The organism is Amycolatopsis sp. NPDC052450, assembly GCF_044547565.1.
Taxonomy (GTDB): domain Bacteria; phylum Actinomycetota; class Actinomycetes; order Mycobacteriales; family Pseudonocardiaceae; genus Amycolatopsis.
Window position 1 is genome coordinate 212,944 of record NZ_JBIUAQ010000003.1, and the last position, 57,671, is coordinate 270,614.

The 57,671-nt window shown below is 69.2% G+C and carries 45 protein-coding genes and 1 riboswitch (1 of these 46 running past the window's edge); of the genes, 16 read left to right on the forward strand and 29 right to left on the reverse strand.

Annotation, left to right across the window (positions count from 1 at the left end; genetic code table 11):
• Positions 1–99: 99 nt before the first annotated feature.
• The gene (locus ACIHAO_RS08305) at positions 100–1,278 is read right to left on the reverse strand and encodes a DUF222 domain-containing protein (RefSeq protein WP_396556054.1); all 1,179 of its coding nucleotides are present in this window, start codon (positions 1,276–1,278) and stop codon (positions 100–102) included.
• A 509-nt stretch (positions 1,279–1,787) separates the two neighbouring features.
• Between ACIHAO_RS08305 and ACIHAO_RS08310 the strand changes: the two genes are divergently transcribed.
• Positions 1,788–2,876 carry a dihydrofolate reductase family protein gene (locus tag ACIHAO_RS08310; protein ID WP_396555746.1) on the forward strand — a complete coding sequence of 363 codons (1,089 nt, stop codon included), beginning with the start codon at positions 1,788–1,790 and terminating at the stop codon, positions 2,874–2,876.
• A gap of 201 nt (positions 2,877–3,077) precedes the next feature.
• Here the strand turns inward: ACIHAO_RS08310 and cobN are convergent, their stop codons facing one another.
• The 5 genes from cobN to ACIHAO_RS08335 all read right to left on the reverse strand — a co-directional run bounded on the left by cobN (position 3,078) and on the right by ACIHAO_RS08335 (position 9,599).
• Positions 3,078–6,659 carry a cobaltochelatase subunit CobN gene (gene cobN / locus ACIHAO_RS08315; RefSeq protein WP_396555748.1) on the reverse strand — a complete coding sequence of 1,194 codons (3,582 nt, stop codon included), beginning with the start codon at positions 6,657–6,659 and terminating at the stop codon, positions 3,078–3,080.
• A gap of 53 nt (positions 6,660–6,712) precedes the next feature.
• Positions 6,713–6,787: riboswitch (cobalamin riboswitch) on the reverse strand.
• A 144-nt stretch (positions 6,788–6,931) separates the two neighbouring features.
• Positions 6,932–7,591, reverse strand: coding sequence for a Clp protease N-terminal domain-containing protein (locus tag ACIHAO_RS08320; RefSeq protein ID WP_396556056.1), 660 nt, complete (start codon positions 7,589–7,591; stop codon positions 6,932–6,934).
• Positions 7,592–7,593: 2 nt separating this feature from the next.
• The gene (locus tag ACIHAO_RS08325; protein ID WP_005162705.1) at positions 7,594–7,839 is read right to left on the reverse strand and encodes a helix-turn-helix transcriptional regulator; all 246 of its coding nucleotides are present in this window, start codon (positions 7,837–7,839) and stop codon (positions 7,594–7,596) included.
• A gap of 3 nt (positions 7,840–7,842) precedes the next feature.
• Positions 7,843–8,694, reverse strand: coding sequence for an ABC transporter permease (locus ACIHAO_RS08330; RefSeq protein ID WP_396555751.1), 852 nt, complete (start codon positions 8,692–8,694; stop codon positions 7,843–7,845).
• Positions 8,691–9,599, reverse strand: coding sequence for an ABC transporter ATP-binding protein (locus ACIHAO_RS08335; RefSeq protein WP_396555753.1), 909 nt, complete (start codon positions 9,597–9,599; stop codon positions 8,691–8,693). Before ACIHAO_RS08335 ends, ACIHAO_RS08330 begins: the two co-directional genes overlap by 4 nt.
• A 98-nt stretch (positions 9,600–9,697) precedes the next feature.
• On the opposite strand from ACIHAO_RS08335, the gene ACIHAO_RS08340 reads away from it, so the two are divergent.
• From ACIHAO_RS08340 to ACIHAO_RS08350, 3 genes are read left to right on the forward strand one after another with little or no spacing between them, the layout of a single operon-like run.
• Complete coding sequence (locus tag ACIHAO_RS08340) at positions 9,698–10,795, forward strand: precorrin-3B synthase (RefSeq protein WP_396555755.1); 1,098 nt, start codon at positions 9,698–9,700, stop codon at positions 10,793–10,795.
• Positions 10,792–11,415: a precorrin-8X methylmutase gene (locus ACIHAO_RS08345; RefSeq protein ID WP_396555757.1), complete on the forward strand. Its 624-nt coding sequence runs from the start codon at positions 10,792–10,794 to the stop codon at positions 11,413–11,415. The genes ACIHAO_RS08340 and ACIHAO_RS08345 overlap by 4 nt, the downstream gene beginning before the upstream one ends.
• Positions 11,412–12,917 carry a precorrin-2 C(20)-methyltransferase gene (locus ACIHAO_RS08350; protein WP_396555759.1) on the forward strand — a complete coding sequence of 502 codons (1,506 nt, stop codon included), beginning with the start codon at positions 11,412–11,414 and terminating at the stop codon, positions 12,915–12,917. The genes ACIHAO_RS08345 and ACIHAO_RS08350 overlap by 4 nt, the downstream gene beginning before the upstream one ends.
• Here ACIHAO_RS08350 and ACIHAO_RS08355 read toward each other — a convergent pair.
• Positions 12,908–13,537 carry a response regulator gene (locus ACIHAO_RS08355; protein WP_396555761.1) on the reverse strand — a complete coding sequence of 210 codons (630 nt, stop codon included), beginning with the start codon at positions 13,535–13,537 and terminating at the stop codon, positions 12,908–12,910. The two genes, ACIHAO_RS08350 and ACIHAO_RS08355, sit on opposite strands and share 10 nt — an antisense overlap.
• A 93-nt stretch (positions 13,538–13,630) precedes the next feature.
• Between ACIHAO_RS08355 and ACIHAO_RS08360 the strand changes: the two genes are divergently transcribed.
• Both ACIHAO_RS08360 and helR read left to right on the forward strand, forming a co-directional pair.
• Positions 13,631–17,290 carry a hypothetical protein gene (locus ACIHAO_RS08360; RefSeq protein WP_396555763.1) on the forward strand — a complete coding sequence of 1,220 codons (3,660 nt, stop codon included), beginning with the start codon at positions 13,631–13,633 and terminating at the stop codon, positions 17,288–17,290.
• Positions 17,291–17,555: 265 nt separating this feature from the next.
• Positions 17,556–19,730: an RNA polymerase recycling motor ATPase HelR gene (helR, locus tag ACIHAO_RS08365; protein WP_396555765.1), complete on the forward strand. Its 2,175-nt coding sequence runs from the start codon at positions 17,556–17,558 to the stop codon at positions 19,728–19,730.
• A gap of 506 nt (positions 19,731–20,236) precedes the next feature.
• Here the strand turns inward: helR and ACIHAO_RS08370 are convergent.
• The 5 genes from ACIHAO_RS08370 to cbiE are packed head-to-tail and all read right to left on the reverse strand — an operon-like array spanning position 20,237 to position 27,004.
• Positions 20,237–23,341, reverse strand: a complete 3,105-nt coding sequence (locus ACIHAO_RS08370; RefSeq protein WP_396555767.1) for an arabinosyltransferase domain-containing protein — start codon at positions 23,339–23,341, stop codon at positions 20,237–20,239.
• A 33-nt stretch (positions 23,342–23,374) separates the two neighbouring features.
• Complete coding sequence (locus ACIHAO_RS08375) at positions 23,375–24,118, reverse strand: cobalt-precorrin-6A reductase (protein WP_396556058.1); 744 nt, start codon at positions 24,116–24,118, stop codon at positions 23,375–23,377.
• Positions 24,115–25,110 carry a Gfo/Idh/MocA family protein gene (locus ACIHAO_RS08380; RefSeq protein ID WP_396555769.1) on the reverse strand — a complete coding sequence of 332 codons (996 nt, stop codon included), beginning with the start codon at positions 25,108–25,110 and terminating at the stop codon, positions 24,115–24,117. Before ACIHAO_RS08380 ends, ACIHAO_RS08375 begins: the two co-directional genes overlap by 4 nt.
• The gene (gene cobM, locus ACIHAO_RS08385; protein WP_396555771.1) at positions 25,107–25,868 is read right to left on the reverse strand and encodes a precorrin-4 C(11)-methyltransferase; all 762 of its coding nucleotides are present in this window, start codon (positions 25,866–25,868) and stop codon (positions 25,107–25,109) included. Before cobM ends, ACIHAO_RS08380 begins: the two co-directional genes overlap by 4 nt.
• Positions 25,865–27,004 (reverse strand): precorrin-6y C5,15-methyltransferase (decarboxylating) subunit CbiE, encoded by a 1,140-nt coding sequence (cbiE, locus tag ACIHAO_RS08390; protein ID WP_396555773.1) that lies wholly within the window; start codon positions 27,002–27,004, stop codon positions 25,865–25,867. Before cbiE ends, cobM begins: the two co-directional genes overlap by 4 nt.
• A gap of 60 nt (positions 27,005–27,064) precedes the next feature.
• Here cbiE and ACIHAO_RS08395 point away from each other — a divergent pair, with 60 nt between their 5' ends.
• The 5 genes from ACIHAO_RS08395 (at position 27,065) to ACIHAO_RS08415 (ending at position 32,808) form a co-directional block, all read left to right on the forward strand.
• Entirely contained in the window at positions 27,065–29,029 is a 1,965-nt protein-coding gene (locus tag ACIHAO_RS08395) for a putative cobaltochelatase (RefSeq protein WP_396555775.1), read from the forward strand.
• Positions 29,029–29,643, forward strand: a complete 615-nt coding sequence (gene cobO / locus ACIHAO_RS08400; protein WP_396555777.1) for a cob(I)yrinic acid a,c-diamide adenosyltransferase — start codon at positions 29,029–29,031, stop codon at positions 29,641–29,643. The genes ACIHAO_RS08395 and cobO overlap by 1 nt, the downstream gene beginning before the upstream one ends.
• Entirely contained in the window at positions 29,637–30,971 is a 1,335-nt protein-coding gene (locus tag ACIHAO_RS08405) for a cobyrinate a,c-diamide synthase (protein ID WP_396555779.1), read from the forward strand. The genes cobO and ACIHAO_RS08405 overlap by 7 nt, the downstream gene beginning before the upstream one ends.
• Positions 30,964–31,971 carry an Rv2231c family pyridoxal phosphate-dependent protein CobC gene (gene cobC / locus ACIHAO_RS08410; protein ID WP_396555781.1) on the forward strand — a complete coding sequence of 336 codons (1,008 nt, stop codon included), beginning with the start codon at positions 30,964–30,966 and terminating at the stop codon, positions 31,969–31,971. The genes ACIHAO_RS08405 and cobC overlap by 8 nt, the downstream gene beginning before the upstream one ends.
• Before the next feature lie 141 nt (positions 31,972–32,112).
• Positions 32,113–32,808: a hypothetical protein gene (locus ACIHAO_RS08415; protein ID WP_396555783.1), complete on the forward strand. Its 696-nt coding sequence runs from the start codon at positions 32,113–32,115 to the stop codon at positions 32,806–32,808.
• On the opposite strand, the gene ACIHAO_RS08420 is transcribed toward ACIHAO_RS08415, so the two are convergent.
• The 3 genes from ACIHAO_RS08420 to ACIHAO_RS08430 form a co-directional block, all read right to left on the reverse strand.
• Positions 32,721–33,467, reverse strand: a complete 747-nt coding sequence (locus ACIHAO_RS08420) for an adenosylcobinamide-GDP ribazoletransferase (protein WP_396555785.1) — start codon at positions 33,465–33,467, stop codon at positions 32,721–32,723. The two genes, ACIHAO_RS08415 and ACIHAO_RS08420, sit on opposite strands and share 88 nt — an antisense overlap.
• On the reverse strand, positions 33,464–34,477 hold the full coding sequence (gene cobT / locus ACIHAO_RS08425) for a nicotinate-nucleotide--dimethylbenzimidazole phosphoribosyltransferase (RefSeq protein ID WP_396555787.1): 1,014 nt from the start codon (positions 34,475–34,477) through the stop codon (positions 33,464–33,466). The genes ACIHAO_RS08420 and cobT overlap by 4 nt, the downstream gene beginning before the upstream one ends.
• A gap of 180 nt (positions 34,478–34,657) precedes the next feature.
• Positions 34,658–35,266, reverse strand: a complete 609-nt coding sequence (locus tag ACIHAO_RS08430) for a bifunctional adenosylcobinamide kinase/adenosylcobinamide-phosphate guanylyltransferase (RefSeq protein ID WP_396555789.1) — start codon at positions 35,264–35,266, stop codon at positions 34,658–34,660.
• 36 nt (positions 35,267–35,302) lie between these two features.
• On the opposite strand from ACIHAO_RS08430, the gene ACIHAO_RS08435 reads away from it, so the two are divergent.
• Positions 35,303–36,235, forward strand: coding sequence for a cobalamin biosynthesis protein (locus tag ACIHAO_RS08435; RefSeq protein ID WP_396555791.1), 933 nt, complete (start codon positions 35,303–35,305; stop codon positions 36,233–36,235).
• The gene (locus tag ACIHAO_RS08440; protein ID WP_396555793.1) at positions 36,232–37,692 is read left to right on the forward strand and encodes a cobyric acid synthase; all 1,461 of its coding nucleotides are present in this window, start codon (positions 36,232–36,234) and stop codon (positions 37,690–37,692) included. Before ACIHAO_RS08435 ends, ACIHAO_RS08440 begins: the two co-directional genes overlap by 4 nt.
• A gap of 118 nt (positions 37,693–37,810) precedes the next feature.
• Here ACIHAO_RS08440 and ACIHAO_RS08445 read toward each other — a convergent pair whose 3' ends face one another.
• Entirely contained in the window at positions 37,811–38,569 is a 759-nt protein-coding gene (locus ACIHAO_RS08445; RefSeq protein ID WP_396555795.1) for a CbtA family protein, read from the reverse strand.
• A 15-nt stretch (positions 38,570–38,584) separates the two neighbouring features.
• Positions 38,585–38,791, reverse strand: a complete 207-nt coding sequence (locus tag ACIHAO_RS08450) for a CbtB-domain containing protein (RefSeq protein ID WP_005162643.1) — start codon at positions 38,789–38,791, stop codon at positions 38,585–38,587.
• 266 nt (positions 38,792–39,057) lie between these two features.
• Here ACIHAO_RS08450 and ACIHAO_RS08455 point away from each other — a divergent pair, with 266 nt between their 5' ends.
• Entirely contained in the window at positions 39,058–39,951 is an 894-nt protein-coding gene (locus ACIHAO_RS08455) for an ROK family protein (RefSeq protein WP_396556060.1), read from the forward strand.
• Positions 39,952–40,030: 79 nt separating this feature from the next.
• Here ACIHAO_RS08455 and ACIHAO_RS08460 read toward each other — a convergent pair whose 3' ends face one another.
• The 4 genes from ACIHAO_RS08460 to gltB all read right to left on the reverse strand — a co-directional run bounded on the left by ACIHAO_RS08460 (position 40,031) and on the right by gltB (position 48,858).
• Positions 40,031–40,816, reverse strand: coding sequence for a DeoR/GlpR family DNA-binding transcription regulator (locus tag ACIHAO_RS08460; RefSeq protein ID WP_396555797.1), 786 nt, complete (start codon positions 40,814–40,816; stop codon positions 40,031–40,033).
• 217 nt (positions 40,817–41,033) lie between these two features.
• The gene (locus tag ACIHAO_RS08465) at positions 41,034–42,446 is read right to left on the reverse strand and encodes a Dyp-type peroxidase (RefSeq protein ID WP_396555799.1); all 1,413 of its coding nucleotides are present in this window, start codon (positions 42,444–42,446) and stop codon (positions 41,034–41,036) included.
• A 429-nt stretch (positions 42,447–42,875) separates the two neighbouring features.
• Positions 42,876–44,327, reverse strand: a complete 1,452-nt coding sequence (locus tag ACIHAO_RS08470; protein ID WP_396555801.1) for a glutamate synthase subunit beta — start codon at positions 44,325–44,327, stop codon at positions 42,876–42,878.
• Positions 44,320–48,858: a glutamate synthase large subunit gene (gene gltB, locus ACIHAO_RS08475; protein WP_396555803.1), complete on the reverse strand. Its 4,539-nt coding sequence runs from the start codon at positions 48,856–48,858 to the stop codon at positions 44,320–44,322. The genes ACIHAO_RS08470 and gltB overlap by 8 nt, the downstream gene beginning before the upstream one ends.
• A 551-nt stretch (positions 48,859–49,409) precedes the next feature.
• On the opposite strand from gltB, the gene ACIHAO_RS08480 reads away from it, so the two are divergent.
• Positions 49,410–50,039 (forward strand): YigZ family protein, encoded by a 630-nt coding sequence (locus ACIHAO_RS08480; protein WP_396555805.1) that lies wholly within the window; start codon positions 49,410–49,412, stop codon positions 50,037–50,039.
• A gap of 165 nt (positions 50,040–50,204) precedes the next feature.
• Here the strand turns inward: ACIHAO_RS08480 and ACIHAO_RS08485 are convergent, their stop codons facing one another.
• The 7 genes from ACIHAO_RS08485 to ACIHAO_RS08515 form a co-directional block, all read right to left on the reverse strand.
• A complete protein-coding gene (locus tag ACIHAO_RS08485; RefSeq protein WP_396555807.1) occupies positions 50,205–50,996 on the reverse strand; it encodes an ESX secretion-associated protein EspG in 792 nt (263 codons plus the stop codon).
• A gap of 51 nt (positions 50,997–51,047) precedes the next feature.
• Complete coding sequence (locus tag ACIHAO_RS08490) at positions 51,048–52,355, reverse strand: hypothetical protein (protein WP_396555809.1); 1,308 nt, start codon at positions 52,353–52,355, stop codon at positions 51,048–51,050.
• A 3-nt stretch (positions 52,356–52,358) separates the two neighbouring features.
• Entirely contained in the window at positions 52,359–52,994 is a 636-nt protein-coding gene (locus tag ACIHAO_RS08495) for a DUF3558 domain-containing protein (protein WP_396555811.1), read from the reverse strand.
• Entirely contained in the window at positions 52,995–53,459 is a 465-nt protein-coding gene (locus tag ACIHAO_RS08500) for a hypothetical protein (protein ID WP_396555813.1), read from the reverse strand. It abuts the gene before it with no gap.
• Between the two features lie 913 nt (positions 53,460–54,372).
• Complete coding sequence (locus ACIHAO_RS08505) at positions 54,373–54,939, reverse strand: GNAT family N-acetyltransferase (RefSeq protein WP_396555815.1); 567 nt, start codon at positions 54,937–54,939, stop codon at positions 54,373–54,375.
• Between the two features lie 40 nt (positions 54,940–54,979).
• The gene (locus tag ACIHAO_RS08510; protein WP_125785740.1) at positions 54,980–55,249 is read right to left on the reverse strand and encodes a hypothetical protein; all 270 of its coding nucleotides are present in this window, start codon (positions 55,247–55,249) and stop codon (positions 54,980–54,982) included.
• A gap of 131 nt (positions 55,250–55,380) precedes the next feature.
• The gene (locus ACIHAO_RS08515; protein WP_396555818.1) at positions 55,381–55,860 is read right to left on the reverse strand and encodes an Lrp/AsnC family transcriptional regulator; all 480 of its coding nucleotides are present in this window, start codon (positions 55,858–55,860) and stop codon (positions 55,381–55,383) included.
• Positions 55,861–55,971: 111 nt separating this feature from the next.
• On the opposite strand from ACIHAO_RS08515, the gene ACIHAO_RS08520 reads away from it, so the two are divergent.
• Positions 55,972–57,030, forward strand: coding sequence for a Glu/Leu/Phe/Val dehydrogenase dimerization domain-containing protein (locus ACIHAO_RS08520; RefSeq protein ID WP_396555820.1), 1,059 nt, complete (start codon positions 55,972–55,974; stop codon positions 57,028–57,030).
• On the opposite strand, the gene ACIHAO_RS08525 is transcribed toward ACIHAO_RS08520, so the two are convergent.
• Positions 56,972–57,671, reverse strand: partial view of an ABC transporter substrate-binding protein gene (locus ACIHAO_RS08525; protein ID WP_396555822.1) — the 3' portion only. Its footprint extends 551 nt past the window's final position; 700 of the gene's 1,251 nt are visible here — the last part of the coding sequence; its start codon lies beyond the right edge, outside the window; its stop codon occupies positions 56,972–56,974. The genes ACIHAO_RS08520 and ACIHAO_RS08525 overlap by 59 nt on opposite strands.

Genomic DNA, 57,671 nt, shown 5'->3' on the forward strand with positions numbered 1-57,671 from the left:
CCGTTTTGTGGCGACGGAGTGGTCGGAGATGGTGTGCTGGCCCGGCGAGGCGTCACCGCGGCCGGGTAGGAGGCCGGTTGCCGTTTCGCGGCAACCGGGTCAGAACGGTGGTTTCTCGGTACGGGGTGTGTGCAGAGGCGGAGGCGTGCTGTCGTAGGTCTGGCCGGTCGGTGTGGTGATCGTCAGGGTTCCGTCCGGTGCCAGCCGGTAGATCCACCCGGGTTCGTCCTTGAGCCGATGGTCGCGGCGGCAGAAGTCGATGAGGTCGCCGACGTCGGTGTTTCCCTGGAACTGCCACGGGATGGAGTGGTCGAGATCGCAAGCCTGAGCGGGCCGGTGGCACCCTGGTCTTCGGCATTCGCGGTCGCGGACCCGGACGAACTCGTCAAGGCCGGCCGTCGGGCGATACCGGTCCCGGCCGAGATCTGTGACCTGACCGGACAGCGGGTCCGTGATGATCCGCCGCAGCACCGTATTGGGTCCGCTCGCGATGTGGCGCGCCAGTGACGCCGGGATGTGGCCGTGCCCGGCCATTTCCGCCGGGTCGTCGTTGAGACCGAGGTAGGTGAAGAGGTCCATATAAAGGAAGACTTCGGCGCGTTCACTTTTCCCGCCGCTGCCGCTCAACAGGAGGTCGAGGGCGACGTCGGCGCGAAGCTGGTCCAGAGTGCGGGTCTCGTCGCCGGTCTTGAGCGCGCGGGCCTCCCGGTTGATCCGGTTGTAGGCGGCGGTGACCTTCTCCACCGGGCCGTCCTCGATCTCCAGCGAGGCCACCCCAGCCTCACCCTGACTCACCACGAGCCGGCGGCCTTCGCGGGCCTGCTCGCAGCGCTTGTCCGCGCCCTCACGATCCACAGTCGTGGCCGCGTGGTTCGCCGCTTTGCGGATCTGGTCGGCATTCTTGCCGGGCAATCGGTCTTCCAGCAAGGCGTCGGCGGCGCGCGCGTGCTCGTCGGACAGCCACGCTGTGGCCGTCACGACTTTCATCGCGCCGAACCCGTCCACTTGGCCCTTGTCCATCAAACCCAGGGTTCGGGGCAGCCTGGTGGTCAACGCCTCGGCAGCGGCGACCAGCCCGGCCGCGTACTTGTCGCCCACCGACAGGGCGAACGCGACTTCCTGAGTGACGCTATTCGCGCCTTCGCGATGCCGGTTCAGCTGGGACAGGGCACGGTAACGGATCGCTTCCAGCCGGGCGATGCCCGCCGACGCCGCTTTCGCGAGGGTGACGGATTCGTTGTCGTCCAACGAATCCGCGGCCGTATTGATGCCGTTCAGGTTCTTGGGGTCGGTGATTTCCTCGAGTAGCGCCACAGCGGTGGCTCGGTATGTGTCCACCCGATGAACCTACAACTCCCCACCGACAGTTCTGGATCATGCGGCTGCCGCCACTGTCGCCGATAATCGGTAATGTCATTCGTGGCAAGGGAAATCTGGGATATGCGCGTTCGCTCGTTAGTGGTAAGCAGTGCGCAGACGGGATTTCTTGAGCGCTGTTCTCGGGATCGGGGCTTCTTGTATTGCCGGGTGATGGTCGCCGGTGTGTCGACCGTTGTCGCGCTGTGTGAGTGCTCCCTGGCTTGTGCGAGAGGTCGTTGCCGTTTTGCGGTAACGGCACCGATGTGTTGTCTTCGGTCACGCGACTTTGGAGCGTTTCAAGGATCCCGCAGGCAGTCGTTGCCGAATTCCGGCAACGGAGGCCCTGGCACCAGCCCACAAGCCCCACCGCTCCGAGCCACGGTCTGTCACCTCGGCGACCCGCGACCGGCCGGGGCATACTGGCGGACGTGACCGAACGCCCTCATGTCCTCCTGTCCGCCGCGGTCTCCCTGGACGGCTACCTCGACGACGCGACCGACACCCGGCTGGTGCTGTCCAACGACGAGGACTGGGCCAGGGTGGACGGTCTGCGCGCGGCGTCGGACGCGATCCTCGTCGGCGCGAACACGGTCCGCGCGGACAATCCTCGGCTGCTGGTCCGCTCTTCGGAGCTCGTCGCGAAAAGGGTCGCGGAAGGACGACCGGAGCAGCCGGTCAAGGTCACCCTCACGCGGAGTGGGTCACTCGATCCGGCGGCACAGTTCTTCACCGTCGGTGATGCGGAGAAACTCGTCTACGCCCCGCCCGGCGTCGTCACGGGAGTGAAGGCGACCGTCGTCGAACTGTCCAGCCTACGCGAAATGCTGGCGGATCTCTTCGCGCGCGGGGTGCGGCGGCTGATGGTCGAAGGCGGGGGCGCGATCCACACCCAGTTCCTCACCGAGGGCCTGGTCGACGAACTGCACCTGGCCATCGCGCCGTTCTTCGTCGGTGACCCGCGGGCGCCGCGCTTCGCCGGTGAAGGCGCTTTTCCGCGTGGGCTGACGCTGACCAGCACGACGAGGCTGGGTGACATCGCCGTACTGGAGTACCACGCGACGCCGGAACCGTCCGAAGTGGACATATTACGGCTGCGCGAGGCCATCGCTCTGGCCGAGAACTGCCCGCCGCGCACGTTCCGCGTCGGCGCCGTCATCACCGCCGCCGACGGCGAAGTGATTTCCACCGGTTACTCGGGCGACGGCGATTCCGCCAACCACGCGGAAGAAGCCGCCCTCGCCAAGCTCGAACCGGGAGATCCGAGACTGGCGGAGGCGACGATGTACACGTCGCTGGAGCCGTGCAGCTCGCGGACGTCACATCCGCGAAGCTGCACCCAGCTCATCCTCGACGCCGGCATTCCTCGCGTCGTTTTCGCCTGGCGCGAGCCGTCGGTGTTCGTCGACTGCGTCGGCGCCGAAACGCTGGAGGCGGCCGGACGCCGGGTGATCGAGGTATCCGCCCTCGCCGCCGACGTCCGCCGCGCGAACACCCACATTCCGGGTGTCCACCTCTGATCTACTTGCAGGCGTCGCAGCAGCCGCAGCCCAGACCCGTGCACGCCGAGCAGCAACCGTGGCGAAGCACGACCTTCAACAGACGCTTGATCATCGCTGTCCTCCCGATCATTGACGTCCCACCGCCCTTGTCACGCTAAGTTCTGCGCATAGGACAGTGGTACCGCCGGGAGTGCCATGGCGCTGCTCCAGCGGGTGACGTCAGGACTCGAGGTCGCCCTCCAGTGAGAGGTAGACCTCGCGCAGCTGAGCCAAAAGATCGGCGTCCGGCTCCGCCCAGAGCCCACGGTCGGCCGCCTCGTTCAGCCGTTCGATGATGCCGCGCAACGCCCACGGGTTGGCCTGGCGCAGGAACTCCTGGTTGACCTCGTCGAGCACGTAGGACTCGGTGAGCTTCTCGTACATCCAGTCGCCGACCACTCCGGCCGTGGCGTCGAAACCGAAGAGGTAGTCGACGGTCGCGGCCAGTTCGAAAGCTCCCTTGTAGCCGTGCTTGCGCATCGCCGCCAGCCAGCGCGGGTTGACCACGCGGGCACGGAAGACGCGGGCGGTCTCCTCGCCGAGGGTGCGCGTGCGGACCGCGTCCGGGGTGGTGCTGTCGCCGACGTAGGACGCGGGCGCGGTGCCGGTGAGCGCGCGGACCGTCGCGATCATCCCGCCGTGGTACTGGAAGTAGTCGTCGGAGTCGGCGATGTCGTGTTCGCGGGTGTCGGTGTTCTTGGCCGCGACCACGATCCGCTTGTACGAGTTCTCCATGTCCTCGCGCGCGGGCCTGCCGTCGAGGTCGCGGCCGTAGGCGAAACCACCCCAGACCGCGTAGACCTCGGCGAGATCCTTGTCGTCGCGCCAGTTCCCGGAATCCATCAGCGGCAGCAGGCCCGCGCCGTACGCGCCGGGCTTGGAACCGAAGATCCTCGTGGTGGCACGGCGTTCGTCACCGTGCGCGGCCAGATCCGCGCGGGTGTGGGCGCGGACGAAGTTCTGCTCGTCCGGTTCGTCGAGGTTCGCCACCAGGCGGACGGCGTCGTCCATCAGGGTGATCACATGCGGGAAGGCGTCGCGGAAGAAACCACTGATCCGCACGGTGACGTCGATCCGCGGGCGGCCGAGTTCGGCGAGCGGGATGGCCTCGATCCCGGTGACCCGCCGGGAGGCCTCGTCCCAGACCGGCTGGACACCCAGCAGGGCAAGGACTTCCGCCGCGTCGTCGCCCGACGTGCGCATGGCCGACGTGCCCCACACCGAGAGACCGACCGAACGCGGCCAGTCGCCCGTGTCCTCCTTGTAGCGGCGGAGAAGCGAGTCGGCGAGCGCCTGCCCGGTCTCCCAGGCGAGACGGCTCGGAATGGCCTTCGGGTCGACCGTGTAGAAGTTGCGGCCGGTCGGCAGCACGTTGATCAGGCCGCGCAGGGGGGAACCGCTGGGCCCGGCCGGGATGTAGCCACCGTCGAGCGCGTGCAGCACGGCGTCGATCTCGGCGCCGGTGCCCGCGAGCCGCGGCACGATCTCGGTGGCGGCGAAGGTCAGTACGCGGGCGACCTCCTGGTGTTCCGGTACGTCGGCGACGACCTCCGCGACCGCGCTGGGGGACCAGTCCCTGGCTTCCATCGCCACGACGAGCGACCGGGCTTTCTGCTCGATGGCGTCCACTTCGGACAGTGGAGCGTCGCTGTTCTCCTTGAGCCCCAACGCGGAACGCAGACCGGGAACGGCGCCCTGTTTGCCGCCCCACATCTGCTGGGCACGCAGCATCGCGAGCACGAGGTTGATCCGCGCCTCGCCTTCCGGTGCGGCGCCGAGGATGTGCAGGCCGTCGCGGATCTGCGCGTCCTTGACCTCGCACAGCCAGCCGTCGATGTGCAGCAGGAAGTCGTCGAACTCGGCGTCGTGCGGACGTTCCTCGACACCGAGGTCGTGATCCAGTTTCGCGGCCTGGATCAGCGTCCAGATCTGCGCGCGGACCGCGGGCAGCTTCGCCGGGTCCATCGCGGCGATGTTGGCGTGCTCGTCGAGAAGCTGCTCCAGGCGGGCCATGTCGCCGTAGCTTTCGGCGCGAGCCATCGGCGGGATCAGGTGGTCGACGATCGTGGCGTGCGCACGCCGTTTCGCCTGCGCGCCCTCGCCCGGGTCGTTGATCAGGAACGGGTAGATCAGCGGCAGGTTGCCCAGGACGGCGTCCGGCGCGCAGGAGTCCGACAGCCCCGCGGTCTTGCCGGGAAGCCATTCCAGCGAACCGTGTTTGCCGAGGTGGACGACGGCGTGCGCGCCGAACTCCTCTTCCAGCCAGCGGTACGCGGCCAGGTAGTGGTGGCTCGGCGGGAGGTCCGGGTTGTGATAGATCGCCACCGGGTTCTCGCCGAAACCGCGCGGCGGCTGGATCATCAGGATGACGTTGCCGGACTGCAGGGACGCCAGCACGATGTCGCCGTTGTCGACGTAGAGCTCACCGGGCGCGGGGCCCCAATGCTCTTCCATGCCCTCGCGCAGTTCCGCGGGCAGCTCGGCGAACCACGCGCGGTACTTGTCGGCCGGGACGCGGATCGGGTTGCCGGACAGCTGTTCCTCGGTGAGCCACTCCGGATCCTGGCCGCCCGCGGCGATGAGCGCGTGGATCAGCGCGTCACCGTCGGGCTGGTCGGTGCCGGTGGGCTCGACGCCGGGGAACGGGTCCTCGCCGAGGTCGTAGCCGCGCTCGCGCATACGGCGCAGCAGCTCGATCGCCGACGCGGGCGTGTCGAGGCCGACGGCGTTGCCGACGCGCGAGTGCTTCGTCGGGTACGCGGACAGCATCAGCGCGATCTTGCGCTCCGGAGGCGGCGTATGCCGCAAACGGGCGTGCGCCAGCGCGATCTTCGCGACGCGGGACGCGCGCTCGGCGTCCGGCACGTACTTCGGGAGGCCGTCGTCGTCGATCTCCTTGAACGAGAACGGGACGGTGATGAGGCGGCCGTCGAACTCGGGGACGGCCATCTGGTTGCCCGCGTCGAGCGGGGAGAGGCCGTCGTCGTTCGCGGACCACGTCTCGCGATCGCTGGTGAGGCAGAGGGCCTGGAGGATCGGGATGTCCAGCGCGGCCATCTCGGCGACGTCCCACGCCTCGTCGTCCCCGCCGGCACCGACCTCGGACGGCTTGGTGCCGCCGGCGGCCAGCACGGTGACCAGGAGCGCGTCGGCCTTGGCCAGCTCGGCCATCATCTCCGGCTCGCGGGTGCGCAGGGACGCGCAGTGGATCGGGAGCGCGCGGCCCCCGGCGTCCTCGACGGCGTCGGACAGGGCGTGGACGAACTCGGTGTTGCCGGACAGGTGATGCGCCCGGTAGTAGAGGATCGCGATGACCGGACCCTCGGTGGTCTTGGGCGTGCGCTCGAGGACACCCCAGAGCGGCTGCACCGCGGGCGGCTCGAAGCCGTCACCCGTCAGAAGGAGTGTGTCGCTCAGGAAGCGGTGCAGCTGGGTGAGGTTCTCCGGCCCGCCCTGCGCGAGGTACGCGTGCGCCTCCGCCGCCGTGCCCGCCGGGACCGTGGACAGCTTCATGAGCTGCGCGTCCGGTGTCTGCTCGCCACCGAGGACCACCACGTGCGCGCCGCTCGCGCGGACCGTGTCGAGCCCCTCCTGCCAGCTGCGTTCGGAACCGAGGATCCGGACGACGACGATCGGGGCGCCTTCGAGCAGGGCAGGCAGCTCCGCCAGGTCGAGCCGGGCGGGGTTCGCCAGCCGGTACTCGGCCTCGCTGGAACGGGCGCTGAGCAGGTCGGTGTCCGAAGTGGACAGAAGCAGGATCACAGCAGTCCTCACTCGGGGTGTCCGCGCCCCGGGTCGTGCGGTCGCGCCGGCCGGAGTTCCTGGCTTCCCCGCCTTGCTCAGGCGGGGTGACAGTGGCGGGACCGCCCCGGACTCTCACCGGGTTCCTCCACCTGCCGACGCGTGGGTTCGGACTTCACTCTCCGGTGCGGTCCGGCGGGAGTCAAGGTGATGTGCAGCCGGAGTCGGAGTCGTCACCCCAGCGAGGAGATGATCTGCTCACGGTGATCGGCTTGTGGTCAGCGGCAGCGCAGTCACGCGCTTCCGTCGAAGTCCCTGAGGGCCTGCTCTCGCAGCGAAACGACTGCTTCGGCGAGGTCCACCGGATCCACGGTCGCGGCCCAGTCCCGGATGAGCTCGGACCGTCGGCGAACGACCTGTTTCTCCTCGTCGCGGATGATGGCCGCCTGAGCGAACTCCTGGGCGTCGACGGCCGCTGCCTTGCGTCGCCGATATTCGACGATCTGCGAAGTCAGCAGGTCGATCTCGGCGGGCGGTTCGGTGGGGCCGCGTACCGGGAGGCTGCCCCAGACGGCGTTCTCGTCGAGGACGGGAGCCCAGATCCGGGCGTAAGCCTCCCGTATCCGTTCCTCCGTCACACCGTGTTCGCCCAGCACGCGGGCCGGCCCGCCGTCGGCCGACAGCAGTCCGGTGACCAGCTCCACCCAACCGGAAGACCGCAGCACTTCGCGGACTTCGGCGGTGACGGGATGGCCATCCACGGTCTCGACGGCAGGCGACGCATCCGCGTGAGCCGCTTTCTCCAGTTGCCACACGAGGACGTCACGGGAAATCCCCAACGCGCCGGGCAGGGCGTACCCGACGCCGTCGTCGAGGAGGGCGAGCAGCAGTTCCTCGCCGCCGATTCGGTCGTGTCCCAGCCGGACGGCGTGGGCGTGCGCCCGCTCCAGCATGCTCACGCGGAGCGCTCCGACGAAGAGTCACCGATCCGCGGGAAGGGCGCGGTGGAGAAGATGATCTCCACCGCGACCTCGAAGAACTCCGCGATCCGCAACGCGAGGTAGAGGCTCGGGCTGTACTCGCCGCGTTCGAGGTAGCCGATGGTCTGGTAGTGCACGCCCAGCGCATCGGCGAGCTCGCGGCGGGAGATGCCCCGTTCCGCCCGTAACATCGCGATCCGGTTGTAAACGACCTCGCTCATGAACTAGCCAATTCGCTGCATCGCCTTTTCCCGTCGTGCCGCCACCGAGGACCCGGACTCGCGCCGCGCCATGCGCCGCAGGACGACCGGGGCCAGCACCAATCCGATCACGGCCCACGCGGTCAGCACGCCGAGGGTCTCCCATGGGCGCCACGACTGTCCGATCTCGATGATCACCGTCGAGTCCGGCAGCAGTGCCGACCGCATGCCGAGGCCGAGCCAGTACATCGGGAACACCTGCGCGATGTACTGCAACCATTCCGGCAGCGCGGTGATGGGGTAGAAGATCCCGGAGATCGCCCCGAGTCCCAGCACCGGCAGCATGATCAAGCCGATGCTGCGGGCATTGCTGGTCAGTGAGCCGAAGACGGCGCCGATCGGCATGGTCGCGACCAGGCCGATCACCAGGACCCACAGCAGGCTCAGCCACGACGACCAGCCGCCCGGCGCGATGCCGTCGAACAGGAACAGGCTGGGGATCAGCACCAGGAGTATCCCGATGACGGTGCCGAAGGAGACCGACACGACCTTGCCGACCAGGTAGCCGATCATGCCGTTCGGCGTGGCCTTGGCCCGCAGGAGGGTTCCGTCCTCGCGTTCGACCGCCAGGACGCCCGCCATCCCGAGCATGCCGCTGAACACGATCGACGCGCCCAGCACGCTCGGCACGGTGGCGGCGCCCAGTGAGAAGTCCGTCCCGGGGAGTTTCGAGTCCCGCATGAAGAACATGACGATCACGAAGATGACCGGGAACATGAAGATGTTGAACAGGTCTTCGCGGTTGGTCAGGGTCTGGCGGGTTTCGAGCCAGCCCCGGGTCATACCGAGCCGGACGCTGTGCTGGATCGCGTTCATGGCGCGCTCACCTCCACGAGCGGGGATTCCGCCTGGCGGACCAGGGTCATGTACGTGTCTTCGAGCGACGCCCGCCGGACCTCCAGGTCGGCGATGGCGTCCCCGTGCTGTTTGAACAGTTCGTGCACGTACTTCGTCGATTCGGTGGTCGAGTGCACGAACCGCTGGCCGTCCAGTGTCCAGCGCACCTCGGCCTCGCCGGCGATCTGCCTGCTCAGCGCGTCGGCCGAACCGTCGGCGACGATGCGGCCGTGGTTCAGGATCAGGATCCGGTCGGCCAGCTTCTCGGCCTCGTCGAGGTCGTGGGTGGTCAGCAGGATCGTCGTGTCGTCGTCATCGGTCAGCCGGTGCACGAGTTCGTGGAACTCGCGTCGTGCCTCCGGGTCCAGTCCGGCGGTCGGCTCGTCGAGGAACAGCAGTTCCGGACGGCCGACGATGCCGATCGCGACGTCGAGACGGCGCCGTTGTCCCCCCGAGAGCATCCGGACCCTCTTGTCCGCGTGCTCGGTCAGGCCGACCGCGGCGATCAGTTCGTCCGGATCCCACGGCCGCTTGATGCGGTCCGTGGAGTACGGCGCGTAGTAGCCGCCGAGGTGCTCCAGTAGTTCGCGCACCCGCCATTTCGCGTGGTCGCGCCAGGCCTGGAGGACGACCCCCAGCCGCGCCCTCCAGTTCTCGTCCGCATGTGCCGGGTCGGTGCCCAGCACACTGACCTCGCCTTCCGAGCGCATCCGGAAGCCTTCGAGGATCTCGATCGTCGTGGTCTTGCCCGCCCCGTTCGGGCCGAGCAGGCAGATCACCTCGCCACGGTGCGCGGTGAAGTCCACGCCGTGGAGGACGTCGTTCGTCCCGTAGCGCATCCGAAGATCTTTGACGGAGATCATCACGTCGTGTGGATCTCTCATTGGTCACCCCCATCTCAGTGCTGCGATCGAATGTAGCATACCTACTACATATGATCTGAGACATACTCCCACCCGAAACGGCCATCTACAGTGAGCGCATGTCCGCGAGCGCACGTGTCCGAGCCGACGCGTGCCCTGGTGTTTTCGCCACGCACGACGCCGCCGACGGTCCGCTCGCCCGTATCCGGCTGCCCGGCGGCGCGATAACGCGGGCCCAGTTCGGGGCGCTCGCGGACGCCGCGGACGACCTCGGCGACGGCGCCCTGCACCTGACCTCTCGCGGCAACGTGCAGCTGCGCGGCGTCACCCGTCCCGGTCTCGCGAGCAGACTCGTCGCGGCCGGGCTCCTGCCCTCGCCATCGCACGAACGCGTCCGCAACATCCTCGCCTCGCCGGTGAGCGACGTCGCCCAGGAACTCGCCGCCGCTCTCGACAAGGCCCTGTGCGCCGTCCCCGAGCTGGCCGGACTCCCGGGACGTTTCCTTTTCGCCTTCGACGGCGGCCAAGGTGACGTCGCCGGAGAAGGCGCCGACGTCTGCTGGCGCGACGGCGCGGTGCTGCTCGCCGGCGAAGACACCGGTCTGCGCGTCCCCGCCGAGCACGCCGTCGAAGCGTTGCTCTCGGTTGCCGGCGCGTTTCTTCGAACGAGGGGAACCGCTTGGCGGGTCGGCGAACTGCCCGACACGGGGCCGCTGCTCGAAGGCGTACCAGGCAAAACCGGGGAGCCGCGGAGGTTCGCGGTGAATCCCGGCCTCCCCATCGGACCGATCGGCGAAGCGATCGTGGTCGCCCCTGTCTTCGGAAGGCTGACCTCGGCTCAGGCTCGGGCGATCGCGAAGGCCGGGGACGCCGTGGTCACCCCATGGCGGTCGATCCTGGTCCGCGGCGCGCTCGAAGCGGGCACCGGGCTGGTCGCCGATCCGGGCGCGCCGTCGCTCGGGGTCAGTGCCTGCATCGGACGACCGGGTTGCGCGAAGTCGCTCGCCGACGTCCGGGCCGACGCGGCGAAGGTCGGCAGGACGCCGAGGGTTCATTTCGCCGGCTGTGAACGGCGATGCGGGAAGCCCGCTCGCGAGCACGTCGACGTGCTCGCGACGGGGGACGGTTATCTGGTCGACGGGGCGTTCGTCCCGGTCGGCGAGCTGGCGGAGACGTTGGCGACGAAGGACAGTGCCGAATTGAAGGGGCAGCAGTGATCGACTACATCCGGGACGGGGCCGAGATCTACCGGCATTCGTTCGCCACCATCCGTGAGGAGGCGGATCTCGCGATCCTGCCCGGCGACGTCGCGGTGCTGGCCGTGCGGATGATCCACGCCTGCGGAATGGTCGACCTGGTCGACGACCTCCGTTACAGCCTGGACGTGGTGGAGTCCGGCCGCGCCGCGCTCGAAGCGGGCGCGCCGATCCTGTGCGACGCGAACATGATCGCCTCCGGGGTGACCCGCAAACGTTTGCCTGCGGCCAACGAGGTGCTGTGCACGCTGTCCGACCCGAAGGTGCCGGGGCTGGCGGAGCGGATGGGCACCACCCGGTCCGCGGCCGCGCTGGAGCTGTGGCGAGACAAGCTGCCCGGTTCCGTGGTGGCGATCGGCAACGCGCCCACCGCGTTGTTCCGGCTGCTGGAACTGCTCGACGAGGGGGTCGGTGCCCCGGCGGCGATCATCGGGGTCCCGGTGGGCTTCATCGGGGCCGCCGAGTCCAAAGTGGAGCTCGTGAAGCGGGCACCCGCGCCGTATCTGGTGGTGCACGGACGTCGCGGCGGCAGCGCGATGGCCGTGGCCGCGATCAACGCGATGGCGAGTGAGGTCGAATGAGCGGGCTCGGGAAACTCTGGGGTGTCGGGCTCGGGCCCGGTGACCCGGAACTGATGACGGTCAAGGCCGCGCGGCTGATCGGCGAGGCCGACGTCATCGCCTATCACAGCGCGCGGCACGGCCGGAGCATCGCGCGTTCGGTCGCCGAACCGTATCTGCGGGACGGTCAGGTCGAGGAGAAGCTGGTCTACCCGGTCACCACCGAGACCACCGACCACCCCGGCGGCTACGAAGGCGCCATCGCCGACTTCTACGAGCTGAGCGCGAAACGGCTCGCCGAACACCTCGACGCCGGCCGCGACGTCGTCGTGCTCTGCGAAGGCGACCCGTTCTTCTACGGCTCCTACATGTACATGCACGAGCGGCTCGCCGACCGCTACGAGGCGACCGTGGTGCCCGGCGTGACGTCGGTCAGCGCGGCGTCGTCGGTGCTCGGCCGCCCATTGGTGCAGCGCGACGAGGTCCTCACCATCCTGCCCGGCACGTTGCCCGCGCCGGAACTCGCGCGGCGACTGGCCGACACGCAGGCCGCGGCGGTGCTGAAACTCGGCCGCACGTTCGGCAACGTCCGCGAGGCGCTGGCCGAAGCCGGGAAACTGGACGATGCCTTCTACATCGAACGGGCGACCTGGCAGGCGCAGCGCGTCGAGCCGTTCGCCGACGTCGACCCGGAGTCGGTGCCGTACTTCTCGCTGGCGTTGCTGCCCAGCCCCGCCTACGCCTCCCGGCTCGCCGACGAACCGGAAGTCCCCCGGGAGCGGGAAACGCACACCGGCGGTGAAGTCGTGGTCGTCGGCCTCGGCCCGGCGGGCCCCGGCTGGCTGACCCCCGAGGCGACCGAGGCACTGGCCGCGGCGGAGCACATCGTCGGCTACGGCCCGTACGTCGCGCGGGTGCCGCAGCGCGCGGGCCAGCAGCGGCACGCGTCGGGCAACCGCGTCGAGGCCGAACGTGCCGTCGAAGCGCTGGAGCTGGCCGCGAACGGCGCCAAGGTCGCCGTCGTCTCGTCGGGTGATCCCGGTGTGTTCGCGATGGCGTCGGCGGTGCTGGAGCAGGTCGCCGCCGGGCACGGCAAGGGTTCGCGGGTGCGGATCGTGCCGGGGGTGACCGCCGCGCAGGCGGCGGCGTCCCGGGTCGGCGCGCCGCTGGGCCACGACTACTGCGTGCTTTCGCTGTCCGACCGGCTCAAGCCGTGGGAGATCATCGAACGACGGCTCGACGCGGCGGGCGCGGCGGATCTGGTGCTCGCGTTGTACAACCCGGCGTCGCGCACGCGGACCACGCAGCTCGCGCAGGCCCGCGAAGTCCTGCTCCGGCACCGCGCGCCGGAGACCCCGGTCGTCGTCGCCCGTGACGTCGGCGGGCCCGAGGAGGACATCCGCGTGGTCACCCTCGGCACCCTGGAGCCGTCGGAAGTGGACATGCGCTGCCTGCTGATCGTGGGTTCGTCGAAGACCCGCGCCGAGAACGGCGTCGTCTGGACGCCGCGCACCTACGAATAACGGCCCAACCCGGCGTTGCGCGCCTGGGTGAGCAGGACTTCGCGGTCGTCCGTGCCGACCTTGGCGTGGACGGCCGAGAGGACGTTGCGGACGGTTTTGGGCGCGAGCCCCAGCCGCCGCGCGACGGCCGGGATCCCCAGCCCGCCTGCCAGCAGGTCGAGCACCTCGTGTTCGCGTGCGGTCAGCTGCGGGAAGACCTGGATCGGCCGCGACGCGTTCAGCAGACCGTAAAGCCGGTTCGCGGCGTGCTCGCCGAAGACGACGGCACCCGCCGCGACCCCGTGGATGGCGCGGACCAGGTCTTCGGGTCCCGCCGTCCTGGCCAGGACGCCGCGGGCACCCGCGCGGATCGCGGCGACCCACGTCTCGTTGTCGCCGGGCGGGGTCAGCACGAGCACGGCGGTGCCCGGGAAGCGCGACGACACTTCGCGTGTCACGGTGAGCCCGTCGAGTGAAGGGGGCCGGACGAGCAGGACGAGGACGTCCGGACGCAGGGCGGTCGCGTGCGAAATCGCTTCGCGTTCGTCGGGGGAGTGGGCGACGACGTCCAGCTCTGGGGACATCGGCGGCTCGGGGACACCCGCGAAGACGACGGTCACCACTGGGGTTCGAATCGGCACGTCTCGGTTGTAACGCAGAACTTTTGTACAGTGTCCGGCCGTTTTCGGTGAACAATGTCCATTCGATAACGCTTCGACGATCCGGGGGGCCTGGTGCCGAGACGCGAGCGCCCGCTGGGGCCGGGCGACGACGTCGTCGTGAGCTTCGCGGCGGATCTTCGCCTGCTTCGCGAGAAGGCCGGCGGGCCGACGTATCGCGAACTTTCCTCGCGCGCGGGCTACTCGGCGGCCGCGCTCTCGGAAGCCGCGGGCGGGCGGAAACTACCGGGGCTCGCGGTGACGACCGCGTACGTCACCGCGTGCGGCGGTGACGTCCCGGCCTGGGAGGAACGCTGGCGCGCGGTCGCCGCCGGGCTCGCGGCGACCTCCGGGGACCGTGACGACAGCGAACTCCCGTATCTCGGGCTGGCCGCGTTCCAGACGGCCGACGCCGCCCGCTTCTTCGGCCGTGAGCGCCTGGTCGGCGAGCTGACCGGCAAGCTCGCGGAACGGCGGCTCGTCGGCGTCTTCGGCGCTTCGGGTTCGGGGAAGTCGTCCGTCCTGCGAGCCGGATTGGCGGCGGCGAGTGAACGCCCGGTCGTCATCCGGACGCCGGGAGCGCATCCACTCGCGGAGGAGCTCGACGCCGGGGGACGGCTGCTGATCGTCGACCAGTTCGAAGAGGTCTACACCCTCTGCCGGGACCAGGACGAACGCGAGAAGTTCGTCGACGCGCTGCTCGCGCTCGCCCGCGACGAGCACGGGACGCGGGTCGTCCTCGGTGTCCGCGCGGACTTCTACGGTCACCTCTGCCGTCACGCCGGTCTGGTCGAGGCGCTCACCGACGCGCAGGTGATGGTCGGCCCGATGACCGCCGACGAACTCCGCACCGCGATCGTCGAACCCGCCGTCCGCGCGGGCTGCCGGGTCGAAGCGGCGCTGGTCACCACGCTCGTCGCCGACGCCACCGGCCAGCCCGCGATGCTCCCGCTGGTCTCGCACGCGCTCCTGGAGACCTGGCGGCGGCGCCAGGGGATCACGCTGACCAGCTCGGCGTACGAGTCGGCCGGCGGGATCCTCGACGCGATCGCGCGGACCGCGGAGTCGGTCTACACGGATCTGAGGCCGGATCGGCGAAGCGTCGTACGGCAGATCTTCCTGCGGCTGACCGCGCTCGGCGAAGGCACCGAAGACACGAAGCGGCGTCTCAACCGGCGCGAACTCGACGACGATCCGGCGACCACGGAGGCTCTCGAACGGCTCGCCGACGCGCGCCTTCTCGTTCTCGATCGCGACAGCGTCGAGATCGCCCACGAGGCGCTGATCCGCAGCTGGCCGCGGCTGCGCGACTGGCTCGCCGAGGACCGCGAAGGGCATCGCCTGCACCGGCAGCTGGCCGAGGCGACCGAACTGTGGGAGTCGTTGGATCGCGACAAGGGCAGCCTCTACCGCGGCACGCGGCTGGGGCTCGCGGCCGAATGGGCGGCCAGGGAGCCGGACGCGCTGAGCGCGCGCGAGCAGGAGTTCCTCCAGGCCGGGCTCGACGCCGAAGCCGAAGAGACCGCCGTCGGCCGCAAACGGACGCGAAGACTGCGAAGACTTGTCGCGCTCCTCGGCGTCTTGCTGGTCCTCGCGGGGGTCGCCGTCGGATACGCCGTCGACGCCGGGCGGACCGCCACCGACCAGCGGAACGTGGCACTCGCGCGCAAGGCCGTCGTCGACGCGAAGGCGTTGCGGGAATCGAATCCGGCACTGTCGACCCAGCTCAGCCTCGCCGCGTACCGGCTCGCGCCGATCCAGGAGACCCACGACGGCCTGCTCGCGTCCATGGCCGCGCCGTTCGCCACGCGGATGACCTTCGACCCCGGCGACCTGACCGTCGTGCTGAGCGGCCGGCTCATGATCACCTCCGACTCCTACCGGGCGACGCAGGTGTGGTCCATCGCCGATTCGCGGCGACCGGAGCTCCTCGCGACGCTGCCCGGTTCGGAGGAGGTCCGCGGCCCGCTGGCGTTCAGCCGCGACGGGCGGGCCTTGGCGACCGCGACCCGGGACCACCGGGCCCGGCTCTGGGATCTGACCGATCCGCGGCGTCCGGTGCGGAAGGCGGACGTCACCGGGCACCGCGCCGTCCTGCTCTCCCTCGATTTCAGCCCGGACGGTCGCCGTCTCGTCACGGGTTCCGTCGACCGCACCATCCAGCTCACCGACGTCGGCGATCTCGGCGCGCCGAAACCGCTCGGCCGGATCCCGGCCCCCGAACTCGAACGCGCCGTGTTCGATCCCGGCGGCACGATGCTCGCGGTCACGAACACGAACTGGACGGCGGAACTCTGGGACGTCACCGCACCGTCCGCGCCGCGACGGCGGTCCGTCCTTTCCGGACACAAGGATCTGCAGCTCACGCCGTCGTGGAGCCCGGACGGAAAGCGGCTGATCACCACGAGCTGGGATCGCACGGCGAAACTCTGGGACGTCGCCGATCCGGCGGCACCGCGGCCGCTGTCGACGCTGACCACCCCGGCCGTCGTCTGGGCGGCCGGGTTCAGCCCGAGCGGCAGGCTGGTGGTGACCGCGGGGGACGACCAGTCCGTGCGCCTGTGGGACGTCACGGGGCAGGCGAGGGAACTGCCGCCGCTGACCGGCCACACGAACGCCATCTGGTGGGCGGGCTTCTCCCCGGACGGCAAGACCATCGTGTCCACCAGCGACGACCGGACCGTCCGGCTGCAGGACGTCGGCGAACTCGCGCTGGCTTCGAGCGCGGGCTGGAACGCCGGCGCGTTCATCGAGCAGGGACGGATCCTCGTCACCGCCGGGGACGAAGTGCGGCTCTGGGCGATGGACGACGTCCGCGCGCCGAGACAGCTCTCGAAACTCCCCGGCCCGGCCACCGTCACCGCTATCGCGCTGAGCCCGGACGGGCGCGGTCTCGCGCTGGCCGCGCACGACGGCGCCGGGGTCGGCGGGGCGTTCGTGCTCCAGCGCTGGGACATCAGCGATCCGATGGCACCGAAACTCCGGGCGTCGACAGGCGTCATGCCCACCTACTCGCTCGCGTTCAGCCCGGACGGGAAGACCTTCGCCTCCGGCCACGACGACGGGCCGATCCAGCTGTGGGACATCGGCGATCCGGCTCGGTTCGCCGCACCGCGGGTCCTCCCGGTCGGCGACGGGACCGTGTGGTCGCTCGCGTTCACCCCCGACGGGCGAACGCTGGTGGCGAGCCAGGGGCTCGACACGTCCGCGGTGACGCTGTGGGACGTCGCCGACCCGAAACGGCCGAGTCTGGTGTCGACCCTGCGGCCCGACGCCGGCGCCCTGTTCAAGATGGCGCTCAGCCCCGACGGCCGCCTCGTCGTCGCGGGCGGCGACGACCGGTACCTCTACTTCTGGGACATCACCGACCGCGCGCACGCCGTGCGGCTGGCGAAACTGGGCGGGAGTCCCGAAGGCATCGGACATGTCGTGTTCGGGCCGACCGGCCGGGAGCTGGCGGCGTCGGCGTTCCGCACGGTGCGCGTGCTGGATCTGACCGATCCGCGGAATCCGGTCGAAAAGGCACAGATCAGCGGCTTCGCCGCGACGGTCAACTCGCTGGCGTACCGGCAGGACGGGCGCACGCTCGCGATCGGCGGCAACGGCGTCCAGCTGTGGCAGACGGACGCGGGCCGGGTCGGCGAGGAGATCTGCCGGCTGGCGACGCCGAGGATCACGAGGGAAGAGTGGGAGAGGTACTTTCCGGGACTCGACTACGCGCCACCGTGCGGATGAGGCCGGCCCGCTCGCCGTGGAGATCTGGCGTGCCGCTGACTGTCCACAAGGGGCGTCAGGCTTGGGTTGGAGCTTAGGTGCCTCCGTGATCCCGGCTGCGGTTGATGCCCGCTCGAGGTCCGTGAAGTCTGAGCGGGAGGCGCGCCGCGATGCGGGAGTAACTCCCTCCGTAATAAACATATAGCGCATGGGGGGACTTGCCACAAGACCCCGGTCATGCTTCACACTCACTCGCCGTAGCCGAAACCTGGCGAAATGGGAGTCTGTGTCAACTCAGGGTCATGAAGAAGAGCTGCGGTCCGAACGCGAATACGTGGCCGGGCTCTACGCGCGCCTGGACGCCGAACGCGCGCGTGTGAAGGGGGAGTACCAGGCGGCGCTCGGGGGAACCGGCGGGACGGCCATGGAACGCGACGTCGAGGTGCGCGCGCTGGCCAGGGAGTCGCGCCGGCTGGACGTCGTGGACAACGGCCTGTGCTTCGGCAGGCTGGACAGCGTCGCGGGGGAGACCTCCCACATCGGCCGCATCGGTCTCTTCGACGAGGAAAACGACTACGAACCGGTGCTGCTCGACTGGCGGGCACCGGCGGCGCGCCCGTTCTACACCGCGACCGCCGCGACACCGGAGAAGATGCGCCGTCGCCGTCAGTTCCACACGCGCGGGCGTGAGGTGCTCGGGTTCACCGACGAGGTGTTCGGCCGTCCCGGCGGTGACGCGGAAGGGGACGCGGCGCTGCTCGCGGCGGTCAACGCGCCGCGGGGCGAGGGGATGCGCGACATCGTCGCGACGATCCAGGCCGAACAGGACGAGATCATCCGGCACGAGCACCCCGGGGTGCTGGTGATCGAAGGCGGGCCGGGTACCGGGAAGACCGTGGTGGCGCTGCACCGCGTCGCGTACCTGCTCTACACGCAGCGCGAGCGGATGGAGCGCCACGGCGTGCTCGTGGTCGGGCCGAATCCGGCGTTCCTGCACCACATCGGCCGGGTGCTGCCGTCGCTGGGCGAGACCGACGTGGTGTTCATGACCACCGGCGATTTCGTGCCTGGCAAGCACGTCACCGCCGAGGACGGGCCGGAGGCGACGCGGCTCAAGGGCTCGCTGAAGATGCTGGACGTCCTCAAGGCCGCGGTCGCCGACCGGCAGCGGCTGCCGGAGGAGCCGGTGCTGATCGACCTCGCCGACGTCACCGTCCGGATCGACGCCGAGACCGCGGAATGGGCCAGGGACGAGGCGCGCAAGAGCGGCCTGCCGCACAACGAGGCGCGCGGGACGTTCACCGACATCGTCACCTACGTCCTGACCGAGCGGGCGATCGCGCGGATCGGCCGCGGCTGGCTCAGCCGCGACGACCGTGACGAATGGGAGCGGCTGCGGAAGGACCTGCTCAAGGAGCTGGCCGAGAGCGAGACGTTCACCACCGCGCTCGAGGAACTCTGGCCGATCCTGACGCCCGAAAGCCTGCTGGGCTCGCTTCTCTCGTCGTCGGAACGGCTTCGCGCGGCCGGTGCCGACCAGGCGCTGCTGCGTGCCGACGGGGACGCCTGGACGGTGTCGGACATGCCGCTGCTCGACGAACTCGTCGACCTCCTCGGCCGCGACAAGCGGGCGGACCAGGCGGCCGAAAAGGCGATCGCGCGGGAGAAGAAGGCCGAGGCCGAGTACGCCGAAGGGGTGCTCGACACGATGAAGCTGGACCGCGAGGAGATGGACGAGGACGTCATGCTGTCCGCGGAAAACCTCCTGTTCGCCGACGAACTCGCCGACCGGTTCGTCGAGCACGACACACGCAGCCTCGTCGAACGCGCCGCCGCGGACCGGGACTGGACGTACCGGCACGTCGTCGTCGACGAGGCGCAGGAACTGTCCGAAATGGACTGGCGGGTGCTGATGCGGCGCTGCCCCAACCGGTCGTTCACCGTCGTCGGCGATCTGGCGCAGCGCCGGTCCGAGGCGGGGGCGCGATCGTGGGGCGCGATGCTGGAGCCGTACGTGCCGGGCCGCTGGGTCTACCGATCGCTGACGGTGAACTACCGCACCCCGGCGGAGATCATGGCCGTCGCCGCCTCGGTGCTCGCCGAGTTCGCGCCGGACGTCCGGGCGCCGGAGTCGGTCCGGTCCAACGGGGTCCGGCCGTGGGCACGGCAGGTCACCGAGGACTCGCTGGCGGGCGCGATCGAGGAGTTCGTGAAGGACGAAGCGGGTCGTGAAGGCACCAGCGTCGTGATCGGGCCGCCGGGGGTGCCGGGCACAGTGCCCGCTTCGGAGACGAAGGGACTCGAGTTCGACGCCGTCCTCGTCGTGGACCCGGCGCGGATCCTCGCCGACGGCCCGCGCGGCGCGGCTGAGCTGTACGTCGCCCTGACGCGCGCTACTCAGCGCCTCGGAGTGCTCCACGAGGGCCCGCTGCCGTCGGCTTTGGTGGGCCTGACCACGTAACTCGCGTGCCTGAACCCGTGACTCACGTGATCGGACGCCGATCTCACGTGTTCAGGGTCAGTGGCGCGAAAGACAAGGCAAACGTGGCGTGTCGCGTGCCATGCCGGCTTGCGCCACGGTCTGATGCCCCCAATGTGGCATTGGGGACGCTGACCGTCCCCAATGCCACATTGGGGGCAGGCCCGGCTTCCGGTTCCCCGCGCGCCGCCAGGGGCGACCAGCCTCCCCAAGTGCTCAGCGAGGTGTTGCGAAAGCCACTTTCGCAACACTGAAGGTTGCCAAAGTGGCTTTCGCAACCCAGTCAACCCCGGAGCGCGCCATGTTTGCCTTACCCCTCAACAGGACCCGTCAAGAACCGTACATTTGGGCATCAAGTGCGCATTTCGTCGCCGGAAGTGTCCTTTGTGGATAGTCGGAGCGGCCGGGCTCCGTCAGCCAGTCCGGACCTGCGCCGCATCAGACGTGCCCAAGCACGTGAGTGACGGGTTCAAGCACGCGAGTGACGCCTAGCGCGTCGGGTCCTTGCCGTTCGGCTGCCGGGGTCCGGGACCCGGCGACCACCAGCCGGGGACGACCTTCTCGCCGTGGACGATCGTCGGCGCGATCCCCTCGGTGAACGGTTCGACCTGCAGGAGCTGGCCCCAGGACTGGCTCGGCTGGCCGATCAGGTAGCTGGGCACCTCGGGTTCGGCGGCGACCTCTTCGAGCCAGCCGATCGGGCCGCCGTTGGTGCTGGACGCCCAGTTCGCCTCGTCGGCGACGGCGCCGGCGGTGATCCGGTATTCGGGCATCTTCGAGATGCCGTCGTGCGAGGTCACCGGCTGGACGCACGGGTACACGAACGACGCGGGCCAGTCGACGTACACCGGTTTGCCCGCGATCTTCTCGGTCAGCGTGGTGAACGTCGGCACGCGCGGTGCCGACGCGGCGATCCAGCCGTCCTCGGTGAGGTCGTTGTCGACGATGTTGATCCGCACGGACGTCGTCTCGGCGGGGAGGTCGCGCAGGTTGATCCGGGTGTCGTTCCAGCCGTTGGTCCCGGCGCCCGGCGGGAGCACGAACTGGCTGCGGACGACCTTCACGCCTTCGCTGGTGTTCACGCCGTAGTCGAGGCTGACCGACGTCGGACGCCTGGCCGCACCCGCGGTGGCGACCACGATCTGGCCGTCGGCGGGCTTTTCCGAGAGGGCGTACCAGTCGCTGCGTAGCCGCCCTGCCCGTGTTTCGGGGTCGAGGAAGCTGCTCCACATCGGCACTTCGTCGGGTTTGAAGCCGTGCGGCGGTTCGGCGAGCGGGTCCTTGTCGTCGATCGCGCGGGTGTGGAACCCGGTCTGCACGCGGCCGTTGTCCTGCTCCGGATCGGGCAGCGGCGGCGGGGTCTGCCCGGCGGGCGGCTCCTCCTTCTTCACCGGCACCGTCCGCTGTTCGGGCTGGGCCCGCAGGATGCTGGTGGCGGCGTCCCGTTCCACCATCACGTGGTCGGAGAGGTTGCAGCTCTTGCCGGACAGATGCCCGAAGTTCGCGGCGCCGAGGCTGTAGGAACCGGCCTGGTTGTGGATCGCCCACGCCATGCTGACGAATTCGCCCGTGGCCATCAGACCGCAGACGACCACCAGCGAAAGCGACCCGAGCCGCAGCGAGCGGCTCCGCCCTTCCTGTGGCACGGCCTGCAGGCCCGGCCGATGCGCGCGGACGTTCTCCACGAACGCGTACACGCCGGAGATCCCGGCCGCGATGAGCAGGATCGTCGACAGCGGGATCCCGCCGATCGAGGGCGCCACCGCGGTCCACTGCACGCCGAGTTTCGAGACGAACCAGAACGAGTTCGGCCCGGTCGCGGCCAGCGCGCCGACCACCAGCAGCCCGGCGAGGAACGCCGCCCGGTTGCGCCTGGACCGCAGCACCGTCGAGCTGGTCGCCAGCGCGGTGAGTGCCGCCATGGCCGCGCCGACCGCGGCGAACGCGCCGAAGTGGTGTGTCCACTTGGTCGGGGTCAGGGCCAGGAGCAGGAAGAACAGCGCGACCGTACCGATCAGGCGGCGGCTGGGGCCGAGCGCGGCGCCGGGGATCCGGCCGCGGCGCAGCAGCACCACCAGACAGGTTCCGACGCAGAGCAGCACCAGCAATACGGGGAACCGGCGCGACACGGAACCGTCCGGCAGGCTTTCGAAGAGCAGTTGGTAGCGCGCGAGTTCCTGGAACCACGACAGGTTCGGGCCGACCTGGGTGCGGATCCGGGTCGCCTCCTGCACGGTGGCGAAGGTCTGGTCGGCGAACACCACGACCAGCACCAGCAGCCCCGCGGCCAGCACCGGCGCGAGCACCGGCAGCCAGCCGTTCTCGGCGCGCTGGCGGACCAGTTTGAACAGCGGGCGGGCGGCGACGAGGAACGGTGCCACCGCGATCAGCCCGGTCGGGGTCGCGGCCAGGGTGAACCCGGCCGCGGTGAGTCCGAGGGCGAGCGGCAGCAGACGGCGCGTCACCAGCGCGCGCTCCACGGCGCAGATCGCCAGCAGCGAGCCGAGCGCGGCGACCGGTTCCGGCCGGACGCCGTTGTTGTACGGCATCCACCAGACCAGGAAGACGGCGGCGGCGGCCCAGCCCGCGGCGCGGCTCGTCCGGACCTGGGTGCCCAGGCGCGGCATGACCTCGCGGCTGATCAGCAGCCAGCTCAGCACGCCGAGCAGGAACGACGGGAGCCGGATCCACGGCGGCACCGTGCTGACGTGCGCCATCAGCTGATACACGTGGTAGAACCAGCCGAACGGCGCCTCGGCGACGCCGAACCAGCGGTGGTAGTTGGTGAGGTAGCCGGTCTCTTCGGCCACTCTCGACATCGTGAGGATGTAGCCGTCGTCGGAGGTCACCGGGCCGATGAAGACCCACGCGCCGAGCGCGACGATCACCGTCGCGTCGCGGGCGGTCAGCCGCCACCAGCCGACCGGCGCCCAGCGTGGCGCGCGGCGGGCGAAACCGGAGTCCATCCGCCACACCGCGATCAGGCAGCCGATGAACGACAGCGCCGCGATCAGGCCGATGATCCACTTCAGCAGGGTCGGCGAGGTCTGGTAGCGGGTGTCCGGGACGACCGAGACGTGCAGGCCGGCGATCGGGTCCTTGCCCGCGTTGATCGACGAGTAGATCCCGACCAGCCGCGGCCGGACGTCGCCCTCGGCGTGGAACACCACGGTCTTGGCGACGCTCAGCGTCATCTGGTTCGCGTCCGCCGACAGTTTGACGTCGCAGTTGGCGTCCGGCAGCGGCTGCTGCGCGATCTGCTGCCCCTGGCTGGAGGCGAGCAGCACGCCGTTGTCGATGCGCAGCTGGAGGCCGACGCCCTTACCCGCGCGCGGGTCGGTGCGGCCGTCGGGCACGGTGGAGAACAGCAGTGCCTGTCCCTGCGAACGCGCGTCCAGCGACCGGACGGTCGTGCACGGCAGATCGACGCGCAGGTCCTGCGCCCAGTACCCGGTCAAGGGCGCGTTGACGGAGCGGGTGTCGCCGCCCGTTGGCCAGACGACCTCCGCTGTGTCCTGCACCACCGGCAGGAAGGGGAAAGCCAATGCGCACAAGGCGGACAGCAACCCCAGCGTGACAGCGATCAAACGCATCGGCGCAACGCTAACGGGTCTGGTCCGAACGGCTTACGCAGGGCTGCCCTTCTCCTGGGCACCGATCCAGCCGACAGCGTCTTGAACTGTCGTTACGCTGGCCGTTTCGGGTCGCTGAGGCCGCCGGACGACGACCACCGGGAGGCCGAGCCCGCGGGCCGCGGTGAGCTTCGCGGCGGTCATCGCGCCGCCGCTGTCCTTGGTGACGAGGACCTCGACGCCGTGCCGTTCCATGAGCGCGCGTTCCCCGGCCACCGTGTACGGTCCCCGGTCCAGCAGGACTTCGCGCCGCCGGGGGAGCGGTGCCTCGGGCGGGTCGACGCAGCGGATCAGGAACCAGAGATCGAGACCGGCGAAGGCGGCGAGCCCTTGACGGCCGCTGGTGAGGAACACGCGTTCGCCGAGCGCCGGGAGCAGCCGCGCGGCGTGGCCGAGGTCGTCGGCCCAGTGCCAGCTGTAGCCGGGCTGTTCGGTCCAGCCGGGCCTGGCGAGCCTGAGCAGCGGTGTTCCCGTTTCCCGCGCCGCGATGGCCGCGTTGGCGCCGATGCGTTCGGCGAAGGGATGCGTGGCGTCGATCACCGCGTCGACGTCGTTCTCGGTCAGCCAGCGCGCGAGACCTTCCGGGCCACCGAAGCCGCCGACGCGGACTTCGCCGTCGGGCAGCTTCGGTCGTGCGACGCGGCCTGCCAGCGACGAGACGACGTGCTCGCCACGCGCCACCAGCTCCTTCGCGAGGTCGCGTGCTTCGCCGGTTCCGCCCAGGATCAGCAGCTTCATCGCGCCACGGCCGCGCGCCACCGTTCGAGCGTGCGCAGGTTGGCGAGCGTTTCCGCCCAGGTGAGTTCGGGCGCCTGGCGGTCTTCGAGGTGTGCGGCGACGTGGTCGGCCTCGCGAGCAAAGAGGCCCTGAGTCGCTTCGACCTCGATCAGCTCGGGCTCGCCGCCTTCCGGCGTGAGGATGATCCGCGAGGTCTTCGGCTTGCGCATTTCGTGGATCCACGCCGGTTTCGGCACGTACAGCTGCCCTTGCGAGCCGTACACACGGATGTGGTCGTCCTGCGTGAGCTGGAAGCCGCACGCCAGCTGCGCGAGAATCCCGCCGGGCAGCCGCAGCAGTCCGAACGCGACCTCGTCGATGCCGTTGTCGTCGAGCCTGGCCATCCCGAGTACCTCGTCGGGTTCGACGACGTCCTGTCCGGTCGCGGCCTGCGAGACCAGCCGCGCGAGTGACGTGCAGTAACAGCCGACGTCGAAGATCCCGCCGCCGCCCAACGCGGGATCGGTCAGCCGGGGTACGGCGAAGTTGTAACCGAAGGCGACGTCCACGGCGCGGACCTCGCCGATGGCGCCGCACGAGATCAGCTCGGCCAGCCGCCGGATCTGCGGATGCAGCCGGTACATGAACGCCTCCATGAGGAAGACGTCGTTGGCGCGGGCCGCGTCGATGACCTTCTCGGCTTCGGCGACGGACACGGTCAGCGGTTTCTCGCACAGGATGTGCTTGCCCGCTTCGGCCGCGCGGATCGCCCACTCGCCGTGCAGGGGATGCGGCGTCGAAATGTAGATCGCGTCGACGTCCGGATCGGCGAGCAGGTCTTCGTAGGCGCCGTAGCACTTCGGGATCTCGAAGCGGCTCGCGAACTCGGCCGCCCGGTCGCCGGACCGAGCGGCGACGGCCTCCAGCACGCCGTGCTTGCTCTCTTCGACGCCCGCCGCGAACTCGGCGGCGATGGTCCCGGCGGCCAGCAGGCCCCAGCGAACGTTCTTCACAGCGACTCCGGTTGGTTGGCGCGATCGCGGGTGGCCGAGTACAGGAAACTGTCCGGGAACCCTTCGGCGGCAAGGACTTCCCCGACGAAGATCATCGCGGCGCGGCTGATCCCGGCCTCGCGGGACTGCGCGGCGATGGTGCCGAGCGTCCCGCGCAGCACCTGCTCACCGGGCTGACTCGCCAGCGCGACCACCGCCGCCGGGCTGTCTTTTTCATAGAAAGGCAGCAATTCGTCGACTACTTGCTCGATGCGGTTGATCGCCAGATGTAACGCGAGCGTGGTGCCGGTGCGCGCGAAGTTCGCCAGCGTTTCACCCGGTGGCATGGCGGTGGAGCGGGCCTGCGCGCGCGTGATGACCAGGCTCTGACCGACCTCGGGCACGGTGAGTTCGCGTTTGAGCAGCGCGGCCGCGGCGGCGAACGCGGGCACACCCGGCGTGACGTCGTAGGGAACGCCGGCCGCGTCGAGACGGCGCATCTGCTCGGCGACCGCGCTGTAGATCGACGGATCGCCGGAACACAGCCGCGCGATGTCGTGGCCGTTCTCGTGGGCCTCGACCATGCGCTCGACGATCGCGGGCAGATCGAGGTTCGCGGTGTCGATGAGCACTGCCTCCGGAGGGCAGTACTCCAAGAGCGCTGTGGGCGTCATGCTGCCGGGGTACAGGCAGGTGTCGCAGCGTCCGAGCAGGTCTCGGCCCCGGACGGTGATGAGGTCGGCCGCGCCGGGACCGGCGCCGATGAAGTGCACTGTCACGGTTTGCTCCACTGTGTGACGACCCGCGCCGGGGTCCAGCCGGTGAATCCGCCCAGCGGCGCCGCCTGTTCGACGGCGACGCGGATCAGCTCACCGCCGTGTTCGCCGTACGCGCGGGCCAGTGCCTGTTCGGATTCGAGGGTCACGCCGTGCGCGACGATCCGCGCGCCGGTCGCCAGGCAGGCGTCCAGCACACCCGGAACGGTCAATCCGCCGCCGAGGAAGATCGCGTGCGGCCTGGTCAGTCCTTCGAGTGCTTCCGGCGCGGGGCCGATCACCACGTCGAGTTCCGGGACCCCGAGCGCGTCCGCGTTCCGGGTGATCCGGGCGGCCCGCTCCGGCGACCGCTCGATCGCGATCGCCCGGTTCAGCGGATGCACCCGGGACCACTCGATCCCGACGCTGCCCGCGCCCGCGCCGACGTCCCACAGCAGTTCGCCGGGCGACGGCGCGAGCCTGGCCAGCGCGGACGCGCGAAGGTCGCGTTTGGTGAGCTGCCCGTCGTGCTCGAAGGCGTCGTCCGGGAGGCCGGTCAGCGGCAGCGCGGGCCCGTCCGCTTCGATGGCGAACACGGTCAGCGTGCCGGGCCCGATCCGCTCGTCGGGGCCGCCGAGGTCGGACAGCGCGGTGACGCGGCTCTTGCCGTAACCGCGGGCTTTGAGCAGGTCGAGCAGGTCTTCGGCGTTCGCGCCGAGGACGAGGATCTTCCGGCCGGGCGCCAAGGCCCGGCTCACCCGGCCGATCGCGCGGCCGACGACGGTGACCACCTCGGTCTCCTCCGCCGACCAGCCGAGCCTCGCGCGAGCGAGCGTCACCGAGGACAACGCGGGCAGGATCTCGACGTCGTAGCCGCGCTGGACAAGCGTCGTGCCGATGCCGGACAGCAGGGGATCGCCGCTGGCCAGCACACAGACGCGGCCTTCTCGTCCGGCGAGGAACTCGTCCAGTCCCGGCAGGAGTGGGCTGGGCCAGGGTTCGCTTTTCATCCCGGCGGGCAGGTACGCGAGCTGACGAGGAGCGCCGACGACCAGGTCCGCGTTCACCACCGCTTCCCTGGCCTGCGAGGACAGACCGGGCCAGCCGTCGGCCCCGATCCCGACGACCGTCAGGGGTGATTTTTCGCGCACCTCGGTCACGTTAGATGACGGAATTCCTATGCGATGATCGGCCGGAGGTCGTCGACGACAGGGAGTGCTGTGAAGCCGTACCCGTTCACCGCCGTTGTGGGGATGCCGGATCTGCGCCTGGCGCTGGTGCTTTCCTCCATCTCGCCCGCCGTCGGCGGGGTGCTGGTGCGCGGGGAGAAGGGCACGGCGAAGTCGACGATGGTCCGCGCGCTGGCCGGTCTGCTGCCCGGCGTCGATGTCGTGGACGCGTGCCGGTTCTCCTGCGATCCCGTCGAGCCCGATCCGGCCTGCCCCGACGGCCCGCACGCCGAGGGCTCGCCCGCGCACCGCCGTCCCGCGCGGCTGGTGGAACTGCCGGTCGGCGCGGCCGAAGACCGCGTGATCGGCTCGCTGAACCTGGAACGCGCGCTGGCCGACGGCGTCACCGATTTCCAGCCCGGTCTGCTCGCGGCCGCGCATCGCGGCCTGCTGTACGTGGACGAGGTCAACCTCCTGCACGACCACCTGGTCGACACGCTGCTCGACGCCGCCGCCATGGGCCGTGCGACCGTCGAGCGCGAGGGCGTTTCGGTCTCGCACGCGGCCCGGTTCGTCCTCATCGGCACGATGAACCCCGAGGAAGGCGAACTGCGGCCGCAGCTGCTGGACCGTTTCGGGCTCACCGTCGAGGTCGCGTCGAGCCGGGATCCCGAACTGCGGGTCGAGGTCGTCCGGCGGCGGCTCGCCTACGAAGCGGATCCCGACGGTTTCGCCGGCCAGTACGCCGCCGCCGACGCCGAACTCGCCGCGGACATCGAGGCGGCGCAACGACTTCTGCCGTCGGTCAAGCTGCCGGACGACGCGCTGCGGCAGATCGCCGAGGTCTGCGCGTCCTTTGAGGTTGACGGCATGCGCGCCGACATCGTGACCGCGCGGACGGCCGTCGCGCACGCCGCCTGGGCCGGCCGCACCGAGGTGACCACCGAGGACGTCCGGGTCGCGGCCCGGCTCGCGTTGCCGCACCGCCGTCGCCGGAATCCCTTCGACGCGCCCGGCATCTCCGAGGAGCAGCTGGAACAGGCACTGCAGGACGCCGAGCCGGAAGGCCCCGGCCCCGACGATGACGGTCCCGGTTCGGGCACCCCGCCGGAGGGCGGTGAGACCTCGGGCCCGCCGCCGTCGGAAGGCGGCGAGGAGCCCTCGGGTGGTGGCCGGAGCGGCGACGAGCAGAAGCCGGTCGGCGCCGGGGAAGCCTTTCGTGCCAGGCGGTTCGAGGTGAAGGGCACCGGTGAGGGCGCCGCCGGTCGGCGGTCTCGCGCCATCACCACCAACGGGCGGACGATCGGCGTCCAGCCCGCCGGAACGAAGGACGGGCATCCGCATCTGCTCGCGACCGTACGCGCGGCCGCGCCGCACCAGCGGTCTCGCGGCCGCAGCGGCGCCGGACTCGTCGTACGGCCCCAGGATCTGCGGTTCGCGCGGCGGGAAGGGCGCGAGGGCAACCTGGTGCTGTTCTGCGTCGACGCGTCCGGCTCGATGGGCGCGCGGCAGCGGATGCGCGAGGTCAAGACCGCCGTGCTGTCCCTGCTGCTCGACGCCTACCAGCGACGCGACAAGGTGGGCCTGGTGACCTTCCGGGCCTCCGGTGCCGAACTCGCGCTTCCGCCGACGATCAGCGTCGACGCCGCGGCGTCCCGTTTGGACGGTCTCGCGACCGGCGGCCGGACCCCGCTGGCGGAGGGACTCCTTGAAGCGGCGCGGGTTCTGCGGATCGAAGCGGTCCGTGATCCGCTGCGGCGTCCGCTGCTCGTCGTCGTCACCGACGGCCGCGCGACCAGCGGCGCCGACGCCGTCCAGCGCGCGAAGCAGGCGGCCGGGCTGCTGGCCGGGAACGTGACCTCGGTCGTGATGGACTGCGAGAGCGGCAAGATGCGCCTCGGGCTCGCCGCGGAACTGGCGGAACACCTTGGCGCGGAACACGTCCCGGTCGCCGAAGTCGCCGCTGACACTCTGGCCGGCGCCGTCCGCACACGTATTTCCGGGAGGGCCGCGTAATGCCGCAGGGTAAACCGGAAACGGTGCCGGACGACGGGCTCACCACCCGGCAGCGCCGCAACCGCCCGCTGCTCGCCGTGCACACCGGCGAGATGAAGGGGAAGTCCACGGCCGCGTTCGGGATGGCGTTGCGCGCGTGGAACCAGGGCTGGTCGATCGGCGTGTTCCAGTTCGTCAAGTCGGCGAAATGGCGCGTCGGCGAGGAAGCCGCGTTCCGCGCGCTCGGCAAGCTGCACGACGACACCGGCCAGGGCGGCCCGGTCGAGTGGCACAAGATGGGCGAAGGCTGGAGCTGGGCGCGTAAGTCCGGCTCCGAAGAGGACCACGCCGAGAACGCCCGTGAGGGCTGGGCCGAGATCAAACGCCGTCTCGCCGCCGAAACCCACGACTTCTACGTCCTCGACGAATTCAGCTACCTGCTCAAATGGGGCTGGCTCGAAGTGGACGACGTCGTCTCGACGCTGACCGCGCGCCCCGGCCACCAGCACGTGGTGATCACCGGCCGGTACGCGCCGCCGGAGCTGATCGAAGCGGCGGACCTGGTCGCCGAACTGACCAAGGTGAAGCATCCGATGGACGCCGGGCAAAAAGGCCAGCGAGGCATCGAATGGTGAACCGCGTGGTCATCGCCGCGCCCGGTTCCGGGCACGGCAAGACCACGATCGCCGCGGGGCTGATGGCGGCGTTGCGGGGGCGAGGGCTGAAGGTGTCCGGGCACAAGGTCGGCCCCGACTTCATCGACCCGAGCTACCACGCCCTCGCCACCGGACGGCCCCCGCGCAACCTCGACCCGTTCCTCCAGGGTGAGGACCGGCTGATTCCGTTGCTGCGGCACGGTTCCGCCGGTGCCGACATCGCGATCATCGAAGGCGTGATGGGCCTGTTCGACGGGGCGCTCGGCACCGAGGGCTACGCGTCGACGGCGCATGTCGCGCGGCTGCTGGACGCTCCGGTGGTGCTCGTCGTCGACGCCTCGGCCGCGTCGCGCAGTGTCGCCGCGACCGTACTCGGGTTCGCGCAGTACGACACCCGCGTCCGGCTCGCCGGCGTCATCCTGAACAAGCTGGGCTCGCAGCGGCACGCGGACGAGATCGTCACCGCGCTGGAAGCGACCGGCGTCCCACTGCTGGGAACGTTGTACCGCAACGAAGAGATCCACGCGCCCAGCCGTCACCTCGGCCTGGTGCCGGCGGCGGAACGGGCGAGCGAGTCGGCGCGGCTGCTGCCGGAACTGGCCGCCTGGATCAGCGAGGGAGTGGACCTCGGCGCGGTCGTGCAGGTCGCGCGCTCGGCCTCCCGGCTTTCCGGGGAGCCTTGGCGCCCGCCGCTTTCCCATGACGGAAGGCGTTCGGTCGTCGCCGCGGCGGCCGGTCCCGCGTTCACCTTCCGCTACACCGAGGCCGTCGAACTGCTCGCCGCCGCCGGCGTCGACGTCGTCGAGGTGGATCCGTTGCAGGACAAGGAACTCCCCGAAGGCTGCGCGGGGCTGTACTTCGGCGGCGGCTTTCCCGAGGTGCACGCCGAAGAGCTGTCGGCGAACCTCCCGTTGCGGACGGCGATCGCGCGGGCCGTCGGCGACGGAATGCCCGTCGTGGCGGAATGCGCGGGACTGCTGTATCTGTGCCAGGACATCGACGGGATGCCGATGACCGGCGTCCTCGACGCGTCGGCCACCATGACCAAACGCGGGAAACTCGGCTACCGCAAGGCTTTCGCGCCCGCGGACAGCGTGCTGGCCGTCGCGGGGCAACGCGTCACCGGCCACGAATTCCATCGCACGATCATCGAACCCGGCAGCGGCCCGACCCCGGCCTGGGGCTGGGACCGCACGCCCGACGGCTTCGCGTCGGCGTCACTGCACGCGTCCTACCTGCACGTCCACTGGGCGGGCTACCCCGAACTCGCCGAACGGTTCGCCGCCGCGGTGCACGACCATGGCTGACTACGACCTCTGGCACCACGGCGATCGCGAGGTCGGCGAGGGGCTCGTCGATCTGGCGGTCAACGTCCGGCTCCCGGCGCCGCCCGCGTGGCTGCGCGCCGAACTGGCGGCGGCCCTCGACGACCTGGCCGCCTACCCGGACGTCACCGCCGCTGTGGTGGCGGTGGCGCGGCGACATGGTTTGCCGGAGTCCCAGGTGCTGGTGACCTCCGGCGCGGCGGAGGCTTTCACGTTGCTGGCCACGGCGCTGCGGCCCGCGCACGCCGTGGTCGTGCACCCGCAGTTCACCGAACCGGAAGCCGCTCTGCGCGCGGCCGGACACCGAGTGCACCGGGTGCTGCTGTCGCCCGACGACGGTTTCCGGCTGAGCGGTGTCCCGGACGAAGCGGACCTGGTCTTCGTCGGGAACCCCACGAACCCGACCTCGGTCCTGCATCCGGCCGCGGACCTGCTCGCGCTCGGTCGCCCGGGCCGCCTGGTCGTCGTCGACGAGGCGTTCCTCGACGCCGTCCCCGGCGAGACCGAAAGCGTTGCGGGACAACCCGGTTTCGCCGTCCTCCGCAGTCTGACGAAGACCTGGGGCATCGCCGGACTGCGTGCCGGATATGTCCTGGCGGACGAGTCTATTGTGGACAGATTGCGTGCGGTCCAGCCGCCGTGGTCGGTGTCGTCACTCGCCGCCGTCGCCGTGGTGGCGTGCTGCCGCCCGGCGGCGCTGGAGGAAGCCGAGAAGCTGGCGGTCGCGGCGGAATCGGATCGGGAGTACCTGGTCTCGGGCCTGACCGCGTTGGGCGTCGAAGTGCTGGGGGAGCCGCGGGGACCTTTCGTGCTCGTCCGGCTTCCCGGCGCTGACCGTGTCCGGGAACGGTTGCGGGAGAAGGGTTTCGCCGTCCGGCGAGGGGACACCTTCCCGGGGCTGGACACGCGGTACCTGCGGATCGCGGTGCGCGACCGGGAGACGGTGGACGCGTTCCTGGCCGCGCTCGATGCTGTTGTCTGACGCCGGTGCCTTCGCCTTGTTGTGCCGCCCCCGATGTGGCATTGGGGACGCTCAACGCCTCCAATGCCACATTGGGAGCACCGAACCGAGAACCCGAATCGCCACTCACGGCCAACGTGAGCGAAGTGGTTGGATGAGCCGGTGAACTTCGTGATCGGCGTCTTTGATCTCTTCGCCTACACCATCCCCGGCGCGTTGTACGTCGCGTTCTTCGGGTACCTCGGGGCGAAACTCCACATCCTGACCGCGGCGAGCATCGGCGGCGTGCCCACCGTGGTGCTGGTCGTCGTGATCGTGGTGCTGAGTTTCCTGCTGGGCTATTTGGCCTACCCGCTCGGTGAGGCGCTGGAGCGGATCGTGCCCCGGAGGCGGAGCAGGAACGCCGCCGAGGAGTTCCTCCGCCGGATGCCCGCGGCGAAGGATCGCGCGTTCCTGAAGGAGAACACGCATCTTCTGCTGTGCGCGCTGCAACTGCACGACAAGGAGGTCGCGGTCGACGTCACGAGGCTGCGCGCGTCCGGGCTCATGGTGCGCAACTGCGCGCCGCCGTTGCTGTTCGGAGCGGTCGCCGCGATCGTCGAGATCTTCGCGGGGAAGCATCCGTTCATCGCCGCCGGGTTCGCGGCGCTGTTCCTGTTCGCGTCGCTCACGTTGGTTTCGCAGAGCCGGAAGCTCGGCCTCTGGGCCGGGATGAAGACCCTCGAGCTGTGCTTCTGGTTGCCGGAAATCGACGAGAAACTGGCGGCCAGTCAGAAGGACACAGCCAGCAAGACCCCCGCGACGGCGACCTCGACGCAACCACCGAGCACATCCCCGGTGACCCCGCCCAGCCGCTGAACGCACCGCGCCAGCAGCGCCGACGCGGCCAGATATCCCAGCGTCACCGCGATCAGCCCTTGCCACCACGGAAGTGCCAGCGCCGCCGCGCCCGCGAGGACGGCGAACACGACCGCGGCCGTCCACACCGGCACCGAACCGGCGACGGTCGCGCCCAGCCCTTCCGGCCGGGCCGAGGGGACGCCGCGCGCGCAGCACAGCGACAGCACCCCGCGTCCGGCGACGACCGCGATCGCGACCGCCGCGACCCCGTGTCCGGCCGAGATCGCCCCGGCCAGCGCGCCGACCTGCACCAGCAGCGTCAGCACCAGGGTCGCGATCCCGGTCGGGCCGGAGTCCCCGCGCCGCATGACCTCCAGCGCGCGTGCGCGGTCGTACGAAGCGCCGAGTCCGTCGGCCGTGTCGGCGAGCCCGTCCAGGTGGAGCCCGCGGCTGCCCAGCGCCACCGCCCCCACCGCGAGCGCGGCCGACGCGAAAGCGGGCAGGCCGATCAGTTCACCCAAGAAGACGATCACCGAAGCGACGGCGGCGAGCGGCAGGACGGCCAGCGGGCCGAGCACCATCGCGCCGCCCGCCACCCGCCGGTCGATCAGGCCCGGTGCCGGCACCCGGACCGTGGTCAGGGTGCCGACGGCCATCTTCAGCGCGTCGGCGATCAAGCCAGATCCGCCAGCAGGCCCATGTCGGCGAGGATCGCCCGCGCCGCCCTCAGCGTCGGCACCGCCTGCACGGCCCCGCTGCCTTCGCCGAGCCGCAGCCCGAGGTCGAGGATCGGCTCCAGTTCGAGCGCCTTCAACGCGTACGCCTGCGACGGCTCGGTCGACCGGTGCCCGGCAAGCCACCACTGCTCGGCGCCCGGCGCGATCTCGCGGGCGACGAGCGCCGCGGCCCCGGAGAACACGCCGTCGAGCAGCACCGGGACCCCGCGAACCGCCGCCTGCACGAGAAAGCCCGCCGTCGCGGCGAGACAGGCGCTGCCGAGTGCAGTCAGCACCGTGAAGGGGTCTCTCGCCGCACCGGCCCTGATCAACGCGGCCTCGACGACCGCGAGTTTCCGTATCCGCCCGTCCTCGTCGATCCCGGTGCCCGTACCGACGACGTCTTCCGGGAAAAGGCCGAGCAGCGTGGCGACCACGGCCGCGCAGATCGTCGTGTTGCCGATCCCCATGTCACCGGGGATGAGCAGATCCGCGCCGCCGTCGATCTCCTCGTCGGCGATCGCCAGCCCGTGCTCGAACGCCGTGCGCGCCTCGCCCTCGGCGAGCGCGTCCTCGACGTCGATCGAACCGGAACCCCGGCGGACCTTGTGCGCGGTGACCTCGGCGGGCACGTCCGCGCCGTCCCAGTCCACCGCGATGTCCAGCACCCGCACCGTCGCTCCGGACAGCTTCGCCAGCACACCGACGCCGCTCTTCCCGGCCAGGAACACCCGGACCATCGCCGCGGTGACCTCACGCGGATACGCCGACATGCCGGAAACCCCGTGGTCCCCGGCGAACACGACCACCCGGACGTCGTCGAGCGGCCGCGGCGGGACGACGCCGTGCGCCGCGCTGAGCCAGGCGGCCAGGTCTTCGAGCCGCCCGAGTGAACCCAGCGGCTTGACCAGACCGTCGAGTCTGACGCGCGCCGCGGCTTCCGCGGCGGCGTCCGGGGTGGCGATACGCATGGCGACTCCTCAGTGTCTGGTGAACCCGCGTCCGCGATCGACGTCGGCAGGGCGTTGCCTGATCATCCACGTCACGGCTGCGGAGAGGGCGCCCTGCCACCGCGATAGCGGGGCCTCCGGCCGGGCGGGTTCACGCGTGTGGTCACTTCCGGACAAAACCCCAACTCCGCCGACAGGCTCCTAGGAGGGCAGGTCCAGCATCCGTCCGGCGACGACCAGCACGGTCCGGTCGGACACGGCGGACACCCGGTTGTTCAAGGCGCCCAGCACATCACGGAACACCCGTCCGGACACCGTCGCGGGCACCACACCGCTGCCGACCTCGTTGCTGACCGCGATCACCGGCACGCCTGCCTGCGCCCACGCCGCCAGGAAGTCCTCCAGCCGGTCGTCGAGCCGCCGTTCCCAGCCGTCGCGCTGCTCCCAGGCGCCGACCTCGTCGAGCACCCGGCTGATCCAGGTGCCGAGGCAGTCGATGAGCAGCGGATGCGTCGCCGTCCGCAACACCGTGGCCAGGTCGGTGGTCTCGACCGTCTTCCAGTTGGCCGGTCGCCGCGCCCGGTGCGCGGCCACGCGAGCGGCCCATTCGGGATCGGCGGCGCTCGGCGGCAGCCCGGGCGCGATGTAGGTCAGATGCGGGTGGCGGGACGCGAGCCGTTCGGCGTGGTGTGACTTCCCAGAGCGGACGCCGCCCAGTATCAGCACCTTGCCGTCGTCGCGCGAATAGCGGCGAAGTGCCCGCGCGAGAGTCTCCAGGACCCCCGCGAGGCGATGCGTCAGCTTGGTCATACCCCGCATTCTCGTGCACGCGCTACCGTTCGCCACGTGCCACTCCGACAAGCCGCCACCGCAGCCGGACTCGTTACCGGTTACGTCGCCGACGCCGTGTTCGGAGATCCACGCAGGAGGCATCCGGTCGCCGGCTTCGGCCGCGCCGCGCAAGCCCTCGAACAGCGGTTTTACGCCGACTCGAAGACGCGGGGCGCGGCGTACACCGCCATCTGCGCGGGCAGTGTCACCGGTTTGGGGGTCGCGGCCCAGTTTCTGACCCGCAAGCGTCCGTTCGCCCGGTTCGCGCTCACCGCGGCGTCCACTTGGGTGGTTCTGGGCGGCAAGGGGCTCGCGGCCGAGGGCACTCACATGGCCCGGTTGCTCGACGACGGCGATCTGCCCGGCGCGCGGCAGCGGCTTTCGCATCTCTGCGCCCGCGACGCCACCGGGCTCGACACCGGACAACTCGCGCGCGCGACCGCCGAGTCCATCGCCGAGAACACCTCGGACGCCGTCGTCGCGCCGCTGCTGTGGGGCGCGGTCGCCGGGATCCCCGGCCTGCTGGGCTATCGCGCGCTCAACACCCTCGACGCGATGGTCGGCTACCGCTCGCCGAAGTACGCGAACTTCGGCTGGGCGTCGGCGAGGACGGACGACCTGGTCAACCTGGTCCCGTCCCGGGTCGGCGCCGCACTCACCGTGGCGTCCGCGCCGCTGGCCGGCGGCTTCGCCAAATCAGCGTTCCGCATCTGGCGCCGCGACGGGAAGCACCATCCGAGCCCCAACGCGGGCCAGGTCGAGGCCGCTTTCGCCGGCGCGCTCGGGATCAGGCTGGGCGGGACGAACAGTTACGGCGGCCGTGCCGAACGTCGTGGCGTCCTCGGCGACGGCCGCGAGCCGGAACCGGTGGACGTGCGGCGCGCGGTCCGGCTGTCGCGGGCGGTGGGGCTGGCGGCGCTCGCCGTCGCGGTGGCGGTCACGCGATGACCGGCCTGCTCATCGCGGGGACGACGTCGGACGCGGGAAAGAGCCTGGTCACCGCCGCGTTGTGCCGCTGGCTCGCGCGCCAGGGCGTGCGGGTCGCGCCGTTCAAGTCGCAGAACATGTCGAACAACTCGATGGTGTGCGCGGACGGCGCCGAGATCGGCCGCGCGCAATGGTTGCAGGCGCGGGCGGCCCGCGTCGAACCCGAAGCCGCGATGAACCCGGTGCTGCTGAAACCCGGGAGCGATCGCCGCAGTCACGTCGTCGCGCTCGGGAAACCGTTCGGCACGCTGGAAGCGGGGGAGTACGCGACCGGCCGGGCCGGTCTCGCCGAGATCGCCTTCGACACGTTCGCTTCACTGCGAAAGCGCTTCGACGTCGTGCTGTGCGAAGGCGCGGGAAGCCCGGCCGAAATCAACCTGCGCGACGGCGACTACGTCAACATGGGACTGGCACGGCGCTTCGGCCTGCCCGTGGTCGTCGTCGGCGACATCGACCGCGGCGGTGTCATGGCCGCGATGTTCGGCACCCTCGCCCTGTTGTCCGCTGAAGACCAGGCACTGGTCTCGGGCTGGCTGGTCAACAAGTTCCGCGGTGACGTGGGACTGCTGCGGCCGGGACTGGAAACACTGGAGAAGCTCACCGGCCGCGAGGTCTTCGGCGTGCTGCCCTGGCTCGACCAGGTGTGGATCGACTCGGAGGACGCGCTGGCCGCCGCGGGCTGGGGCGCCTCGGGCGGGTCACTCCGGGTCGCCGTCGTGCGTTTTCCGCGTGCCTCCAACGCGACCGACGTCGACGCGCTCGCCGCCGAGCCCGGGGTTTCGGTCGCGCTGACGGCCGATCCGGACACGGTCCGTTCCGCCGACGTGGTGATCCTGCCGGGCTCCCGCGCGACCGTGGACGATCTGGCGTGGCTGCGTGCGCGCGGCCTGGCGGACGCCGTCCGCGCCCGGGCCGAGGCGCGACGTCCGGTACTGGGCATCTGCGGCGGCTACCAGATGCTGGCCGCCGAGATCGAGGACGACGTCGAGTCCGGCGCCGGAACGGTCCCCGGTCTCGGCCTGCTGCCGACACGCGTCTCGTTCGGCGCCGACAAGGTGCTGGCCCGCCCGTCGGGCTCGTGGCGTGGGCAACCGGTGGAGGCGTACGAAATCCACCACGGCACAGTAACCGCCACCGGCCCCGCCGAGTCCTTTTTGGACGGATATCGGCAGGGCGCGGTGTGGGGCACGATGTGGCACGGCGCCTTCGAGAACGACGGTTTCCGCCGCGCCTGGCTTGGCGAGGTGGCGGACTGGTCACCGGTCGACGGCGCGCCCGGATTCGGCCTGCTCCGGGAGAGCATGCTGGACCGGCTCGCCGACGCCGTCGAAGACCACGTCGACACCAAGGCGTTGCTGAGGCTGATAGAGGACGGTCCCGGCCGCGACCTGCCGTTCGTGCCACCTGGGGTCTCGTGAGTGATGCCGGGCCCTGTCCGTGAAGGCCTCCTTGAGGGACCCAGAGTCTCTCAAGGAGGCCTTCACGGACTCAGGAGGGCAAGGGCACTGGTGCCGAGCCGGTCAAGACTCACGAGCCCTACGCGGTCTTGCCCGCCAACGCCTTCCCAGCCAGTGCCTTCTCGGCCAAGGCCCCGAAGGTCAGGCCGAGCGCGGTCCAGAGCACCACCTGCGTGCCCGCCGACGCCAGCCGGAAGGTCCACAGCGTGGAACCCGGGAACCCGTCGGGGACTTCGTCGATCGACGGCAACAGCGCCGCCGCCACCGCGATCACCACGACGTACCCGCCCGCGGCGATCAGGCCGCCGCGCCAGGCGCCGAGTTTGTCGGCCAGCTTCCGGCCGAACGCCGCGGCGAGGATGCCGACCAGCAGTGAAAGCGCGACGAAGCCGAAGTACAGCGAAGTCCGGCTCCCGATCGTGCCAGCCTGCCCGACGGCAGGGGGATTCCCGGGGTACTTCAGGAACGGCACCAGGAACACGACCACGAAGGCGCCGCCCGCGAGGAGCGCCGCGGTCACCCGCGGCCGAAGGGCGCCGAGCCGTCCGTAGACGAAGGCGAAAGCGAGCGAAAACAGCCCGCCGACCGCGACGCCGTACAGGCCGACGCCGGTCAGCAGGCCCACGGTGCTCTGCACACCACGGGTGACGAGCTCTTCCTCCGCCTCGGCGGGGGCGTGCTCGTGGGCACCCGGCGCACTGTGCGAATGCGCGGCGGTGCCTTCGAGACCGATGGCGGTATCGACGGAAGGCTCACCGAAGAAATAGGCGAAAAGGGTCGCCAGGACACCGGCGACCAGGCCCGCGAGCATGCCGCGGACCAGCAAGGTCCTCATCATGGGGAGCTTGCCCGCCTAGTGGCAGGGGAAGGCCAGCAGGTGCCGGCCGTCGTGGACGAACTCGTGGACGTACGAGTTCGCGAACACCGACACCGCACCCTGTTCGGCGCTGATGAAGTACAGCGTGATCAGCGAAAGGAGGATGACGAGCACCGCCCACGGCAGGATCTCGCGGACGGGGATCCGGACGGGGACGGGTACTGCTGCTACCGCTTCGGACATGGCGGTGGGACCTCCTCGGGCTAGCGCGGCCTCTTCAGGGGTTACACGACGGCTCCGGGTCTGGCTTCCCCGATGGCTCGGAGTCACAGTGGCGCGACCGCGCGGAATCTCACCGCGTTCCGGGTGCCGTCGTCTGGCCGGTCGAGCGTAGGTCGCCACGAAGTGTCAGGTCAATGTGACGGAACCCGATCGGCGCAGGCCCGTTACCGCCGAACGGTCCGCGCCCGCCGTGCGGCGCATGCCAAAATCCAGCTATGACACCTGCGGTGGCGGCACTCGATGTCGGCGGAACGTCCATCAAGGCGGCCCTGTACGACGCTGACCTGAAAGACCTCGCCAGCCTGCGCGAGCCGACGGCGCGTGGAGCGGACGGCGAGGCACTCGCGGACCAGGTCGCGCGGCTCGTCGAAACGCTGGGCAAGCAGGCCGGCACCGGCACGCCCGACGCGGTCGGCGTGGTCATCCCGGGCATCGTCGACGACGTCGAGCGGGTGGCGCGGTTCTCGGCGAACCTCGACTTCCGGAACGTGCCGTTCGGCGAGATGCTCGACCGCAGGCTGGGGCTGCCGTTCGCGTTCGGGCACGACGTCCGCGCGGGCGGGCTCGCGGAGTTCCGGGTCGGCGCGGGCAAGGGCTGCACCGACGCCGCCTTCATCCCGGTCGGCACCGGGATCGCGGCCGCGCTCCAGCTCGACGGGAAGCTGTACGCGGCGGGCGGGCAAGGCGGCGAAATCGGGCATATCGACGTCGGCCACCGGTTGCCGTGCGGCTGCGGGGCGACCGGATGCCTCGAGGCGATCTCCTCCGCGTCGGCCATCGCCCGCCGCTACAGCGAGCACACCGGGCGTCCGGCCGAAGGCGCCGAGCAGGTGGTCGACGCCGCCCGGCACGGTGACGAAGCCGCGATCTCCGTGGTCAACGACGCGCTCGAGGGGCTCGGCCACGGCATCAAGACCCTGGTCACCTTGCTCGCGCCCGAAGTCGTCGTCCTCGGCGGCGGCCTGTTCACCGCGGGCGACTATGTCCTCGAGCCGGTGCGGGCGTGGCTGGCGGCGAACCTGCAGTTCCAGCGGATGCCCGAACTGCGGATCGCCCAGCTCGGCGACGAGGCAGGCAGGCTGGGCGCGGCGCTGCTGGCGCTCGACCGGCTCAGTGCTTGATGGTGAACCCGCGTCGATCGCGGACGTGGGTTCACGCGTTGGTCTGTTTGCGGGGTCCTTCTCAGCTTCGCCAATCGGCTCAAGCCTTGACCACCCGCACGCCTTCGTCCTCGAAGGCGAGCACTCGCGCGGGGTCCGCGCGGCCGTCGGTGACGAGCACGTCGACATCGGTGGTCGCGCAGATCTTCGCGAAGGCGTGCCCGCCGAGCTTCCCGCTGTCGGCGAGCACGACGACCTGACGGGCACGGGCAGCCATCAGCCGGTTCGTGCTCGCGTCGCCTTCGTGATGCGCCTGCGCGCCGTGCACCGGATCGAAGGCGTCCACCCCGAGGAACACCAGATCCAGCGAGATCTGGTCGAGGAACAGCTGCGACAGCGGCCCGGACAGATCGAACGACTGCTGTCGCGCGACCCCGCCGGTCACCACGATCTTGATATTGGGCCGCACGGCGAGTTCGTGGGCGATGTTGAGCGCGTTCGTCACCACGGTGAGCGCCGGTCCGCCGGTCGCCTCGCCCATATCCGGCCGGGTCGCGAGCGCGCGGCCCACTTCGGTGGCCGTCGTGCCACCGTTGAGCCCGACCACCATGCCGGGGTCGACCATTTTGGCCGCGGCGGCGGAAATCCGTTGCTGTTCCGGCGCGTTGCGAGCGGCCTTGTGCCGTAACGGAAGGTCGTAGGCCACGTTGCTCGCGACGGCGCCGCCGCGCGTGCGGACCACGAGATTCCGGCCTGCCAGGTGATCGAGATCCCGGCGGATCGTCGCGGGTGAGACACCGAGTTCGCCCGCCGAAACCTCGACGTCGACTTTTTCCCGCACTCCCACCATGTCCAATAAAGCCGTGAGCCGTTCATGCCGATTCATCCGAGCTCCCTCCCCGAAGCGCGATGTCGCTTACCGCACCGGACAAAGTACTACGCGTCGCGATACGAGCGGAGGGAAGCAGCAGGTTTGGGACATCGGGAAGAAAAGAGCGCCGGCCACCCCCAGTGTGACCGGCGCCCGTTTTACGCCCGTTCCGGTGACGCCGGGCGGATAACCCGCCATCTGATCACCGGAACCGGCCTCAGTACGTGAAGGATCAGCCCTTTCCGTCGAGCCCGCGCAAGAAGGCGAGTGACGGCATGAAGAAGTAGTCGCCGCCCTTCAAGGTCACCGCCTGCGGGATCGGATCCGCGGTCACCGTTCGCGTGCCCGCCCATTCCGCGGTGTAGACGGATTCCGGGCGCGGGCCCTGGCCGATCACCGGATCGAGCCCCGGCGGCTTGACCCCGTCGTCCGGGATCGGGAATCCGGGGTTGTTCGACCAGTTCGCCTGGGTGAACTCGAACTGGTCGCCCAGCGCCGAATTGAACGCCATGAACAACAGGCCGACCCCGCCGCTCGGCCGGGCGGAAGGCGGCAGGTCGGCGTTCGGGTCGTCGGCCCGTTCGCCGTACGGCACGCCTCGCCGCGCCATCAGGTGCAGACGCTCCTGCGGTGGCTCTTCCGCGCCGCCGCTGCCCCGCGGATTCGTCTTCCGGATATGGGCCTGGAAGGGGCATTTGGCGCCGGCGACGTCGTTTCCGTAGTCGAAGTTGTTCGGTACCGGGCTTTCCGCGCCTTCTTCCCGTTGCGCGGTCAGCGGTGTGCCGTCCTCGAACCGGCCGACGATCATCGCTCCCGCGCGTTCCCGGTCTTCGCCGACGAGACCCAGCTGATCCGCCAGAGCCTCTTCCGACTGCTTGAACCGCCGCACGTTCTGTTCCAGTTTGCGGAAAACGAAGTAGCTGCCGAAGTGCACCTCGGGATCGGGAGCCGCGTGATCCGGGACGAGCACCTGGTTCAGCGGCGCGGTCGGATTCCAGACGCTGATCCCGTCCGATTCCGTCTTTTCCGCGCGGATGTCCTCGATCAGGAAGAGCGGCTGGCTCCGGCCGTCGACGTAACCGAAATGTTCGATACCGTCGCCGTTGACGTTCACGCGGCCGAATCCCGTTTCCTCGGCGACCACGGAAATCGTCGGCGGAATCAGCGTCAGAACCTCGTTCCGGCGTGCGGTCATCGCCGCGTCCGCGCCGTCACCGATGATGACGACGGCGTGGATCTCGTCGTGGTATCCACTGTCGAACGTGGAGCGCGGCGGGTCGTTCAGCTTCTCGCGGATCTCTTGCGCGCGCATGCCCGCAAGGAAGGATCCGTCTTGCGGCCCTTCGATTTTCAGGAATCGGTAGCCTGCCGACGTCAGCCCGGCGCCGACGTAGGGCGTGCCCTTCACCCCTTCGGTCTTGAAGCGCTCGACCTCGGTCAAGTGGGTCTTCGCGGACTTCATCAGCGGGACGAGCGACGCGAGGAACTTCTTCGCGCTCGCGGCCTCCGAAAAACGAAGGAAAAGCGCGGAGAAATGGTCGCGAGCGTGTGCTTTGAGGATGTTCGGCTGTAGTTCTTCGAGCATTTTCGCGGCGTCGCCGCTCGCGGTCTTCCATTCCAACGGCATGCTCAGGTCGACGGACATATCAAGGAACCCCCTCCTCGGAAACCCCGCCCGGCGGCCAGGCGGATGGAGCCGGTCCCAGCCGCCGTGCGGGTCTTACCCCTTGATACAACCGATACCGAAACCTCGGCGTCCTCACCCGCAAGTACCCTCTTTCGGCGGTTTTATCACCCGAAAGAACCAAAGCGATCGTCACGCCCCGCAATTCGTCACCTACTTGCGAGAGTCGCACGCGTGACCGACGCAAGTAGGTGGCGAGTTGCGAGGGGACCGGGCGCAAGTAGGTGGCGAGTTGCGAGGGGACCGGGCGCAAGTAGGTGGCGAGTTGCGAGCGGGGCTGGGGACGCCGCGGCGCGGCACCCGTACGCGAAGCACGCGCCCAAGTACACGAAGGCCCCCTTCCCTTGCGCCTGACGCAAGGAAGGGGGCCTTCATGTACTGAAGAGTCGCCTAGGTGAGCGGCCGGTCGGTCGGCGCGATCGGGGCGGGCAGGACGTCCCGCCCGGTGAGGAACGCGTCCACCCCGGCCGCGGCGGAGCGGCCTTCGGCGATCGCCCACACGATGAGCGACTGGCCGCGGCCCATGTCGCCCGCCACGAACACGTTGTCGACGCTGGTCTTGAACGCCTTGTCGCGGGCGACGTTGCCGCGCTGGTCCAGTTCGACGTCGAGCGACTCCAGCAGGCCTTCCCGCTCCGGGCCGACGAAGCCCATCGCGAGCAGCACCAGCTGGGCGGGCAGTTCGCGTTCCGTTCCGGGAACCGGGACGAACTTACCGCCCTCGTTGCGCACCTCGACCAGCTTCAGCGCGCGCACGCGCCCGTCGGCGTCGGCCAGGAACTCCTGGGTGTTGACCGAGTACAGCCGCTCGCCGCCTTCTTCGTGCGCGGACGAGACGCGGTAGATCATCGGGTACGTCGGCCACGGATGCGCGTCGGACCGCGAAAGCGGCGGCTTCGGCATGATCTCCAGCTGCGTCACCGACTTCGCGCCCTGGCGGTGCGAGGTCCCGACGCAGTCCGCGCCGGTGTCGCCGCCGCCGATGACGACGACGTCGAGGCCCTCGGCGCTGATCGGCGAGACGTCCAGCTCACCGGCGGCGACCCGGTTGGCGTGCGGGAGGAACTCCATCGCCTGGTGGATGCCGTCGTGCTCGCGGCCGTCGATCGGCAGATCGCGCCACGCGGTCGCGCCGCCGGCGAGGACCACGGCGTCGTAGGACGACTTCAGCTCCTCGACGGTGAGGTCGACGCCGACGTTCACCGAGGTCCGGAACTCCGTGCCTTCCGCGCGCATCTGGTCGAGGCGCCGGTCGAGACGGTGCTTCTCCATCTTGAATTCGGGGATGCCGTAGCGCAGCAGCCCGCCGATCTTGTCGGCCCGCTCGAAGACCACGACACTGTGGCCCGCGCGCGTGAGCTGCTGCGCCGCGGCGAGTCCCGACGGGCCGGATCCGACCACCGCCACCTTTTTGCCGGTCTTGGCGACCGGCAACTCCGGCGTGACCCAGCCTTCTTCGAAGGCCCGGTCGATGATCGAGATCTCGACCCGCTTGATGGTGACGGGATCGTCGTTGATCCCGAGCACACACGCCGTCTCGCACGGCGCCGGGCAGAGGGTCCCGGTGAACTCCGGGAAATTGTTGGTCGCGTGCAGCCGCTCGGCCGCCTCACGCCAATCGTCGCGCCAGGTCAGCGTGTTCCACTCGGGGATGAGGTTCCCGAGCGGGCAGCCCTGGTGGCAGAACGGGATGCCGCAGTCCATGCAGCGTCCGGCCTGCTTCTGCAGTTTCGTCGTCGCGAAGTCCTCGTACACCTCGCGCCAGTCCATCAGGCGCAGGTCGACGGGACGGCTCTTGGGCGTCTCGCGAGTGGTGGTCAGAAAGCCCTTGGGGTCAGCCATGTGCGGCCTCCATGATCGCCTCGTTCACGTCACGCCCGTCACGCTCGGCCTCAGCCTGCGCCGCGAGCACGCGCTTGTAGTCCTTCGGCATGACCTTGCCGAACCGGTCGACGGCGGCGTCCCAATCGGCGAGCAGCGCACGCGCGACCGCGGACTCCGTTTCGTCGTAATGCTTTTCGAGCGCCTCGCGCAGGAAGTCCACATCGGACGAATCCAGCGGGTCGACGTCGACCATCTCCGGGTTGATCCGGTGCGCGGGCAGGTCCAGCACGTAGGCGACGCCGCCCGACATGCCTGCCGCGAAGTTGCGGCCCACGTTGCCGAGCACGACGACACGGCCACCGGTCATGTACTCGCAACCGTGGTCGCCGACGCCCTCGACGACGGCCAGCGCGCCGGAGTTGCGCACGCAGAACCGCTCGCCGACCTTGCCGCGGATGAAGATCTCGCCGCTGGTCGCGCCGTAGCCGATCACGTTGCCCGCGATGATGTGCTCTTCGGCGTTGTACCGCGCCACCTTCGGCGGCCGCACGATGAGCCGTCCGCCGGAGAGACCCTTGCCGACGTAGTCGTTGCCGTCGCCGTAGAGCCGCAGCGTGATGCCCTTGGGCACGAACGCGCCGAACGACTGACCGGCGGTCCCGGTGAAGGTGACGTCGATCGTGTTGTCCGGCAGGCCTTCGCCGCCCCACCGCTTGGTGAGCTCGTGGCCGAGCATGGTGCCCACGGTCCGGTTCACGTTGCGGACCGGCAGTTCCAGCCGCACCTTGTCCCCGGACGACAGCGCGCCCTCGGCGAGCTGGATCAGCGTGTTGTCGAGCGCCTTCTCCAGCCCGTGGTCCTGCACCGTCTGCTGGTGACGCAGACCGGCCGGGGCCATCGCGGGCACGTGGAAGATCGGCGACAGGTCGAGCCCGGCGGCCTTCCAGTGATCGATCGCCTTGCGCTTGTCGAGCATCTCCGCGTGTCCGACGGCCTCGGCGATGGACCGGAAACCCAGTTCCGCCAGGTACTCCCGGACCTCCTGGGCGATGAACTCGAAGAAGTTCACCACGTACTCCGCCTTGCCGCTGAACTTCTCGCGCAGCTTGGGGTTCTGCGTCGCGACGCCGACCGGGCAGGTGTCGAGGTGGCAGACCCGCATCATGATGCAGCCGGACACGACCAGCGGCGCGGTCGCGAAACCGAACTCCTCGGCACCGAGCAGCGCGGCGATGACGACGTCACGGCCGGTCTTGAGCTGGCCGTCGGTCTGCACGACGATGCGGTCGCGCAGCCGGTTGGCCAGCAGCGTCTGCTGCGTCTCGGCGAGCCCGAGTTCCCACGGGCCGCCCGCGTGCTTGATCGACGACAGCGGGGAAGCACCCGTGCCGCCGTCGTGCCCGGAGATGAGCACGACGTCCGCGTGCGCCTTGGACACCCCGGCCGCGACCGTGCCGACCCCGACCTCGGACACGAGCTTCACGTGGATGCGCGCGGCCGGGTTGGCGTTCTTGAGGTCGTGGATCAGCTGGGCGAGATCCTCGATCGAGTAGATGTCGTGGTGCGGAGGCGGCGAGATCAGCCCGACACCCGCCGTGGAGTGCCGCGTCTTCGCGATCCACGGGTACACCTTCGCGCCGGGCAGCTGGCCGCCCTCGCCGGGCTTCGCGCCCTGCGCCATCTTGATCTGAATGTCGTCGGCGTTGACGAGGTACTCGCTCGTGACGCCGAACCGGCCGCTCGCGACCTGCTTGACCGCGCTGCGGCGTTCGGGGTCGTAGAGCCGGTCCGGATCCTCGCCGCCCTCACCGGTGTTCGACTTGCCGCCGAGCCGGTTCATCGCGATGGCCAGGGTTTCGTGCATCTCCGCCGAAATCGAGCCGTAGGAGATCGCGCCGGTGGCGAACCGCTTGACGATCTCGGAGACCGGCTCGACCTCCTCGATCGGCACCGCGGGACGCTGCCCGATCTTGAAGTCGAACAGCCCTCGCAGCGTGTACAGCTTCTGCGCCTGGTCGTCGACGGCCTTCGTGTACTCCTTGAAGACCTCGTACTTCCCGGCACGGGTGGAGTGCTGCAGCTTGAACACCGTCTGCGGGTTGAACAGGTGCGGCTCGCCCTCGCGGCGCCACTGGTAGTCCGAGCCGGTCTCCAGCTCGCGGTGGTTCGCGCGGAACCCGTCGCGCGGGAACGCCCGGCGGTGCCGCTCGGCGACTTCCAGCGCGAGCGTGTCGAAGCCGACGCCGCCGAGCCGGGAGGTGGTGCCGGTGAAGCAGTTCTGGATGACCTCGTCGCCGAGCCCGACCGCTTCGAAGATCTGCGCGCCGGTGTAGGAGGCCACTGTGGACACTCCCATTTTCGACATCGTCTTGCGGACGCCCTTGCCCAGCGCCTTGATCAGGTTCGCGGTGGCCTGCTTCGCGGTGACACCGGGGATCAGGCCCTGGTCGGCCATCTCCTCGACGGTCGCCATCGCCAGATACGGGTTCACCGCCGCGACGCCGTAACCGATCAGCAGCGCGATGTGGTGCACTTCGCGAGCGTCGCCCGCCTCGACGATGAGGCCGACCTGCGTACGGGTCTTCTCGCGCACCAGGTGGTGGTGCACCGCGCCGGTGAGCAGCAGCGACGGGATACCTGCGTGGTCCTCGTCGATCCCGCGGTCGGACAGCACGATCAGCCGCGCGCCCTCGGCGATGGCCGCGGACACCTCGGCGCGGATCTCGTCGAGCCGCCGCACGAGCGCCTCGCCACCACCGTGGACGTCGTAGGTGCCGTGCACGGTGACCGCCTGGAACTCCGGCAGGTCGCCGTCGTCGTTGACGTGCACGAGTTTCGCGAACTCGTCGTTGTCCAGCACGGGGAAGGGCAGCACGATCCGGCGGCACGACTTCGCGTCGGCCTCCAGCAGGTTCGGCTGCGCGCCGAGCTGGGTGCCGAGCGCGGTGACGAGTTCTTCGCGGATCGCGTCCAGCGGCGGGTTGGTCACCTGGGCGAAGAGCTGGATGAAGTAGTCGAAGATCAGCCGAGGGCGGCTGGACAGCGACGCGATGGGGGAGTCGTTGCCCATCGAGCCGATCGGCTCCGCGCCGGTGCGGGCCATCGGCTGGAGCAGGACGTCGAGTTCCTCTTCGGTGTAGCCGAAAGCCTGCTGACGGCGGACGAGTGCGGCGTGCGGCGGGATCTCGCGCTCACGCTCGGGAAGCCCGTCGAGCGGAAGCAGCCCGTCCTCGACCCATTCGTCGTACGGATGCTCGGTGGCGAGCCGGTCCTTGATCTCCTCGTCCTCGACGATCCGGCCGGCGGCCGTGTCCACGAGGAACATGCGGCCCGGCTCCAACCGTCCTTTCCGGACGATCGTGGACTGCTCCAGCTCCAGCACGCCGACCTCACTGGCGAGGACGACGAGGCCGTCTTCGGTGACCCAGTACCGGGCGGGGCGCAGGCCGTTGCGGTCGAGTACCGCGCCGATCTGGGTGCCGTCGGTGAAGGAGACCAGCGCGGGGCCGTCCCACGGCTCCATCAGCGTCGAGTGGAACTCGTAGAACGCGCGGCGCGCGGGGTCCATCTCCTGATGGTTCTCCCATGCCTCCGGGATCATCATCAGCACCGCGTGCGGCAGCGGTCGCCCGCCGAGATGGAGCAGCTCCAGCACCTCGTCGAAGGACGCCGAGTCGCTCGCGCCGCGGGTGATGATCGGGTAGATCCGCTTGAGGTCACCCGGGATCAGGTCGGATTCGAGCAGCGCCTCACGCGCGTCCATCCAGTTGCGGTTGCCGCGCAGGGTGTTGATCTCACCGTTGTGGGCGACGTACCGGTACGGATGCGCCAGCGGCCACGACGGGAAGGTGTTGGTGGAGAAGCGGGAGTGCACCAGGCCGATGGCGCTGGTGACGCGCTCGTCGGTGAGGTCGTCGAAGAACTTCTCGACCTGCGGCTCGGTGAGCATTCCCTTGTAGACGATCGTGCGCGAAGACAGGCTGGGGAAGTAGACGTCATCCTCGACGAGCGCGTGCTCGGCGCGCTTGCGCACCACGAAGGCGGCGCGTTCCAGGGCCAAGCCCTCCAGCGCGTCCTGTCCTGCCAGGAACAGCTGGCTGAAATACGGCATGGTCTCGGCCGCGCCCGTCCCGACGTGGTCGGTGTCGACGGGGAGGTCGCGCCAGCCGAGCACGCGCATGCCCTCTTCGGCGGCGACGCGCTCGATGGTCGTCATCGCCCGGCCGCGGGCGTTTTCGTCCTGCGGAAGGAAAGCCGTGCCGACGGCGTACGCGCCGGGCTCGGGAAGTTCGAAGCCGACGACCTCGCGATAGAACTCGTCGGGGACCTGGATGAGGATCCCGGCGCCGTCGCCGGTCTCCGGGTCGGCGCCGCGGGCTCCGCGATGTTCCAGGTTCCGCAGCGCGATCAGTGCTTTGGCGACGATGCCGTGATCGCGTTTACCGGAGAGGTCCGCGACGAACGCGACACCACAGGCGTCATGTTCGAACTCCGGGTCGTACAGGCCTTCGGGGGCCTTGCTGCCCTTGTTGCTGGCATGGTGGGTCACGGCTGGCCGCCTCCCAAGGCGTCGGCGCGACCGGTACCACTCCGTTCGGGTGGTTCGTGCGTGAACCAGTTAACGGAGTGGTCCGGGACCGCGATGGTCAGTCGAGAGGGAACGATCCCGCCCGCGGAAACGGGGGCAGGCCTCGTAGAGCCGCACTGCACTGGGCGGCCGATGCGCATATCGGTACTGCTGTGCACATGGGTGCCGTCTGGCCACTGTGGTGGGCGGCTGACGGGTACACGTGTTACTCCCGGGTTCGCCGGTCTTATGACGATAGTGTGAAATCGCTGTTATCGACATACGTCTCTTGGTCGGGGTGGGAAATGCCACGCGGGCGTTGACTTCAAACATCATCTGCCCACTGGCTGGAATGAGATGTCCACTGAGTGGAGCATCAGAGCTCTGACCTGCGTAAACGATCGCTCACGTAGTCCGAAAGTGTGACCTGGGTCGCGCGGGAGAGTGGGTTTCGCCGGTGTTGCGGTGACCCGCGGTGACCGTCGGATCGCCCGAACGGCAGAGCGCCCCGCCTGGTTTGAGAGGCTTGGCCGATGGCGGATCGTTATCTCACCGTGGCGGGCACCGGGGTCCACGAGATCGAAATCCGGCGGTCACGCTTCCTCTGCGCGCTCGCCCCGGTCACCTCGGAAGAGGCTGCCCGCTCGCTGATCGCGGCCCGCCGGAAGGCTGAACCGGCGGCCCGGCACCACTGCCACGCGTTCGTGTTAGGCGCCGACGGCCGGGCTCAACGTTCGAGTGACGACGGCGAGCCCGCGGGCACAGCGGGCACCCCGATGCTCGAGGTACTCCGCCGCCGGGAGCTGACCGACACCGTCGCGGTGGTGACCCGGTACTTCGGCGGGGTGCTGCTCGGCGCCGGCGGTCTGATCCGCGCGTACGGGCAGGCCGTTTCGGAGGCCGTCGACGTCATAGGTGTCCGGGAGTACCGGCGGTTACGGCTGGTGGAGGTCGTCGTCGACTACGACCGGGCCGGACGGCTGGAGAACGACATCCGCTCGTCGCCGTACCTGCTGCACGCGACCCGCTTCGAGGACGTCGCCCACTTCGACGTCGGACTCGCGCCGGACCAGGGCGACGCGTTCCACGCCTGGCTCGCCGACCTGACCGGCGGGGAGGCCCTCACCGAGGAGATCGGGGAGACCTGGCTGCCCACCCCATGAGTGGTAAGGACGGTTCCTACAGCGCTTCCGATTTGCCTGGCGTCGAGCTCTGATGTCGTGAAGGGCCCCGTTGAGACGTTCATCGTCTCAACGGGGACACGCCGTATTTTGACATACTCGTGACCTGCCGTTCTGTGTTTGCTCAGGTCGCGGGGCGTTCGGGGTTTACAGAGTGCGGTTGGTGTTTTCCAATAGCCGCACCAACCCGTCGCTGCCAGTGAGGTGGAGGTACTCGGTCCCGTCGTCGTTGGTGTTGGTGTAGGTGAGCAACCGCCCGTGCTCGGTCAGGTCCACGGCGGTGATCGGGACGCTCCGCGAGCGTCCACGCGCGTTGGTGACCGCCGTATACACCTGGTGGGTTGCCTCGCGGGGGGCGTGCATGAGATCGGTGATTAGGTCCCGGTCAGGGTCGCCGGTTTCGGGTTCGGGATGGGCGAGTGGGCTACGGGCCGCTGCCACGGTCACCGCTCGCGCGGGTGGTGTGCGAGGCACCGAAAGATCGCGGATATCGGCTGTCTCGACCGGGGGTAGTACCTCGACCAGATCAGCGGCAAGGTAGCGATGATCCGGTAGCGGTTGCAGGATCACCGCGTCGTCATCGACCAGCACCCGTACCGCGTCACGGTCTCGGGCACCGGTGAAGAATCCGCCCCCGTCCCCTGCGCGCTCGCTCGCCGCTGGGTAGGCGGTCCACCCGTAGAACTCTCGATCCGCCCTGCCTATAACGGTAAGAGTGTCGATTAGCAGAGGGTTGACCCGCTGTCCCCGCGCTAACCGGTGCTGCCCGAGTAGTTCCCAGGTGCCCGCCTCGATTCGCGCCGTAGCCTCGTCGGGCATGTAGTAGGCGGTGTTCGTGCCGAACACCGGGTGAAGGTTGCCAAGGTCGTTCGTGTGCCATCCCCACACCGTGAGCAGTGCGAGTTTGGGCAGTATCAGCGGCGCGTCAATGAGGGCCATAGCGCGTGTGTTTCCCTTGCCAGTTAAGGAAAAGAGAGGGAACTAACGGGGTCAGGTGCCGATGGTGGGTGGCACTACCGGGTATCCGGTATCGGGGTCGATATCGACCACCTCTACCGGGGCCTCATCCAGCCCGTAGCGGCGGGCGTGCTCGGTGTTCTCGCTCTTACCGCCGCGAGCACCCGCACCAGGCGCCATCGCACCCGACGCGCCTGGGGCACCGGCACCGGTCAACCGCCCGCCCGCCCGCCCGGACTCACCACCCACACCACCGAGGACGCCGGAGCCGCTACCGCGACCCGTACCCGGAACACCACCGGCACCGGACGCGCGTCCACCCGCGCCGCCGACCGTGGAACCAGGCGCACCGGGTAGGAAGCCGCTACCGACACCGAGACCGGCCTCGCCCCGACTACCGACGCCCGGACCGCTCGACGGTGCGGGCAAAGTCGGGTTGGTGAGTCCGTCGCGTGCGGCGGGGGTGTAACCCGCCGTGCTGGTGTGATCAGACCCCACCCCAGCACCGACACCGGTATGGGAACCGGCTCCGGGCGTAAAGTGTCCAACGGGCATCGGCGCGGGGGTGTGACCCGGTGACAGAGATGGGGTGAAACCGGACGTGGTGACATGCCCGTCGCCGCTTATATCGCTGTGACCGTGCCCACCCGGCGACCACGGGTGTCCCGGCACCGGGTCAACCCGATCAGGGGACGACGGGGGCGCGAGGATGTCCGCGCCGTCATAGAACCCGAGTTGCCCGTAATCGCCTTGCAAACCGCTCTGGGTTTGCTTGAGCTGGTTTTCATAGCCTTTATAGGTGGTAAGGTTGAAATCGGCTTTGTCGTTGTAGGCGTTAATCGCTTTCTCAGTGTCGGTGTCCCACAACGACACCACGTCCCCGAAACTCTTATCGGGGCGCGGCGGCATCTCTTGCAGGGTGGCTTGGGTGTGCTCGAACCCTGACGCCGCCGTTAGCACTGATTGCTGGTTACGCGCCATGGTCCGGTCCGCCGAATCAGCGACCATGTAGAGCTTGTGGACGCGGTCCCGGGCGGCGTCCGCACCCGTGCCACTCCAGGACGATTCCAAGCCGGTGATGATTTCGTGCAGCGCGGTAGCGTGCCTGCTTTGACCTTTCGCAGCCTGTTCGGCTTGGGTGGCGGCTTCATGCCACGGGCTGGAAGTACCCGCGTGCACCTTCGCGACGAACTCGGGCACCGGGACCGGTTGGGTGCCAATATCGCCGGTTAACACTTTGCCAGCCCACTCCGTCACGCCCCCGAACGGGCCACCCATCGATTCACCCAACTCTGACAGGGCTTTTCCGCCACGTTCGATCAGATTCGAAAGCCACTTCACGAGCTAAACACCCGCCTTAGCTCGAAGACTGGTCATGATCAAATCTGTTACATTCTTCGCTGACTCGCACGGATCTTTCTTGCCTTGAGAGTTCAGGCTCAGAAACATTGATACTTCTATGGTGGTGTTATCTGTTGCCCCGACGCTAATTTGACAGAATTTGTCCGGCGAACCGCCGGAAGGGGAGACGTACGCCACGGCGGGAAACCCTTGCAGGAGGTCGATGGGCTTCCATATTTCGGCCTTTGGCTTGACGTTCTCGTAGATAGCGCTCAAGCCGCCTTGTAACTTGGTGGCATATCGCATGATTACTTGACCGGTAGTGCTCGTGTTAAACCATTCGCAGCCTGGCCCGATTGAATCCTGGTCCTTGCGTACAGTTTCCGAAGGCTTGCCTACGGCTTTCAAAACTTGGTCAGGGGTTAGCGTGTCAGCGCATGGGTCGCCCGTGAAAATGGATTCCGGCAAGGGTGTCGACACCTTGGGGGCGCCCGCATACGGCAAATTCTGCTGCGACGTCACATCCGGTGTTGCAGTGGGGGGTGACGTCGGATTTCCAAGGTTAGCGCCACCGCTCGAACAAGCTGTAACCATGAATAGCGTTGCTGCTGCGAATGGAATAGCAAGACGCCGCCACATTTACGCTTCTCCTTCTTGAGTGATGCCACCAAGGGTTTTTCCGGCTTCTTGGTCATTTTGGCATGTTTGACCTAAAGCCTCCTTGAGTCGTCTACTGAGTTCCTCAAGATAAAGTATCTCAAGGCGAACATGACCCGCCCCGTAGGCAAACGCTCCAGGCTGTCCATCGTTCCATGTAGCTGCTTTCGTAAATGCGACGCTGACAGGATCTTCGGCAGCAGACTTCATCCGCTCTAACGATTGTGTAATACTCTGATCGTCTCGCAACTGTCTTAAAACGTCTGACGCTTTTTTGAGCATGGTTTCGGCGTGGTCGCGGTCGAGGTAGATTCCGGGGCCGTGCGCATTCTGTTGAACTTGGGCGTTAGCGGCGGTTTCGGCGGCTGTCGCTTTCTCCACCTGTTCGGTGGTCGGGTCCTTGACCCGGATTGGTATGGCATCCCATAGCTTGCTTCCCGCGTCCACGCGTCCACCCCTTCGAACCCCTCGCCGGTGTGTCCTGCTGCTGATCGGTGTGGCCTATAAGGCCGCGCCGATCAGAGTAGCGGATCGGTTACCGCGCGTGGAGTGTTACAACCAAGGGTCATCCGCTACCGACAAGTAGCACTACCTGCGGTAACGCACCGGCAGGCAACGCAAGCGCGGATACGGGTGTTAGTGCTGGTCGGCGTTTGCGGGTGGGCCAGTACCACTCTTGCGGTAGTTCAGTGGCGTTGAGTGGTTCATGGTTCAGCTGTGGCTCTATCGCCCGGTCGGCCGCGTTGGTCACCGCGGAATCGGCGGTGTCGTCGCTGGTAGCGCGTTCGACTACCTCAGCAACCGTGAGGTGGGGTGAACGGCGGCGGGCGCGGCGGCGGTGGTTATAGACCGCGAGGAACACCCCATAGGTCACGGGCGGGGCGAGGTTGAGTGCGAACGCGACCAGCACCCGGCCCACATTCACGCCGTCACCCTTTCGCCGCTGGGTTGGAGTGGCGGCCCGAGAGCCGCGCGGGGCAAAGCGTCCGCGCACTGCCCCTGTACGACTTCTGGAGGTGGGCCTTGTGGTGGCGGGGGGTGGGGCGTCGCGAGAACCACCCTCCCTGCACGTGGCCAACCATCGCGAAGGTGGCGGGCCGGTGGAAGAGGGCGGGGGGCGGCTTGCGATACAGGCGGGCGAAGGCCGAGTTTCCTCGGCTGAGCCGAGGGAAGGGGTCCTTCACGCGCCACCGTTGTGCCTGCTGGTGCGTGGGGCAAAGGTGGCGATGGCCGCGTCCGTGAAGGCCTCCCTGAGGGACTCCCGGGTCCATCAAGGATGCCTTCACAGGCCGAGACTGGCATCAACCGCAGCCGGAACCGCGTAGGTACCTAACCCCTTGGCTCTAACCGTCCTTGCCATTCACGGGTGGGGGCGGGCCTGCCACTCTTCCAGCGTGATGGCGTACTCGACCTCGCCCTCCTCCGTGCCGGGGATCGGGTTGTCGAAGTGCTCGTGATAGGTCCGGACGTGCCGCATCCCGATCTTCTCCATGACCCGCCGGGACCCCAGGTTCACCGCCATGGTCGCCGCCCAGATCCGCTGGGCCCCGAATTCGGCGAAACCCTTCTCCAGGAGTGCGAGCGAGCCTTCGGTCGCATAGCCCTTGCCCCAGGAAGACCGGTTCAGCCGGTAGCCCAGTTCGGGATCGTCCGAGTGATGACCGCGCAGCGGACGGAAGTGGAACCACCCCAGAAAAGACCCACTGGATTTCTCGATCGCCGCCCAGAACCCGTAACCGGGGAAACGCTCGTAGTAACCGAGAAACGCGGGAAGGTCGTGTTCTTCGATCTCCGCCCTGTCGGCGGGTTCGCCCCCATTGAGGTACCGCATGACGTCGGGGTCGTCGTAGAGCGCGAACAGGTCGTCGACGTCGGCGTCGGTGAACTGTCGCAGCAGGAGCCGCTCGGTCTCCAGAAAGACACGCATCGGCAAAGCGTGGCGCCGAGGGCGTGCACGGGCAACCTGTTTACGCGGCGACCCCTGGCCTGGCGAGGCCGCCCAGCGCCACCGCACCGGCATCGGTGAGCAGGGCGGGCACGCGCTCGCCCCACCGGCCGCCCCTGGCGGGCGCCACCAGGCCGAGGTGGGCCAGGCGGTGCGCGGTGTGCTGGTCGCAGCAGGCGAGGCCGTCGACGAACAGGTCCGGCTCGCAGCTGCAGCTGATTTCGGCGTGGCCCTCGGCCACGGCTCTCAGGGTGGCCCGCTCACGATGGTTCAGTTCCGTCCGAACGTCCATGACGTGCCTCCTTTCTGTTCCGCTCTGAACAGTGAAACCCATACCCCCGACAGTTTCCGTCTTCTCTGATGCGAAGTCTCGGATTTAGGGCGTACTTAAGGGTGGTGTGTCGCGTATTCAAGGGTGAACACCTAGGGACTCTCACCCGGTATTCGGCGCGGAAGCGGTTCCAGCTCGGTCTTGCGCAGATGCCGGAAAATGATCGAACTCCGGAATCCGATGATCTCTTTGCGCTTCGCCAAGCGATCCACCAGGAATGCGTGGAGCTGATCGACGTCCTGCGCGGCGACGTGGATCAGGAAATCGTCGCTACCGGCGGTGACGAAGACCGAAAGGACCTCCGGCAGTTCCGCGACCGAACGCTGGAAGGAGTCGATCACCTCCCGGCTCAGTGGCCGCACCTGCGCCGAGACCATCGCCTGCACGCCGCGGTTGAGGCTGCGCAGGTCGATGTCCGCGTGATAGCCGCGGATGACGCCGCGCTCCCGCAGCAGCCGCGTCCGTTCCAGGCAGGTCGACGGCGCGACGCCGACCTTGCGAGCGATGTCGCGGTTCGACTGCCGCGCATCCGCCTGGAGTTCCCGGATGATCGCCGAATCAAGTTCGTCCACGCACGCTCCTTCGCCCAGCCTGCCGAATAACGTTCGGCAGAAGCCCTGCAAACCTGAGGATCAGCCTAACTTCGGCGCAAGTAGGTGACTAATTGCGTGGAAGGGAACGAAATGTCCGTACAGGAGCTGGTCGTCCGGACGGGACGACGGTCCGGAGTGACCACGATGGTGGCGGTGCACTCGCGCTCGCTCGGCCCGGCCGTCGGCGGCTGCCGGTTCAAGGTCTATCCGCGCATCGACGACGCGATCGGCGACGTCCTGCGGCTGTCCGCGGCGATGACGCGCAAATGCGCTGTCGCGGGCCTGGACTTCGGCGGCGGCAAAAGTGTCGTCGCCCTCGATACCGTGCCGACCGCCGAACAGCGGCGCGACATCCTGCTCGACCACGCCGACCTCATCGAGTCACTCGACGGCGCGTATCTCGCCGGCCCGGACGTCGGCACCGGCCCTGAGGACATGCTGGTGCTGCGTGAACGGACCCCGCACGTGTTCTGCCTCCCCGAGGAGCACGGCGGCACCGGTTCGTCGAGCGGGCCGACCGCCGTCGGGGTGCTCGCCGCGCTGCGCGCCGGCGCGCGGGCCGCCTTCGGTGACGCCTCGATGAACAACCGAAAAGTGGTCATCAGCGGCTACGGCTCGGTCGGCGCCCACCTCGCCGCAGACCTGGTCAAGCAGGGTGCGAACGTCACCGTGTCCGATGTGGACGATCGACGCCTCGCCGTCGCCGAGGAGCAGGGCGTGAGCGTCGCCCCGCCGGAGCAGGTGCTCGGCATCGAGGCCGACGTCCTGATCCCGGCGGCCGTCGGCGGGGTCTTCGGCCCCGGAACCGAGGTCGCCGCGCCGCTGGTCGTCGGCCCGGCGAACAACCAGCTCACCGACGATAGGGTGGCGGAAGACCTCGCCGCCAGGGGAATCCTGTGGATCCCGGATTTCGTCGCGAGCGCCGGGGGAGTCGTCTACACGCTCGGCCGCGAGGCCGAAAGCCTCACCCACGCCGAAGCGCTCGCCCGCGTCGAAACCCTGGAGGAGACCACGCGAAGGATCCTCGACGCCGCTTCGGCCAACGGCACCACACCGTTGGCCGAAGCGGACGCACTCGCCGAAGCCCGCCTCACTTCTGGTGCGGGGCCACGTACTCCTTCGCCTCGGGAGCCTCGAACAGCGGCTTGACGTAGCGGACCCCGCCCTCGGCCGACGCGTCCGGTGTCGCCGCGTACACCTGGCGCGTCGCCGGGGTGCCCGCCTTCGAGAAGTCCAGTGCCGCCACCAGATCGCCGGTGCTCGCCGACGTCGTCTGCTTCAGCGCCGCGGCGATCCCCTCCCGGGTGAGGTCCTTGTTCTCGCAGGCCTTCTTGAGCACCGTGCCCCACACCTCGCCGACCGCGTAGCCGTAGGGGATCCCGCCGTTCGGGGTCTCCTTGTACGCCGCCTTGTACTTCGTCGCGACGTCCTTGGCCTTGGGGATGTCGGCGGAGAACGGGACGCTGCTGGCGACGATCGTCAGCTTGTCCAGCGCGTTCGCCGCCGGACTCTTCAGCAGCACCGGGTCGAACACCGGGTTGTTGCCGAGCACGGGGACGTTCAGCCCGAGCGCCTTGTTCGCCGCGAGCGCGGAACCGGTCTGTGCCGGGGTGGTGGTGAGGACGATGGACTTCACCCCGGCACCCTTGAGCCCGGTGATGATGTTGGTGAGGTCGTTGTCGGTCGAGGTCACCTTGACCTCCTTGACCGTCAGATTGTGCTTCTTGGCGTAGAACTGCGAGCCGCGCAGGCCGTTCTTGCCGTACTCGCCGTCGATGTAGACGTGCCCG

What these genes read in the sequence shown, in the direction of transcription:
- ACIHAO_RS08445 (WP_396555795.1), bottom strand. Translation starts at nt 38,569, where the DNA reads ATGATGAGGACCTTGCTGGTCCGCGGCATGCTCGCGGGCCTGGTCGCC.
- ACIHAO_RS08460 (WP_396555797.1), bottom strand. Translation starts at nt 40,816, where the DNA reads ATGAATCGGCATGAACGGCTCACGGCTTTATTGGACATGGTGGGAGTG.
- ACIHAO_RS08320 (WP_396556056.1), bottom strand. Translation starts at nt 7,591, where the DNA reads ATGCTGGAGCGGGCGCACGCCCACGCCGTCCGGCTGGGACACGACCGA.
- ACIHAO_RS08510 (WP_125785740.1), bottom strand. Translation starts at nt 55,249, where the DNA reads ATGGACGTTCGGACGGAACTGAACCATCGTGAGCGGGCCACCCTGAGA.
- ACIHAO_RS08520 (WP_396555820.1), top strand. Translation starts at nt 55,972, where the DNA reads ATGTCCGTACAGGAGCTGGTCGTCCGGACGGGACGACGGTCCGGAGTG.
- ACIHAO_RS08340 (WP_396555755.1), top strand. Translation starts at nt 9,698, where the DNA reads ATGTCCGCGAGCGCACGTGTCCGAGCCGACGCGTGCCCTGGTGTTTTC.
- ACIHAO_RS08370 (WP_396555767.1), bottom strand. Translation starts at nt 23,341, where the DNA reads ATGCGTTTGATCGCTGTCACGCTGGGGTTGCTGTCCGCCTTGTGCGCA.
- cobC (WP_396555781.1), top strand. Translation starts at nt 30,964, where the DNA reads ATGGCTGACTACGACCTCTGGCACCACGGCGATCGCGAGGTCGGCGAG.
- ACIHAO_RS08430 (WP_396555789.1), bottom strand. Translation starts at nt 35,266, where the DNA reads ATGACCAAGCTGACGCATCGCCTCGCGGGGGTCCTGGAGACTCTCGCG.
- ACIHAO_RS08470 (WP_396555801.1), bottom strand. Translation starts at nt 44,327, where the DNA reads ATGGCTGACCCCAAGGGCTTTCTGACCACCACTCGCGAGACGCCCAAG.
- ACIHAO_RS08405 (WP_396555779.1), top strand. Translation starts at nt 29,637, where the DNA reads ATGGTGAACCGCGTGGTCATCGCCGCGCCCGGTTCCGGGCACGGCAAG.
- ACIHAO_RS08495 (WP_396555811.1), bottom strand. Translation starts at nt 52,994, where the DNA reads ATGTGGCGGCGTCTTGCTATTCCATTCGCAGCAGCAACGCTATTCATG.
- ACIHAO_RS08325 (WP_005162705.1), bottom strand. Translation starts at nt 7,839, where the DNA reads ATGAGCGAGGTCGTTTACAACCGGATCGCGATGTTACGGGCGGAACGG.
- ACIHAO_RS08375 (WP_396556058.1), bottom strand. Translation starts at nt 24,118, where the DNA reads ATGAAGCTGCTGATCCTGGGCGGAACCGGCGAAGCACGCGACCTCGCG.
- ACIHAO_RS08505 (WP_396555815.1), bottom strand. Translation starts at nt 54,939, where the DNA reads ATGCGTGTCTTTCTGGAGACCGAGCGGCTCCTGCTGCGACAGTTCACC.
- ACIHAO_RS08335 (WP_396555753.1), bottom strand. Translation starts at nt 9,599, where the DNA reads ATGAGAGATCCACACGACGTGATGATCTCCGTCAAAGATCTTCGGATG.
- ACIHAO_RS08480 (WP_396555805.1), top strand. Translation starts at nt 49,410, where the DNA reads ATGGCGGATCGTTATCTCACCGTGGCGGGCACCGGGGTCCACGAGATC.
- ACIHAO_RS08450 (WP_005162643.1), bottom strand. Translation starts at nt 38,791, where the DNA reads ATGTCCGAAGCGGTAGCAGCAGTACCCGTCCCCGTCCGGATCCCCGTC.
- cobT (WP_396555787.1), bottom strand. Translation starts at nt 34,477, where the DNA reads ATGCGTATCGCCACCCCGGACGCCGCCGCGGAAGCCGCGGCGCGCGTC.
- cobO (WP_396555777.1), top strand. Translation starts at nt 29,029, where the DNA reads ATGCCGCAGGGTAAACCGGAAACGGTGCCGGACGACGGGCTCACCACC.
- ACIHAO_RS08440 (WP_396555793.1), top strand. Translation starts at nt 36,232, where the DNA reads ATGACCGGCCTGCTCATCGCGGGGACGACGTCGGACGCGGGAAAGAGC.
- ACIHAO_RS08485 (WP_396555807.1), bottom strand. Translation starts at nt 50,996, where the DNA reads ATGGCCCTCATTGACGCGCCGCTGATACTGCCCAAACTCGCACTGCTC.
- ACIHAO_RS08330 (WP_396555751.1), bottom strand. Translation starts at nt 8,694, where the DNA reads ATGAACGCGATCCAGCACAGCGTCCGGCTCGGTATGACCCGGGGCTGG.
- ACIHAO_RS08465 (WP_396555799.1), bottom strand. Translation starts at nt 42,446, where the DNA reads ATGTCCGTCGACCTGAGCATGCCGTTGGAATGGAAGACCGCGAGCGGC.
- ACIHAO_RS08350 (WP_396555759.1), top strand. Translation starts at nt 11,412, where the DNA reads ATGAGCGGGCTCGGGAAACTCTGGGGTGTCGGGCTCGGGCCCGGTGAC.